Origin of the sequence: Pseudomonas morbosilactucae (assembly GCF_023241665.1) — a bacterium.
GTDB lineage: Bacteria > Pseudomonadota > Gammaproteobacteria > Pseudomonadales > Pseudomonadaceae > Aquipseudomonas > Aquipseudomonas morbosilactucae.
The window spans coordinates 1-55,251 of the sequence record NZ_JALQCX010000062.1 but is presented as its reverse complement, the minus strand read 5'-3'; the positions used below and the strand labels follow the sequence as shown (position 1 = coordinate 55,251).

At 62.5% G+C, this 55,251-nt stretch carries 48 protein-coding genes and 3 pseudogenes; 37 read left to right on the top strand and 14 right to left on the bottom strand.

Features of this window, described 5'->3' with window-relative positions; translation table 11 throughout:
• A partial coding sequence (locus M1B35_RS27480) for an MFS transporter (RefSeq protein ID WP_268263629.1) occupies positions 1–1,005 on the top strand: 1,005 nt, incomplete at its 5' end.
• A 110-nt stretch (positions 1,006–1,115) separates the two neighbouring features.
• Here M1B35_RS27480 and rapA read toward each other — a convergent pair.
• Positions 1,116–3,961, bottom strand: a pseudogene (rapA, locus tag M1B35_RS27475) (RNA polymerase-associated protein RapA).
• A gap of 217 nt (positions 3,962–4,178) precedes the next feature.
• Here rapA and M1B35_RS27470 point away from each other — a divergent pair.
• From M1B35_RS27470 to ccoM, 3 genes are all read left to right on the top strand, one after another.
• A complete protein-coding gene (locus M1B35_RS27470) occupies positions 4,179–4,520 on the top strand; it encodes an aspartate-semialdehyde dehydrogenase (RefSeq protein WP_123336462.1) in 342 nt (113 codons plus the stop codon).
• A 172-nt stretch (positions 4,521–4,692) separates the two neighbouring features.
• Complete coding sequence (locus M1B35_RS27465) at positions 4,693–4,854, top strand: hypothetical protein (protein WP_008074569.1); 162 nt, start codon at positions 4,693–4,695, stop codon at positions 4,852–4,854.
• Positions 4,855–4,997: 143 nt separating this feature from the next.
• On the top strand, positions 4,998–5,114 hold the full coding sequence (ccoM, locus tag M1B35_RS31985) for a cytochrome c oxidase subunit CcoM (RefSeq protein WP_015634423.1): 117 nt from the start codon (positions 4,998–5,000) through the stop codon (positions 5,112–5,114).
• A gap of 150 nt (positions 5,115–5,264) precedes the next feature.
• Here the strand turns inward: ccoM and M1B35_RS27460 are convergent, their stop codons facing one another.
• Together M1B35_RS27460 and M1B35_RS27455 are read right to left on the bottom strand one after the other, a co-directional pair.
• The gene (locus M1B35_RS27460) at positions 5,265–6,740 is read right to left on the bottom strand and encodes an inorganic phosphate transporter (RefSeq protein WP_123336460.1); all 1,476 of its coding nucleotides are present in this window, start codon (positions 6,738–6,740) and stop codon (positions 5,265–5,267) included.
• A 356-nt stretch (positions 6,741–7,096) separates the two neighbouring features.
• The gene (locus tag M1B35_RS27455; protein ID WP_268263628.1) at positions 7,097–7,297 is read right to left on the bottom strand and encodes a hypothetical protein; all 201 of its coding nucleotides are present in this window, start codon (positions 7,295–7,297) and stop codon (positions 7,097–7,099) included.
• Positions 7,298–7,916: 619 nt separating this feature from the next.
• Here M1B35_RS27455 and pcaR point away from each other — a divergent pair.
• From pcaR to pcaC, 10 genes and pseudogenes are all read left to right on the top strand, one after another.
• Positions 7,917–8,759 (top strand): pca regulon transcriptional regulator PcaR, encoded by an 843-nt coding sequence (gene pcaR, locus M1B35_RS27450; RefSeq protein WP_268263627.1) that lies wholly within the window; start codon positions 7,917–7,919, stop codon positions 8,757–8,759.
• 292 nt (positions 8,760–9,051) lie between these two features.
• The gene (gene pcaK / locus M1B35_RS27445) at positions 9,052–10,392 is read left to right on the top strand and encodes a 4-hydroxybenzoate transporter PcaK (protein WP_123336454.1); all 1,341 of its coding nucleotides are present in this window, start codon (positions 9,052–9,054) and stop codon (positions 10,390–10,392) included.
• Between the two features lie 249 nt (positions 10,393–10,641).
• Positions 10,642–10,734 (top strand): annotated as a pseudogene (locus M1B35_RS27440) (CoA-transferase subunit beta); the annotation flags it as partial.
• Positions 10,731–11,936, top strand: a complete 1,206-nt coding sequence (gene pcaF / locus M1B35_RS27435) for a 3-oxoadipyl-CoA thiolase (protein ID WP_185039433.1) — start codon at positions 10,731–10,733, stop codon at positions 11,934–11,936. The pseudogene M1B35_RS27440 and the gene pcaF, both read left to right, overlap by 4 nt.
• A gap of 31 nt (positions 11,937–11,967) precedes the next feature.
• Positions 11,968–12,672: a protocatechuate 3,4-dioxygenase subunit beta gene (gene pcaH / locus M1B35_RS27430; RefSeq protein ID WP_268263626.1), complete on the top strand. Its 705-nt coding sequence runs from the start codon at positions 11,968–11,970 to the stop codon at positions 12,670–12,672.
• A 1-nt stretch (position 12,673) separates the two neighbouring features.
• Complete coding sequence (gene pcaG, locus M1B35_RS27425; protein ID WP_123336448.1) at positions 12,674–13,240, top strand: protocatechuate 3,4-dioxygenase subunit alpha; 567 nt, start codon at positions 12,674–12,676, stop codon at positions 13,238–13,240.
• Positions 13,241–13,421: 181 nt separating this feature from the next.
• Positions 13,422–14,717: an MFS family transporter gene (locus M1B35_RS27420; protein WP_123336446.1), complete on the top strand. Its 1,296-nt coding sequence runs from the start codon at positions 13,422–13,424 to the stop codon at positions 14,715–14,717.
• Positions 14,718–14,765: 48 nt separating this feature from the next.
• Entirely contained in the window at positions 14,766–16,130 is a 1,365-nt protein-coding gene (locus tag M1B35_RS27415; RefSeq protein ID WP_123336444.1) for a 3-carboxy-cis,cis-muconate cycloisomerase, read from the top strand.
• Between the two features lie 11 nt (positions 16,131–16,141).
• The gene (pcaD, locus tag M1B35_RS27410; RefSeq protein ID WP_123336443.1) at positions 16,142–16,945 is read left to right on the top strand and encodes a 3-oxoadipate enol-lactonase; all 804 of its coding nucleotides are present in this window, start codon (positions 16,142–16,144) and stop codon (positions 16,943–16,945) included.
• A 23-nt stretch (positions 16,946–16,968) separates the two neighbouring features.
• Positions 16,969–17,364 (top strand): 4-carboxymuconolactone decarboxylase, encoded by a 396-nt coding sequence (gene pcaC / locus M1B35_RS27405; protein WP_123336441.1) that lies wholly within the window; start codon positions 16,969–16,971, stop codon positions 17,362–17,364.
• 111 nt (positions 17,365–17,475) lie between these two features.
• On the opposite strand, the gene M1B35_RS27400 is transcribed toward pcaC, so the two are convergent.
• From M1B35_RS27400 to M1B35_RS27385, 4 genes are all read right to left on the bottom strand, one after another.
• The gene (locus M1B35_RS27400; RefSeq protein WP_123336439.1) at positions 17,476–18,741 is read right to left on the bottom strand and encodes an OprD family porin; all 1,266 of its coding nucleotides are present in this window, start codon (positions 18,739–18,741) and stop codon (positions 17,476–17,478) included.
• A gap of 298 nt (positions 18,742–19,039) precedes the next feature.
• Positions 19,040–20,500, bottom strand: a complete 1,461-nt coding sequence (gene adeC, locus M1B35_RS27395; RefSeq protein ID WP_123336437.1) for an AdeC/AdeK/OprM family multidrug efflux complex outer membrane factor — start codon at positions 20,498–20,500, stop codon at positions 19,040–19,042.
• Positions 20,497–23,655, bottom strand: coding sequence for an efflux RND transporter permease subunit (locus M1B35_RS27390; protein WP_123336435.1), 3,159 nt, complete (start codon positions 23,653–23,655; stop codon positions 20,497–20,499). The genes adeC and M1B35_RS27390 overlap by 4 nt, the downstream gene beginning before the upstream one ends.
• 3 nt (positions 23,656–23,658) lie before the next feature.
• Entirely contained in the window at positions 23,659–24,804 is a 1,146-nt protein-coding gene (locus tag M1B35_RS27385) for an efflux RND transporter periplasmic adaptor subunit (protein WP_268263625.1), read from the bottom strand.
• A 267-nt stretch (positions 24,805–25,071) separates the two neighbouring features.
• On the opposite strand from M1B35_RS27385, the gene emhR reads away from it, so the two are divergent.
• Together emhR and M1B35_RS27375 are read left to right on the top strand one after the other, a co-directional pair.
• Positions 25,072–25,704 (top strand): efflux system transcriptional repressor EmhR, encoded by a 633-nt coding sequence (emhR, locus tag M1B35_RS27380; protein ID WP_123336431.1) that lies wholly within the window; start codon positions 25,072–25,074, stop codon positions 25,702–25,704.
• A 163-nt stretch (positions 25,705–25,867) separates the two neighbouring features.
• Positions 25,868–26,746, top strand: coding sequence for a DMT family transporter (locus M1B35_RS27375; protein ID WP_268263624.1), 879 nt, complete (start codon positions 25,868–25,870; stop codon positions 26,744–26,746).
• Between the two features lie 91 nt (positions 26,747–26,837).
• Here M1B35_RS27375 and M1B35_RS27370 read toward each other — a convergent pair whose 3' ends face one another.
• The 3 genes from M1B35_RS27370 to M1B35_RS27360 are packed head-to-tail and all read right to left on the bottom strand — an operon-like array spanning position 26,838 to position 29,408.
• Positions 26,838–27,887: an alkene reductase gene (locus M1B35_RS27370; protein ID WP_123336427.1), complete on the bottom strand. Its 1,050-nt coding sequence runs from the start codon at positions 27,885–27,887 to the stop codon at positions 26,838–26,840.
• Between the two features lie 33 nt (positions 27,888–27,920).
• Complete coding sequence (locus tag M1B35_RS27365; RefSeq protein ID WP_123336425.1) at positions 27,921–29,087, bottom strand: MFS transporter; 1,167 nt, start codon at positions 29,085–29,087, stop codon at positions 27,921–27,923.
• Between the two features lie 18 nt (positions 29,088–29,105).
• Positions 29,106–29,408: an ArsR/SmtB family transcription factor gene (locus tag M1B35_RS27360; protein WP_123336423.1), complete on the bottom strand. Its 303-nt coding sequence runs from the start codon at positions 29,406–29,408 to the stop codon at positions 29,106–29,108.
• 153 nt (positions 29,409–29,561) lie between these two features.
• On the opposite strand from M1B35_RS27360, the gene M1B35_RS27355 reads away from it, so the two are divergent.
• Positions 29,562–30,143, top strand: coding sequence for an acyl carrier protein phosphodiesterase (locus M1B35_RS27355; protein ID WP_123336421.1), 582 nt, complete (start codon positions 29,562–29,564; stop codon positions 30,141–30,143).
• 82 nt (positions 30,144–30,225) lie between these two features.
• On the opposite strand, the gene M1B35_RS27350 is transcribed toward M1B35_RS27355, so the two are convergent.
• Positions 30,226–31,020 (bottom strand): lysophospholipid acyltransferase family protein, encoded by a 795-nt coding sequence (locus M1B35_RS27350; RefSeq protein WP_123336419.1) that lies wholly within the window; start codon positions 31,018–31,020, stop codon positions 30,226–30,228.
• Positions 31,020–31,775: an L-ornithine N(alpha)-acyltransferase gene (gene olsB / locus M1B35_RS27345; protein WP_123336417.1), complete on the bottom strand. Its 756-nt coding sequence runs from the start codon at positions 31,773–31,775 to the stop codon at positions 31,020–31,022. The genes M1B35_RS27350 and olsB overlap by 1 nt, the downstream gene beginning before the upstream one ends.
• 140 nt (positions 31,776–31,915) lie before the next feature.
• Here olsB and M1B35_RS27340 point away from each other — a divergent pair, with 140 nt between their 5' ends.
• The 8 genes from M1B35_RS27340 to M1B35_RS27305 all read left to right on the top strand — a co-directional run bounded on the left by M1B35_RS27340 (position 31,916) and on the right by M1B35_RS27305 (position 40,129).
• Positions 31,916–32,791 (top strand): acyl-CoA dehydrogenase middle domain-containing protein, encoded by an 876-nt coding sequence (locus M1B35_RS27340; RefSeq protein WP_268263623.1) that lies wholly within the window; start codon positions 31,916–31,918, stop codon positions 32,789–32,791.
• Positions 32,792–32,908: 117 nt separating this feature from the next.
• Positions 32,909–34,009: a serine hydrolase domain-containing protein gene (locus M1B35_RS27335; protein WP_268263622.1), complete on the top strand. Its 1,101-nt coding sequence runs from the start codon at positions 32,909–32,911 to the stop codon at positions 34,007–34,009.
• The gene (locus M1B35_RS27330) at positions 34,006–34,341 is read left to right on the top strand and encodes an amidase (RefSeq protein WP_259740454.1); all 336 of its coding nucleotides are present in this window, start codon (positions 34,006–34,008) and stop codon (positions 34,339–34,341) included. The genes M1B35_RS27335 and M1B35_RS27330 overlap by 4 nt, the downstream gene beginning before the upstream one ends.
• A gap of 175 nt (positions 34,342–34,516) precedes the next feature.
• A complete protein-coding gene (locus M1B35_RS27325; RefSeq protein WP_268263621.1) occupies positions 34,517–35,692 on the top strand; it encodes a M20 aminoacylase family protein in 1,176 nt (391 codons plus the stop codon).
• Between the two features lie 97 nt (positions 35,693–35,789).
• Positions 35,790–37,097 (top strand): MFS transporter, encoded by a 1,308-nt coding sequence (locus tag M1B35_RS27320; RefSeq protein WP_268263620.1) that lies wholly within the window; start codon positions 35,790–35,792, stop codon positions 37,095–37,097.
• A 386-nt stretch (positions 37,098–37,483) separates the two neighbouring features.
• Positions 37,484–38,254 (top strand): IclR family transcriptional regulator, encoded by a 771-nt coding sequence (locus M1B35_RS27315; RefSeq protein ID WP_268263619.1) that lies wholly within the window; start codon positions 37,484–37,486, stop codon positions 38,252–38,254.
• A gap of 134 nt (positions 38,255–38,388) precedes the next feature.
• On the top strand, positions 38,389–38,970 hold the full coding sequence (locus M1B35_RS27310; protein ID WP_123336406.1) for a YceI family protein: 582 nt from the start codon (positions 38,389–38,391) through the stop codon (positions 38,968–38,970).
• Between the two features lies 1 nt (position 38,971).
• Positions 38,972–40,129 carry a phospholipase D-like domain-containing protein gene (locus M1B35_RS27305; protein ID WP_268263618.1) on the top strand — a complete coding sequence of 386 codons (1,158 nt, stop codon included), beginning with the start codon at positions 38,972–38,974 and terminating at the stop codon, positions 40,127–40,129.
• Between the two features lie 35 nt (positions 40,130–40,164).
• Here M1B35_RS27305 and bglX read toward each other — a convergent pair whose 3' ends face one another.
• Positions 40,165–42,456, bottom strand: a complete 2,292-nt coding sequence (gene bglX, locus M1B35_RS27300) for a beta-glucosidase BglX (RefSeq protein ID WP_268263617.1) — start codon at positions 42,454–42,456, stop codon at positions 40,165–40,167.
• 241 nt (positions 42,457–42,697) lie between these two features.
• Here bglX and M1B35_RS27295 point away from each other — a divergent pair, with 241 nt between their 5' ends.
• From M1B35_RS27295 to M1B35_RS27250, 10 genes and pseudogenes are all read left to right on the top strand, one after another.
• Positions 42,698–43,306 carry a LemA family protein gene (locus M1B35_RS27295; protein WP_123336400.1) on the top strand — a complete coding sequence of 203 codons (609 nt, stop codon included), beginning with the start codon at positions 42,698–42,700 and terminating at the stop codon, positions 43,304–43,306.
• A gap of 170 nt (positions 43,307–43,476) precedes the next feature.
• A complete protein-coding gene (locus M1B35_RS27290; protein ID WP_268263616.1) occupies positions 43,477–44,202 on the top strand; it encodes a TPM domain-containing protein in 726 nt (241 codons plus the stop codon).
• Between the two features lie 29 nt (positions 44,203–44,231).
• A pseudogene (locus M1B35_RS27285) lies at positions 44,232–44,848 on the top strand (TPM domain-containing protein).
• 745 nt (positions 44,849–45,593) lie between these two features.
• The gene (locus M1B35_RS27280) at positions 45,594–46,712 is read left to right on the top strand and encodes an ABC transporter substrate-binding protein (protein WP_123336394.1); all 1,119 of its coding nucleotides are present in this window, start codon (positions 45,594–45,596) and stop codon (positions 46,710–46,712) included.
• Positions 46,713–46,836: 124 nt separating this feature from the next.
• The gene (locus tag M1B35_RS27275) at positions 46,837–47,751 is read left to right on the top strand and encodes a branched-chain amino acid ABC transporter permease (protein ID WP_123336392.1); all 915 of its coding nucleotides are present in this window, start codon (positions 46,837–46,839) and stop codon (positions 47,749–47,751) included.
• Positions 47,744–48,748 carry a branched-chain amino acid ABC transporter permease gene (locus M1B35_RS27270; protein WP_268263615.1) on the top strand — a complete coding sequence of 335 codons (1,005 nt, stop codon included), beginning with the start codon at positions 47,744–47,746 and terminating at the stop codon, positions 48,746–48,748. Before M1B35_RS27275 ends, M1B35_RS27270 begins: the two co-directional genes overlap by 8 nt.
• Positions 48,745–49,500, top strand: coding sequence for an ABC transporter ATP-binding protein (locus M1B35_RS27265; RefSeq protein WP_123336387.1), 756 nt, complete (start codon positions 48,745–48,747; stop codon positions 49,498–49,500). Before M1B35_RS27270 ends, M1B35_RS27265 begins: the two co-directional genes overlap by 4 nt.
• Positions 49,497–50,204 carry an ABC transporter ATP-binding protein gene (locus M1B35_RS27260; RefSeq protein WP_123336385.1) on the top strand — a complete coding sequence of 236 codons (708 nt, stop codon included), beginning with the start codon at positions 49,497–49,499 and terminating at the stop codon, positions 50,202–50,204. Before M1B35_RS27265 ends, M1B35_RS27260 begins: the two co-directional genes overlap by 4 nt.
• Positions 50,201–51,652 carry an NAD(P)-binding domain-containing protein gene (locus M1B35_RS27255; protein WP_268263614.1) on the top strand — a complete coding sequence of 484 codons (1,452 nt, stop codon included), beginning with the start codon at positions 50,201–50,203 and terminating at the stop codon, positions 51,650–51,652. The genes M1B35_RS27260 and M1B35_RS27255 overlap by 4 nt, the downstream gene beginning before the upstream one ends.
• A 228-nt stretch (positions 51,653–51,880) precedes the next feature.
• Complete coding sequence (locus tag M1B35_RS27250) at positions 51,881–53,098, top strand: class I SAM-dependent methyltransferase (protein WP_123336381.1); 1,218 nt, start codon at positions 51,881–51,883, stop codon at positions 53,096–53,098.
• Here the strand turns inward: M1B35_RS27250 and M1B35_RS27245 are convergent.
• Entirely contained in the window at positions 53,086–53,997 is a 912-nt protein-coding gene (locus M1B35_RS27245; protein WP_268263613.1) for a DMT family transporter, read from the bottom strand. The two genes, M1B35_RS27250 and M1B35_RS27245, sit on opposite strands and share 13 nt — an antisense overlap.
• Before the next feature lie 250 nt (positions 53,998–54,247).
• On the opposite strand from M1B35_RS27245, the gene M1B35_RS27240 reads away from it, so the two are divergent.
• Both M1B35_RS27240 and M1B35_RS27235 read left to right on the top strand, forming a co-directional pair.
• On the top strand, positions 54,248–54,829 hold the full coding sequence (locus M1B35_RS27240; RefSeq protein WP_123336377.1) for a DJ-1/PfpI family protein: 582 nt from the start codon (positions 54,248–54,250) through the stop codon (positions 54,827–54,829).
• Positions 54,830–54,844: 15 nt separating this feature from the next.
• Positions 54,845–55,153 (top strand): ribbon-helix-helix domain-containing protein, encoded by a 309-nt coding sequence (locus M1B35_RS27235; protein WP_123336376.1) that lies wholly within the window; start codon positions 54,845–54,847, stop codon positions 55,151–55,153.
• Positions 55,154–55,251: the final 98 nt, after the last annotated feature.

Sequence of the window (55,251 nt, the reverse complement as noted above, 5' to 3'; positions counted from 1 at the left end):
GCCAATTCGCTGATTGGCGACCTGTTCCCCGCCCATCGGCGTGCCCGGGCCATGGGCATTTTCATGCTTGGCCTGCCGCTGGGGCTGTTGCTGGCGTTCTTCACCATCGGCGCGATGGTCAAGGCCTTCGACAGCTGGCGCGCGCCGTTCTTTATCGCTGCGGTGCCGGGATTGGTGCTGGCGGTGTTCATGTTCTTTATCAAAGAGCCCAAGCGCGGTGCGGCGGAGGCGGTGAAGGTTTCCCAGGAGCGGGTGGACCGGCCGATTCGCCGGGTGCTGGCGATCCCGACCTTTCTTTGGCTGACCCTGGCCGGCTTGACCTTCAACTTCGCCACCTACGCCTGCAACTCGTTCCTGGTGCCGATGCTGCAGCGCTATTTCCTGATGCCACTGCATGATGCGGCCGTGGCCACGGGGATCATTGTCGGGGTCACCGGGTTGTTTGGCCTGACGCTGGGAGGCTGGGTGGCGGACAAGATCCACCAGCGCGTGGCCAACGGTCGCCTGTTATTCGCGGCCTTCAGTTTGATCATCACCACGGTGACCACGGCCTGGGCCCTGTATGCCGGGCGCATCGAGATCGGGGTGTTTGTCGCGGTGTTCAGCGTCGGCTGGCTGTTTGCCTACAACTTCTACACCTGCGTGTACACGGCGATCCAGGACGTGGTGGAGCCGCGTTTGCGGGCGACCGCCATGGCGCTGTTCTTTGCCGGCCTGTATTTGCTGGGGGGCGGTTTGGGGCCGGTGGTGGTGGGGGGCTTGTCCGATCATTTCGCCCATGCGGCCATGTATGCCGAAGGTGCGGAGCAAATGACCGAAGCCTTCAAGGCCGTGGGGCTGCACGACGCCATGTACCTGATTCCGGTGGCGCTGTTCCTGACCATGCTGTTTCTGTTCCAGGCCTCCCGTTGTTTTGTCCGCGATGCCCAGCGCATGAAAGATGGGTTGGCGGCGGTGCAAGTGCCGCTTGAGGACGCCATCGCCGGCAAGCCCGCTCACACATGACGGAAGGTGCACACGAGCCCCTATAGGCGCCGGTTCGCCGGCGATCAGCCGCCCAATAAAAAAGGCCCGCATTGCGCGGGCCTTTTTGTTCACCAGGGCAGGGAGGGTGATTAACCCGCCACCAGCACCCGAATCGCTTCCAGTCGCAGTGCGGCTTTTTCCAGCATTGCCAGGCCCTGCTCCTGTTGTTGGCGCAGCGCTACCAGCTCGCTGTCGCGTACGGTCGGGTTGACCGCTTGCAAGGCGGTCAGGCGCGCCAGTTCTTCGTCGGTGTCGGCGGCCAGGCGGCGTTGGGCTTCGGCCACGCGCTCGGCGTGACGCGGCGTGACCTTGGCTTCACCGGCGTTGATCCGTGGGGTCAGTTGGTCCCGTTGTGCCTGGATGAACTTGTTGGCGCTGGCCCGTGGCACGCTTTCCAACTGGTCATTCAGGGTCTCGAACGCCACCCGCGACGACAGGTCATTGCCGTTGGCGTCCAGCAGGCAGCGCAGGGCGGCCGGCGGCAGGTAACGGCCCAGTTGCAGCGCGCGCGGTGCAACCACTTCACTGACGTAGAGCAGTTCCAGCAGCACGGTGCCGGGTTTCAGCGCCTTGTTCTTGATCAGCGCCACTGCGGTGTTGCCCATGGAGCCGGACAGCACCAGGTCCATGCCGCCTTGCACCATCGGGTGTTCCCAGGTGATGAACTGCATGTCCTCGCGGGACAGCGCCTGGTTGCGGTCGTAGGTGATGGTCACGCCTTCGTCGTCGCCCAGGGGGAAGCTGGCGTCGAGCATCTTCTCGCTGGGCTTGAGGATCAGGGCGTTTTCCGAGTGGTCTTCGCTGTCGATACCGAAGGCGTCGAACAGGGTTTCCATATAGATCGGCAGGGCGAACTGGTCGTCCTGCTCAAGGATCGCCTCCACCAGCGCATCCCCTTCACCCGCGCCGCCGGAGTTCAACTCCAGCAGGCGGTCGCGGCCGGTGTGCAGCTCGGCTTCCAGGCGTTCACGCTCGCCACGGGCTTCATCGATCAGGGCTTGCCACTCGCCGTCGTCGGCGTTTTCCAGCAGCGGCAGCAGGCGCGGGCCGAACTGGTGCTGCAAGGCGTTACCGGTTGGGCAGGTATTGAGGAAGGCGTTCAGCGCTTCGTGGTACCACTGGAACAGACGCTCTTGCGGGCTGGTTTCCAGGTACGGCACGTGCAGTTCGATCACATGCTTCTGACCGATCCGGTCCAGACGACCGATGCGCTGCTCCAGCAGGTCTGGGTGAGACGGCAGGTCGAACAGTACCAAGTGATGGGAGAACTGGAAGTTGCGACCTTCACTGCCGATTTCCGAGCAGATTAGTACCTGGGCGCCGAATTCTTCATCGGCGAAGTAGGCGGCCGCACGGTCACGCTCAAGGATGTTCATGCCTTCGTGGAACACCGTGGCCGGGATGCCGGAGCGCACGCGCAGGGCGTCTTCCAGGTCCATGGCGGTTTCCGCGTGGGCGCAGATCACCAGGACCTTGGTGCGCTTGAGCATTTTCAACTGGTCGATCAGCCACTCGACCCGAGGGTCGAATTTCCACCAGCGCTCTTCGTCGCTGGCTTCTGGCTGGGCCTGGAAGCTGACTTCCGGGTACAGCTCGGCGTGCTCGCCCAGGGGCAGTTCCAGGTATTCGTCCGGGCATGGCAGCGGGTAGGCGTGCAGTTTGCGCTCGGGGAACCCTTGCACAGCGGCGCGGGTGTTGCGGAACAGCACGCGGCCGGTGCCGTGGCGGTCCAGCAACTCACGCACCAGGCGCGCGCTGGCTTCGGTGTCGCCATCATTGACGGCGGTCAGCAGGGCTTCGCCCTCGTTGCCGAGGAAACCATGGATGGTCTTGTGCGCCTTGGGCGACAGGCGACCTTTATCCATCAGTTCCTGTACGGCTTCAGCCACCGGGCGATAGTTCTCGCTCTCGGCGCGGAAGGCGGCCAGGTCGTGGAAGCGATTCGGGTCCAGCAGGCGCAGACGGGCGAAGTGGCTGTCCTGGCCCAGTTGTTCCGGGGTCGCGGTCAGCAGCAGCACGCCGGGGATGGTTTCGGCCAGTTGCTCCACCAGGGTGTATTCCGGGCTGGCCTGGTCTTCGTGCCACACCAGGTGGTGGGCTTCGTCGACCACCATCAGGTCCCAACCGGCCGCGAACAGTGCGTCCTGGGCCTTCTCGTCGTCCACCAGCCATTCCAGGGCCACCAGGGCCAACTGGGTGTCTTCGAAGGGGTTGCTGGCATCGCTTTCGATAAAGCGTTCTTCGTCGAACAGCGCAACCTGTAGGTTGAAGCGCCGGCGCATTTCCACCAGCCATTGGTGCTGGAGGTTTTCCGGCACCAGGATCAGGATCCGGTTGGCCCGGCCCGACAGCAGTTGGCGATGGATCACTAGGCCAGCTTCGATGGTTTTGCCCAGGCCCACTTCGTCCGCCAGCAAGACCCGCGGCGCGATGCGATCGGCGACTTCACGGGCAATGTGCAACTGGTGGGCGATAGGTTGGGCGCGCACGCCACCTAGGCCCCAGAGCGAGGACTGCAACTGGCGGCTGGTGTGTTCCAGGGTGTGGTAGCGCAGGGAGAACCAGGCCAGCGGGTCGATCTGCCCGGCGAACAGACGGTCGCTGGCCAGGCGGAACTGGATGAAGTTCGAGAGTTGGGTTTCCGGCAGGGTAACCTGCTCGTTCTGCCCATTGAGGCCGTGGTAGACCAGCAAACCGTCGACGTCGTCGACTTCTTGCACAGTCATTTTCCAGCCTTCGAAGTGGGTGATGCTGTCACCCGGGGAAAACTCACGCGAGTGAGGGGCGCATTCCGTAGCGCATACTGGCGTGTGTCGCCAGTGGCCGGATAGAGCACGGTCAGCAAGCGACCGTCCTGTGCCAGAACGGTGCCTAAACCTAGCTCGGCTTCGCTGTCACTAATCCAGCGTTGCCCCGGTTGATACTGCTGCGCCATGCTGCCTGACTCCCGCCTTGAAAAAGCCGACTATCTTAACGGAACGTGGCTCTGAGACCCAAGAACTCTGAGAAAAACACTTGGTTAAACGGTAGCGCAGGATCAGATTTATCCGGCCCAAGGGCACCTTTGGCTGACGATTGGGTCACAAGTTTGCGACAGATGGCTCAAGTCGCCCCCCATGCAGCCGACAGCTTGCCGACAGGAGACTAAAAACATGCTGCCACCGATGCTGCCCCTGAGCGCCGTGCCCGTTACATCCCAGCAGGATCCGATCCGACAGCGTCCGGACATTCCGCCGGTGGTGCCGGTACAGGAAAGCTCCAACGAAAGCACGATCGACCTGCAAAAGCGCGATGCCGAGCAGTCGGCCTTGTTGCTGCGCGAAGAGCAGCGTCGCCAGCAGGAACGGCAGAAGCGCCAGCGCGAAGCCGAGGAAGACCCCGAAGAGCACCTGGCGGTGCCGGGTGACGAACTCAATGCCGACAACACCGTGCCGGTGATCCCATTGATCGAGGGGGCGCCGCGCCAGGGTTTGTGGGTGGACGTCGAGGTCTAGGGGCCTGCGGCTGCTCAAAGGCATGGAGCGAAGGATTTTATTGCCACGTGCAGGGTCCGATCACTGGTCAGGCGGTGCCTCACGCCGCATGATTGGCACACCTGCAAGGGCCGTAGGCTGCCTATCCCCAGCGCTGCGGCTGTCATTGAACCCAACGATGCCAAGCCAAACCATGAGCCAAGATGACAAGCTGATCGACCTGAATGCCGAACGTGCCAAGCGTGTGCACGACCTCAATGAAAAGCGTTTGAACGAAGTTCGCCAGGCCTTCGAGCAGGCAATGCCTTTGGGTAAAGCCAAGAAAAAGCCGAAAAACAAACCGAAAAAGCGCTGAACAGGGCGCTTTTTTTGATTCAGATCAGTTATTCCCCCTTCCTCGCGCCCCGTCTTGGGCGTCATTGACGCCGGTCAATTTTCCCCGCCGCCTGTTTGTTTAACTTAGCCCCATCGCAACAGGGCAAGAGCAGGAGGCCAGTCATGTTTTTCGACAATGTGGTGATCGCCGGAGTGCTGACTGTCGGCCTCATGGTTCTGTTTTTCGCAGGGTTTGGATTCTTCATCTGGAAAGACGCAAACAAGCGTAAAAAACCTTAAGTCTTTCCGATACAACGAGCACGCAAGGCATTTTGGGCAACTTCGGTTGCCCTTTTTTTTGCCTATCGTTTGGCCGTTATGAGACAAATATTCAGGCGTAAAAAAAGGTGCAACCCGCAAGGGCGCACCTTTTTTCGTTGCCGCTGAAGATCAGGTGCCGAGGACGGTGGACGCCAGCCAGAACAGGCCGGCCGACAAGGCCACGGTGGCCGGCAGGGTCAGGACCCAGGCCAGCAGGATGGTCCGCACAGTGCCGCCTTGCAGGCCGCTTTTGTTGGCAACCATGGTTCCCGCTACACCCGAGGACAGCACGTGGGTGGTGGAGACGGGCAGGCTGAATACGTTGGCCAGGCCGATCAAGGCTGCTGCGGTGATCTGTGCCGACATGCCTTGGGCATAGGTCATGCCTTGCTTGCCGATTTTTTCACCGATGGTCAGGACCACACGTTTCCAGCCGATCATGGTGCCCAGGCCCAGAGCCAGGGCGACGGCCAGGATCACCCAGAACGGTGCGTACTCGGTGGTGGCAGTCAGGTCTTTGCGCAGCTTGTCCAGGTCGGCTTTTTCACGCGGGGCGAGACCCGGCAGCTTGCCGACTTTCTTCGCGGTGTCATCCAGGCACAGCAGGTAGCGACGCACTTCAATACGGGTTTCCGACGGCAGCGAATGGTAGTCGGCCACACCTTTGAGGCTGCCCAGCAGCGCAGTGATGGTCGGTTCAGTCTGCTGTGGGTTGCAGCGGAACTTGCCCGGCAGGTCGTCTTTCACGCTTTTGCCCAAGGCTAGGAATTCGCCCAGGGAATCATTGTTGCGCTGGTAGAACTGGCTGAGGTGCAGGGTGGCGTCGCGGGTGCGCTCGATCTGGTAGGTGGTGCTGTTGAGGTCGAGCACGAACTGCGCAGGAACGATGCCGATCAGTACCAGCATGATCAGGCCGATGCCTTTTTGACCGTCGTTGGAGCCGTGGACAAAGCTCACGGCCATGGCGGAAATCACCAGTACCAGGCGGTTCCAGAACGGCGGGTGCTTCTTGTCATCGACCTTGCGGCGCTGTTCCGGGGTCTTGTGCATCTTCGAAATCGGACGCCACCACTTCAAGCCGATCAGCACCAGGGCGGCGATGATGAAGCCGGCCATGGGCGAGAACACCAGGGAAGCGCCGATATCGATCGCTTTCTGCCAGTTCACGCCATCGCCCAGGGGAATGTCGTTGAGCAGGGCATTGGCCAGGCCGACGCCCAGGATCGAGCCGATCAGGGTGTGGGAGCTGGACGCCGGAATGCCGAAGTACCAGGTGCCCAGGTTCCAGGCGATGGCCGCAGCCAGCAACGAGAACACCATGGCCAACCCGTGACCGGTGTTGACATTGATCAGCAACTCGACCGGCAGCAAATGGACGATGGCATAGGCCACGCCGACGCCGCCGAGCAACACACCGAGGAAGTTGAAGACACCGGAAAAGAACACCGCCAGGTGCGGTGGCATGGCTTTGGTGTAGATGACGGTGGCAACTGCGTTGGCAGTGTCATGAAAGCCGTTGATGAACTCGTAGGCGAGGACAAAGGCCAGGGCGAGCAAGAGGCTCACAAGCACCCAAGCATCCAGTCCGCTGAATAAATCGATCATGAAGGTTTTCTGACCCGGTCATAAGGGGGCGCGATTATGCCAGAAAACCCCGGTAATCAATGCATAAGGTGCTCGCCGGTAACATTTTTCAACGGAAAAATTGACCGGGAGGAGAGGATCCTGGGAATTTTCGAGGATCGGATAAGCCATTGAATTCATTGACTGAACGTGCATCGAGCAGCCGATTTGCGAGGCGTGTCGCGGGTTCAAACGCTTGTATGAAATTTCAAGGTGCAAGCCTGTGGCGGGGCCCGGCCCGATTCTGTCAGGTCGCCGCGCCGCCAATCATCCGCCGGGCCGCTGGCTGTGGCCACGCGGTGGGCGAAGCAGGCTGGAAAAAGATCAAGAGAGCGGCATCAAGGCTGTTCGGCCTTGAGTTCTTTCTCCATCTTTTGCAGTTCTTCGTTAAATGCCTGATCAAGAATACTGGCGCGTTTACGCCATGGTTTGCGTTCTGGTTCAGGTTGGGCGGCGTAGGTGGTGACTTCCCCGCCGTAAACTTCCTTGTAACGTTGTTCCTGGCGCTCAAGTTCCGCGCGCAGTTCGTCTTTCGTCACAGTGTTACCTAATTGAGTTGAGGTAAATTCCGGTGCTACACATTGCCTGTTGGCGATTAATCAGCGCTTGAGGATACGAGCCTGTTTAAAGGCCGAGCTCCTCGCGGTGAATCAACGACGCCCATGTTGCATGCGGCCACGCCACCGGATCAGAACAGCTGTCGTAGCAACAGTCTTGTTTGCTGGCAAACGCATTGGCCGGATGGAACATATAGGGTCAAGCGCTTGCGGCAGGTTCGTCATCTAAGTTTGAGTTGCCTGAGTGACACCCAGGCCGGACAAGCAATAAGTCCCGGCGGGTCACCTGCTGCATTATAGCTATCAGGTTGAATAACTCTATTGCCGCAAAGTTAAAAAGTGGCAACTTCTGTGTGAGTATTTTGTGACGTCAAAGTTTTAATCGTTGAATGCTGGACTAGACCAACACCCATCAACGGTACTTTTGCCCTCAATAAGGCTGGCAGGTGAGGGGATGGAAAGCGTCACCTGAGTGGTGAGAATCGGGTGTTGCGATTATCGGTCGCTGGTTCGATAATCGCCCGATGTGGGCGGTACTGGCGTGTGCTACCTCTCCAGTACGCCCTGTCATACGGCAGAACTTCGTCGCAGAGAGCCTGAAATGAACGATCAAATGCGTAATTCCTTTGCCTCCGTGGCACCGCCGATTGTGGCCTCTCCAGCCAAGCGCATTCAGGCTCTGACCGGCGACCCTGATTTCATGACGTCCCTGGCTCGCGGTCTGGCGGTGGTCCAGGCCTTCCAGGAGCGCAAGCGGCACCTGACCATCGCCCAGATCAGCCACCGCACCGAAATCCCCCGGGCGGCGGTGCGCCGCTGCCTGCATACCTTGATCAAGCTGGGGTATGCCACCACCGATGGCCGCACCTACTCGTTGCTGCCCAAGGTCCTGACCCTGGGTCACGCCTACCTGTCGTCCACGCCCCTGGCGGTGTCTGCCCAGCCCTATCTGGACCGCATGAGCGAGCAACTGCACGAAGCCTGCAATATGGCGACCCTGGAAGGGGAAGACATTCTCTACATCGCCCGCTCGGCGACCACCCAGCGCTTGATCTCGGTGGACCTGTCGGTTGGCGGGCGGTTGCCGGCCTATTGCACGTCTATGGGCCGAATCTTGCTGGCGGCCCTGGATGACGCTTCCTTGCGTGAATACCTGGAGCACGCTGATCTGCAAGCCAAGACCAGCCGCACGCAGCACACCCCCGAGGCCTTGCTCGAATGCCTGCAACAGGTACGTCAGCAAGGCTGGTGCATCGTCGACCAGGAGTTGGAGCAGGGCCTGCGTTCCATTGCGGTGCCGGTGTATGACGCCTCGGGCCAGGTGTTGGCGGCGCTGAACGTCAGCACCCACGCCGGGCGGGTCAGCCGGGCCGAGTTGGAGCAGCGTTTTCTGCCGGGTTTGCTCAGTGCCAGTCGCGACCTGAGTGCCCAGTTGTTTGCTTAAGGTGTTCGATAAACGCACAAATACGCGCTTGGCGAATTGACGCTCTTTCCCTTGGCTCATTAATGTCGCGGCAGCGTCATCGGCCGTTGGTGCATGTCACCGGCGGCCAGTGGCGACCCGATAATAATGAAGAGGCCCATCCTCATGAACACAGCATCCCGGCGTCGTCGCCACGACCTGTTCTGCCGTCCCGCGCGAGTCGCCTGATTCCGCTATTCCCTTGATTGTTCGATGACCCGAGCCGTTGCGCCTGGCCTCTGCTCGCCCGCGTTTTTGTGTGGAAATAAAAATAATGACCCAGCCTCAATCCGCCAACTGCCTCGATGTGCAGTCCTTTATTAATACCCAGCCCTTGTCGCGTTATCAGTGGCGAGTGGTGATCCTGTGTTTCCTGATTGTCTTCCTCGATGGCCTGGACACGGCGGCCATGGGCTTTATCGCCCCGGCGCTGTCCCAGGATTGGGGCATCGACCGCGCCAGCCTCGGCCCGGTGATGAGTGCCGCGCTGATCGGCATGGTCTTTGGTGCCCTGGGTTCCGGGCCGCTGGCTGACCGCTTCGGTCGCAAAGTGGTGCTGGTAGGGGCGGTGTTGGTGTTCGGCGCCTTCAGCCTGGCCTCGGCCTACAGCAGCAACGTCGATCAATTGCTGGTGCTGCGCTTCCTCACGGGCCTGGGCCTGGGTGCCGGCATGCCCAACGCCACCACCTTGCTCTCGGAATACACCCCGGAGCGCCACAAGTCGTTGTTGGTCACCAGCATGTTCTGCGGCTTTAACCTGGGCATGGCGGGCGGTGGTTTTATCTCTGCCAAGCTGATCCCGGCCTTCGGCTGGCACAGCCTGTTGCTGATCGGCGGCATCCTGCCGCTGATTCTGGCAGCGGTGCTGTTGCTGTGGTTGCCGGAGTCGGCGCGTTACCTGGTGGTGCGCAATCGGGGTACCGACAAGGTGCGCAAGACCTTAGCCCCCATTGAGCCGACCATCGTTGGCCAAGCCACCAGCTTCAGCGTGCCGGAACAGAAGACCGTCAAGGCTCGCAACGTCTTCGCGGTGATTTTCTCCGGCACCTACAGCGTCGGCACCTTGCTGCTGTGGCTGACCTATTTCATGGGGCTGGTGATTGTCTACCTGCTGACCAGTTGGCTGCCGACCCTGATGCGTGACAGTGGCGCAAGCATGGAACAGGCCGCGTTTATCGGCGCCTTGTTCCAGTTTGGCGGGGTGCTCAGTGCCGTTGGGGTGGGCTGGGCCATGGACCGCTTCAACCCGCACAAGGTCATCGGCACGTTTTACCTGCTGGCCGGGGTATTCGCCTACGCGGTAGGCCAGAGCCTGGGCAATATCACCCTCCTGGCCACTCTGGTGCTGATTGCCGGTATGTGCGTCAACGGTGCGCAATCGGCGATGCCTTCCTTGGCGGCGCGTTTCTATCCGACCCAGGGCCGGGCCACTGGCGTTTCGTGGATGCTGGGCATCGGCCGTTTCGGCGCGATCCTGGGGGCCTGGATGGGCGCCACACTGTTGGGCCTGGGCTGGAACTTCGAGCAAGTGCTGACGGCGCTGGTGATTCCAGCGGCCTTGGCCACCGCTGCCGTGTTGATCAAAGGCATGGTCAGCCATGCGGATGCCACCTGATACGGGCTGCGACTGGTTGACCGGCCCTGTGCAGGCAAGTCCGCCCCGGCAATTCCTGCCGGGCCGGGCTTGTCCACAAGCTTTTATGGAGATAGATAGCCTTGCAACAATCCGTTCGATAAGCGAACGCTCAGTCGATTATCGGATTGTTTGGGCGTTTGCCCCGGCTTAATCTTCAGTACCTTTATCTTCAATTGCTTTGGCGTGCCCCTCGCGCCGTTTTTTTCAGCGGTCTGATCAACGTCGCAGACCGCCGTACTGACCGAGATCGAATTGACTGCCCTGCGTGACCTGGAAGCGCGGAATGCCGCCGCTCACGGCCAAGCCCCTGGAGAAGCCTGATGCGTGAAGTATTTATCTGTGATGCCATTCGTACCCCTATCGGCCGTTTTGGCGGTGGTCTATCGGCCGTGCGCGCCGACGACCTGGCCGCCGCGCCGATCAAGGCGTTGATGGAACGCAACCCGTCGGTGGACTGGACGGCCGTTGACGAGGTGTTCCTCGGCTGCGCCAACCAGGCCGGTGAAGACAACCGCAACGTGGCGCGCATGGCGCTGCTGTTGGCAGGGCTGCCGGAGAGCATTCCGGGCGTGACCCTGAACCGTCTCTGCGCTTCGGGCATGGACGCCATCGGCACCGCCTTCCGGGCCATTGCCAGCGGCGAGATGGAGCTGGCGATTGCCGGTGGCGTCGAGTCCATGTCTCGCGCGCCGTTTGTCATGGGCAAGGCCGACAGCGCTTTCTCGCGCAACATGAAACTGGAAGACACCACCATCGGCTGGCGCTTCATCAACCCGTTGATGAAAGCCCAGTACGGTGTGGATGCGATGCCGCAGACCGCCGACAACGTGGCCGACGATTACAAGGTGTCCCGTGCCGATCAGGACGCCTTTGCCCTGCGCAGCCAGCAACGCACTGCCGCCGCGCAAGCCGCCGGGTTCTTCGCTGAAGAAATCGTTCCGGTGCGCATCGTCCATAAAAAGGGCGAGACCGTGGTTGAGCAGGACGAGCACCCACGTGCCGATACCTCCCTGGAAACCCTGAGCAAGCTCAAGCCGGTCAACGGCCCGGACAAGACCGTCACCGCCGGCAACGCCTCGGGCGTCAACGATGGCGCGGCCGCCCTGATCCTGGCCTCGGCCGAAGCGGTGAAAAAACACGGCCTGACCGCCCGTGCCCGCGTATTGGGCATGGCCAGCGCCGGTGTCGCGCCGCGCGTCATGGGCATCGGTCCGGTGCCTGCCGTGCGTAAACTGATCGAGCGCCTGGGCGTGGCGGTCAGCGATTTTGATGTCATCGAACTCAACGAAGCCTTCGCCAGCCAAGGTTTGGCGGTATTGCGTGAGCTGGGCCTGGCGGACGATGCGCCTCAGGTTAACCCCAACGGCGGTGCCATTGCCCTGGGCCACCCGTTGGGCATGAGCGGTGCACGCCTGGTCTTGACCGCTCTGCATCAGCTGGAAAAGACCGGCGGCAAGAAAGGCCTGGCGACCATGTGCGTCGGTGTTGGCCAAGGGCTGGCACTGGCGATTGAGCGCGTCTGACGCGCTGCTTTATAAGAAGAGAGAATTGAACATGACTGACAAGCCCGGTTACCGGCGCCCGCAAGCGGGCACTCAGCCTGATTACTTGCACCCTGAATACAAGTCCACCAATCTGCGCTCGCCGTCCCAGCCGTTGGTGTTCCTGCCCCATTCGCTGTCGGAAATCACCGGCCCGACCATCGGCGCCGATTACCTGCAGGGCAAGGATAACGACCTGACTGCCCAACACGCTGCCGAGCCCCAGGGCGAACGCATCATCGTGCACGGGCGGGTACTGGATGAGAACGGCTTGCCGGTGCCGGGGATCCTGGTGGAGATCTGGCAGGCCAACGCCGCCGGTCGCTACAACCACGACCGCGACCTGCACGATGCGCCCCTGGACCCGAACTTCACCGGCACTGGCCGCACCGTCACCGACGCCGACGGCTGGTATCAGTTCCAGACCATCAAGCCCGGTGCCTATCCGTGGGGCAACCACCACAACGCCTGGCGCCCGGCGCATATCCACTTTTCGCTGTTCGGCCCGAGCATCCTCACGCGCCTGGTGACCCAGATGTACTTCCCGGGTGACCCGCTGCTGGCCTACGACCCGATCTACAACTGCGTACCAGACACCCGTGCCAAGGAACGCCTGATCGCCAGCTTCGACCTGGACAAGACCATCCCTTCCTACGCCCTCGGCTACCGCTGGGACATCGTCCTGCGCGGCCGCGATGCCACGCCGATGGAGAAATAACATGACGCTGACTGCGACCACTTCCCACACCGTCGGCCCTTACTACCACATCGGCCTGACCTGGCTGAACCGTGAAGACCTGACCCAACCCGAGACCTGGGGCGACCGCGTAGCGATCACTGGGCAAGTGGTGGACGGCAACGGTGACTTCGTCAACGACGCGATGCTGGAAATCTGGCAGGCCAACGCCGTGGGCAAATACGATCACCCCGAAGATGAACAGGACAAAGCCCTGGACCCGAACTTCCAGGGTTTCGGCCGCGTGCCGGTGGACGCCGAAGGGCGTTTCCGTTTCACCACCATCAAGCCGGGGACCGTGCCGGGCCTCAAGGGCAGCACCCAGGCACCGCACTTGGTGGTGCTGGTGTTCGCCCGTGGCCTGGTCAAACACTTGCTGACCCGCATCTACTTCGATGCCGAGCCTGCCAATGCCAACGACCCGCTCTTGGCCTGCGTGCCCGAAGCGCGTCGCGGCACCTTGTTGGCCAAAGCCGATGCCGATGGCCAGTACCAGTGGAACGTGATTCTCCAGGGCACCGACGCTGAGACGGTGTTCTTCGATTATTGAGTTCGCTGGGTGTTGATTGCCGGCAAGCCGGCTGCTGCGAGCCCACGATCTCGTAGAAGCCGGTTTGCGGGCATCGCCTTGAGGCCTGAAGCGCTGATCGGCGCCTGGTCGATGGGCTTTGCGGAACGGGACTGTTGCTAAGTGTGTCTAGACTCACACGGTCCCCTCAGAGTGAAAAACCATGACAAGCACAACCAGTCACTACACCAGCGAGGAACGCAGCAAGAGGATCTTCGCGATCGTCGGTGCGTCTTCCGGCAACCTGGTCGAATGGTTCGACTTCTACGTCTACGCCTTTTGCGCCATCTATTTCGCCCCAGCCTTCTTCCCCTCCGATGACCCCACGGTGCAGTTGCTCAACACCGCCGGTGTGTTCGCCGCCGGGTTCCTGATGCGTCCTATCGGCGGCTGGCTGTTCGGCCGGGTGGCCGACAAGCACGGGCGCAAGAATTCCATGATGATCTCGGTGCTGATGATGTGCGCCGGCTCCCTGGTCATCGCCTTCCTGCCGACCTACGCCAGCATTGGCGCCTGGGCCCCGGCGCTGCTCTTGGCGGCGCGGCTGTTCCAAGGGTTGTCGGTGGGCGGCGAGTACGGCACCACGGCCACCTACATGAGTGAAGTGGCGCTCAAGGGGCAGCGTGGCTTCTTTGCTTCCTTCCAGTACGTGACCCTGATTGGCGGGCAACTGCTGGCAGTGTCGGTGGTGGTGATCCTCCAGCAGTTCCTCGACGAAGCGGAGTTGAAAGCCTGGGGCTGGCGCATTCCGTTTGTCATCGGTGCCATTGCGGCGGTGATCTCGCTGTTGTTGCGGCGCTCCCTGAAGGAAACCAGCAGCAAGGAAATGCGTGAAGACAAGGACGCCGGCAGTATTGCCGCGCTGTTCAAGAATCACTCCAAGGCCTTTATCACCGTGCTCGGCTACACCGCCGGCGGCTCGCTGATTTTCTACACCTTCACCACCTACATGCAGAAGTACCTGGTGAACACCGCCGGCATGCACGCCAAGACCGCCAGCTACATCATGACGGGCGCGCTGTTCCTCTATATGTGCATGCAGCCGTTGTTCGGCATGCTTGCCGACAAGATCGGCCGGCGTAATTCCATGCTCTGGTTTGGCGCCCTGGGCACCCTGTGCACGGTGCCGATCCTGCTGACCCTGAAAACCGTCACCAGCCCGTTCCTGGCCTTTGTATTGATCACCCTGGCGTTGGCCATCGTCAGTTTCTACACCTCCATCAGCGGCCTGGTGAAGGCCGAGATGTTCCCGCCGCAAGTGCGTGCGCTGGGGGTGGGCTTGGCGTATGCGGTGGCGAATGCGATCTTCGGCGGCTCTGCGGAGTACGTGGCCCTGGGCCTCAAGTCCCTGGGCATGGAAAACACCTTCTACTGGTACGTCACGGCGATGATGGCGGTGGCGTTTCTGTTCAGTCTGCGCCTGCCCAAGCAGGCGGCTTATCTGCACCACGATCTTTGACCTGTTCGCCGGCGCCCATGGTGGGCGCCGGCTTCCATAGGACTGTTTATGAGTACACCGGCGAGCAATCAGCTGTTTGATGCCTACTTCACTGCCCGGGACATGCGCGGCGTGTTTTGCGACCAGGGCCGGGTCCAGGCCATGCTCGACTTCGAGGCTGCCCTGGCGCGGGCTGAGGCCCGTGTGGGGTTGATCCCGTCGAGCGCTGTGGCACCGATCGCGGCCGCCTGCCAAGCCCAGCGTTACGATTTTTCGGCCCTGGGTGATGCGATTGCCACGGCGGGCAATTCGGCGATTCCCCTGGTCAAGGCCCTGGGCAAGCAGATTGCCCAGTCCGATGCCGAGGCCGAGCGCTATGTGCACTTGGGGGCTACCAGCCAGGACGTCATGGACACCGGGCTGGTGCTGCAACTGCGCCGCGCCCTGGCATTGCTCGAAGCCGACCTGGAACGTCTCGGTGGAACCCTGGCCGCCCAGGCCAAGCGTTACGCGACCACGCCGTTGGCCGGTCGTACCTGGTTGCAGCACGCCACGCCAGTGACCCTCGGCATGAAAATCGGCGGCTGGCTGGGGGCGCTGACCCGCAGTCGGCAACGCCTGCAAGAACTCAAGCCTCGGTTGCTGGTGCTGCAGTTCGGCGGGGCGTCCGGAACCCTGGCCGCCCTGGGTGACCAGGCCATGCCGGTGGCCGAGGCCCTGGCCGCCGAGTTGCAGCTGACATTGCCGGAGCAGCCTTGGCACACCCAGCGTGATCGCCTGGTGGAATTCGCCGCGGTGCTGGGCTTAATCGCTGGCAGCCTGGGCAAGTTGGGCCGGGACATCAGCCTGCTGATGCAGACCGAGGCGGCGGAGGTGTTCGAACCTTCGGCGCCGGGCAAGGGTGGGTCGTCCACCATGCCGCACAAACGCAATCCGGTGGGCGCAGCGGTGTTGATCAGCGCTGCGACCCGGGTGCCGGGCTTGGTGGCGACGATGTTCAGCGCCATGCCCCAGGAACACGAGCGCAGCCTGGGGCTGTGGCACGCCGAATGGGAAACCCTGCCGGAGATTTGCTGCCTGGTGTCTGGGGCCCTGCAACAGGCGTTGCTGGTGGCCGAAGGGCTGGAAGTCGATGCCGAGCGCATGCTGCGCAACCTCGATCTGACCCAGGGCCTGGTGCTGGCCGAAGCGGTCAGCATTGCCCTGGCCCAGCGTCTGGGGCGCGAGACGGCACATCATCTGTTGGAGCAATGCTGCAAACGCGCGGTGGCTGAACAACGCCATCTGCGTGCCGTACTGGGGGACGACCCGCACGTGACCGCCGAATTGTCGGCGGCCGAGTTGGACCGTCTGCTGGACCCTGCCCATTACCTCGGCCAGGCGCACACCTGGGTCGAGCGTGCCGTGGCCGAACATTTCGCGTTGAACGCCTGAAGGAGACTGCTGTGGGATTCGTACAACTCGCCGATGGCGAACTGCACTACTTGATCAACGAGCGGCAGAGCGAGGGTCCTGATGAGGCCCCGGTGCTGGTGCTGTCCAACTCCCTGGGCACCGACCTGCACATGTGGGACGCGCAGATCCCGGCGTTCACCGAGCATTTCCGGGTCCTGCGTTTCGACACACGTGGCCATGGCAAGTCCCTGGTCACCGAGGGCCCTTACAACATCGAACAGCTGGGGCACGACGTGCTGGCCCTGCTGGACGCCTTGAATATCCAGCGTGCGCATTTCTGCGGCCTGTCCATGGGTGGCCTGATCGGCCAGTGGCTGGGCATCAACGCTGGCGAGCGCCTGCACAAGCTGGTGGTGTGCAACACCGCGGCGAAGATCGGCGAGCCGGCCATCTGGAACCCACGGATCGAAACCGTGCTGCGTGACGGCCAGGCGGCCATGGTGGCCCTGCGTGATGCCTCGATCGCGCGCTGGTTCACCCCGGACTTCGCCGAAGCCCACCCGAACCAGGCCAAGCGCATCACCGACATGCTGGCGGCCACTTCGCCACAAGGTTATGCGGCCAACTGCGCTGCGGTGCGCGATGCCGACTACCGTGAGCAGGTGTCGGCGATCAAGGTGCCGACCTTGGTGATTTCCGGCACCGAAGATGCGGTGACGCCGCCGTCGGGCGGGCATTTCATCCAAGAGCGGGTCGCCGGTGCCGAGTACGCCGAGTTCTATGCTGCCCACCTGTCCAACGTTCAAGCCGGTGCCGCGTTCAGCGACCGGGTTGTGGAATTTCTGCGGGCTTGAGTGCCCCATTTAAGGAGCCCCTTGTGGACGAGAAACAACGTTACGACGACGGCATGCAAGTGCGTCGCGCGGTGCTGGGCGATGCCCACGTCGACCGCAGCCTGAGCACCCTGACCGAGTTCAACTCGGAGTTTCAGGAAATGATAACCCGCCACGCTTGGGGCGATATCTGGACCCGTCCGGGTTTGCCGCGGCACACCCGCAGCCTGATCACCATTTCCATGCTGATCGGCATGAACCGCAATGAAGAGCTCAAGCTGCACTTGCGGGCGGCCGCCAACAACGGCGTCAGCCGTGGCGAGATCAAGGAAGTGATCATGCAGAGCGCGATTTACTGCGGCATTCCGGCGGCCAATGCCACCTTCCACCTGGCAGAATCGGTGTGGGACGAGCTGGGCGTGGAGTCTCGCGAGGGCTGATTGCCCTGGCGCGTTAAAACACAAAGGCCAGCCCGGTAACGGGCTGGCCTTTGGCGTTTCTGCTGTTCGGGTATGGGCCGGAAGCGCCCCGCAGGACGCTCCGGCGCAACGTTACAACAGGCTCAGAGGGTAGCTGACGATCACCCGGTTTTCGTCGAACTCGTTGGTGCTGAAGTCGCGGCGCATGGTCGAGTTGCGCCATTTGAGGCTGAGGTTCTTCAGGGTGCCGCTCTGGATGGTGTAAGCCAGTTCCGACTCGCGGCCCCACTCCTTGCCGTCGGTAACCCCCCCAGTGTGCACGTTGCTGCCGCTGATGTAGCGGTTCATCAGGGTCAGGCCCGGAACGCCGAGGCCGGCGAAGTTGTAGTCGTGGCGCACCTGCCAGGATTTTTCCTGGGCGTAGTCATAGCTGGCGTTGTAGCTGTCGTTCGCCAGGGTGCCGCCGCTGGTGCCGTTGACGCGCATCCAGGCGCTGTCGCCGGTGAGTTTCTGCAGGCCGACATAGAAGGTGTTGCTGCCGTACTTGGCGGAGAACAGGCCAGACCAGGTGCGGTTGTCCAGGTTGCCGGCCAGGGCGCTGCCGTCTTCCTTGCCGTAGAAGTAGCCGAGGTTGGCGCCCAGGGTCCAGTCGCCCAACGGTTGGCTGTGCACCAGGTTGACGTATTGCTGGCTGTAGATGTCTTTCAGCTCGGCATTCCACACGCCGATCAGGGTGCGCTTGTCGTTGAAGGTGTATTCGCCGCCCTGGAAGTTGAAGCGATCGGAGGTGATGCCGGCTCGGCCGTTCATCGACATCTCGGTCATGCTGCTGTCGTTGCGCGGGCTGTTGTCGCGGAATTGGCCGCCGTACAGGGTCAGGCCGTCGATTTCCTTGGAGGTGATCTGGCCACCGCGGAAGGTTTGCGGCAACGAGCGGCCGTCATCGGAGCGCAGGATCGGCAGCACCGGCATCCATTCCCCGACCTTCAGTTCGGTCTGCGACAGCTTGGCCTTGAAGGCCACGCCCAGGCGGCCGAAGTTGTCGGCCGGGCGGCCGTCATTGTCGGTCGGCAGCAGTTGGGTGCCGCGGGTGCCTTTGCCGCCATCAAGTTTCACCGAGTAGGTGCCCAGTACGTCCATGCCGAAGCCGATGGTGCCCTGGGTGAAACCGGACTTGGCGTCGAGGATAAAGCTTTGCGTCCACTCTTCAGCCTTGCCCTGGGCGTTGTCCGGGTTGGTGAAGTTGCGGTTGATGTAGAAGTTGCGCAGGTTCAGGTTGGCCTTGGCGTCTTCCAGAAATCCGGATTCCTCAGCCATGACCGGTACGGCAGCGCTGGCCAGGGCCACGGCCACGAGGCTTGGCAAGAAGAGGTGTTGAGGGGCGGTGATTGGCTTCATGTTGTCGCTCTCTAATTGTTAGGGGTGCAGCACTGCACTGCGGCAAAAACGCTTGTCGCAAGGGTTCGGAAGTAGGGGGGCAACGCTGACGATCAGCCGGAGCGGGCAGGGCGCTGGGTCATGGTGAAGAACCTGTTGTTATTGGTTTTTGTCAGTGCGGGGAATGGTGGTTTGCGCGAAGAGGCGTTTCAATCGGGGGGAAGCGGGTTTTGGGCGATAATCGAACACTACTGTAGGCGATGCTCCCCGCATAAAAAAACCCACCGCAAGGTGGGTTTTTCGGGTGGCCGCCAATCGATCAGAACAGTCGCAGCTTCGGCGCTTGTTCCGCCACCGGCTCGTTTTTCGCCGTCTGCTCGTTCCAGCCGCCGCCGAGGGCCTTGTACAGGTTGACCTCGCTGGTCAGCTGGGATAGGCGGTCGGTGATCAAGGCCTGTTGGGCGCTGAACAACGAACGCTGGGCATCGAGGAAGGTCAGGTTGCTGTCGACCCCGATCCGGTAGCGACGCTCGGCCAGGCGGTAGTAATCCTGGTTGGCGTTGACGAAATCACGCTGGGCCTGCAACTGCTGGTTGTAGGTCTGGCGTGCCGCCAGCCCATCGGAGACTTCCTGGAAGGCGGTCTGGATGGACTTTTCGTATTGCGCGACGGTGATTTCTTTCTGGATTTTCGAGTAATCCAGGCTGGCGCGCAGGCTGCCGGCGTTGAAGATCGGCAGGTTGATCTGCGGCTGGAACAGCCAGGTCCCCGACCCCCCCTTGAACAGGCCGGACAGGTCCGGACTCAGGCTGCCGGCGTTGGCGGTCAGGCTGATGCTCGGGAAGAACGCCGCCCGTGCCGCGCCGATGTTGGCGTTGGCCGCCTTGAGGCTGTGCTCGGCCTGGAGAATATCCGGGCGTCGTTGCAGCAACTCCGACGGCAGGCCGGCCGGCAACTCGCTCAGCAGGTCGGCCGACAGTGGTTGTGCCCCTGGCAGGTTGCCCGGAACCGCCGTGCCCAGCAGCAGGGTCAGGCTGTTTTCGTCCTGGGCCACTTGGCGGGTGTAACGCGCCAGTTGCACCCGGGCATTTTCCACCGACGTGCGCGCCTGGCTCAGGTCCAGGGCCGAGGCCACGCCGACTTCATTGCTGCGCGAGGTGAGCTTGAAGCTCTCTTCGTAGGCGTTCAGGGTGTCCTGGGTCAGCTTCAGCAGTTCCTTGTCGGCCTGCCAGGTCAGGTAGGCGTTGGCCACGCTGGCCACCAGGCTGATCTGGGTGCTGCGCCGAGCCTCTTCGCTGGAGAAGTAGGTCTGCAGGGCTTGCTCGCTCAGGCTGCGAACGCGACCGAACAGGTCCAGTTCGTAGGCGCTGATGCCCAGGGTTGCCGAGTACTGGCTGCTGATCGCCGCTTCGCCGGTCTGGGAAACCCGTGCCGGCGTGCGCTGGCGGCTGCCGCTGCCGGTCGCCGATACCGCAGGGAACAGGTCCGCTCGCTGGATCTGGTACTGGGCGGCATACGCGTCGATGTTCAAGGCCGCGACCTTGAGGTCGCGGTTGTTCTCCAAGGCGGTCTGAATCAATTGCTGCAGGGCCGGGTCATGGAAGAACTGGCGCCAGCCCTGTTCGGCGGCCGCCTGGTTGGCGGCCTCCGCTGGCGAGTAGGCCGGGCCTTGCGGGTACTGCGCCGCTACCGGCGCTTGCGGCTGCTGATAGTCAGGGATCAGCGAGCAACCACTCAGCACTGCCGCCGTGATTGCCAGGGAGAGTAGCGACTTGCTCATTGGCCAGCCTCTTTAGGAGTTTCAGTGGTGACGTTCTTGCGGCGGCCCATCGCGGTCACGATCACGAAGAACAGCGGTACCCAGAAGATCGCCAGAACGGTGGCGGTAATCATACCGCCAATTACCCCGGTACCAATGGCGTGCTGGCTGCCCGAACCGGCACCGCTGGAGATTGCCAGCGGCAGTACGCCGAGGATAAAGGCCATGGACGTCATGATGATCGGTCGCAGACGCATCCGGGACGCTTCGACGGCCGATTCGATGATGCCCTTGCCCTGTTCATGCAGTTCCTTGGCGAACTCGACGATGAGGATCGCGTTCTTCGCCGCCAGCCCCACCGTCACCAGCAAACCCACCTGGAAGAACACATCGTTGGACAGCCCGCGCAGGCTGGTTGCCATCAGTGCACCGAGAACCCCCAGTGGCACCACCAGCACTACCGCGATCGGGATCGACCAGCTTTCGTACAGCGCTGCCAGGCAGAGGAAGACCACCAGCAACGACAGGGCGTACAACGCAGGCGCCTGGGAGCCGGACAGACGTTCTTCATAAGACAGGCCGGTCCAGGCGTAACCGACGCCCGCTGGCAGTTTCTTGGCGATCTGCTCGACTTCCGCCATGGCGTCACCGGTACTGTAGCCAGGTGCTGGCGTACCGAGGATTTCCATCGCCGCTACACCGTTATAGCGCGAGAGTTTCGGCGAACCGAAGATCCAGTGGCCCGAGGCGATGGCCGACAGTGGCACCATTTTCCCGGAGTCGCTGCGCACGAACCATTTATTCAGGTCTTCAGGGGACATCCGGCCTGCGGCCTCACCCTGGAGATAGACCTTCTTCACCCGACCACGGTCGATGAAGTCGTTGACGTAGCTACCGCCCAGGGCAATCGCCAGGGTCTGGTTGATGCTCGACAGGCTGATGCCCTGCGCGCTGGCCTTCTCGTCGTCGATGGTGAGCTCGTACTGCGGCTCATCGTTGACGCCGTTGGGGCGCACGCCTGCGAGGATCTTGCTTTGCGAGGCCATGCCGAGGAACTGGTTACGGGCCTCCATCAACTTGTCGTGGCCGACGCCGCCCTGGTCTTGCAGGAACACGTCGAAACCGGTGGCGTTACCCAACTCCAGGACCGACGGCGGCACGATGGCAAATACCATGGCGTCCTTGAAGGTCTGGGAGAAGTAGCCCTGGGCACGCTTCGCCACTTCGAACACCGACTGCGACGCATCCCGCTCGTCCCAGGGCTTGAGCATCACGAACGCCAAGCCGGAGCTTTGGCCACGACCCGCGAAGTTGAAGCCGTTCACGGTGAACACCGACTTCACAGCCTTGCCTTCGCCTGGCTCGCCTTCCTTGTCGTTCAACAAGAAGATGCGCATGTCGTCGATGACTTTCTGCGTGCGTTCCGCCGAAGAGCCGACCGGCGTCTGCACCTGGGCAAAGATCACGCCCTGGTCTTCCTCGGGCAGGAATGCCGCCGGAATCCGGGTGAACAGCCAAATCATGCCGGCGAAGATGATCACGTAGACCAGCAGCGACGGAAACTTGTGCTTGATCATGTTGCCGACGCCGCGCTCGTAGCTCAGAACGCCACGGTCGAAGTTACGGTTGAACCAGCCAAAGAAACCGCGTTTGGGTTGGCCGTGCTTTTCCGGGTCGATCGGCTTGAGCATGGTGGCGCACAAGGCCGGGGTGAAGATCAGGGCAACCAGTACCGACAGCGCCATCGCCGAGACAATGGTGATGGAGAACTGTTTGTAGATCACGCCCGTGGAGCCGCCGAAGAACGCCATGGGCAGCAGTACCGCGGACAGCACCAGGGCAATACCCACCAATGCACCCTGGATCTGGCCCATGGATTTGACCGTCGCCTCCTTGGGCGACAGATGCTCCTCGGCCATGACCCGCTCGACGTTTTCCACCACCACGATCGCATCGTCCACCAATAGACCGATGGCCAGGATCATGCCGAACATGGTCAGGGTGTTGATGGTGAAACCGAAGGCCGCGAGGATGCCGAAGGTCCCCAGGAGTACAACCGGCACGGTCATCGTGGTGATGATGGTGGCGCGGAAGTTCTGCAGGAACAGGTACATCACCAGGAACACCAGGACGATCGCCTCGATCAGGGTGTGAACCACACCGGAGATCGATTCGGTCACCACGGGGGTGGTGTCATACGGGACCACGGCTTTCATGCCCGGCGGGAAGAACGGCTCCAGGGACGCGACTGTGGCGCGAATGGCCTTGGCGGTGTCCAGGGCGTTGGCGCCCGAGGCCAGCTTGATTGCCATGCCGGAAGCCGGCTTGCCGTTGAATTGTGCACTGATGCTGTAGTTCTGGCCGCCCAGCTCAACACGAGCCACGTCGCCCAGGCGAACCTGGGAACCGTCGGTGTTGACCCGCAGCAGGATCTTTTCGAACTGCTCGGCGGTTTGCAGGCGCGTCTTGCCGATGATGGTGGCGTTCAGCTGGGTGCCGGGCAGGGCAGGCAAGCCGCCCAACTGGCCGGTGGCCACTTGCACGTTCTGCGCCTGGATGGCGGTGCTGACATCCACCGGAGTCATCTGGAAGTTGTTCAACTTGGCCGGGTCCAGCCAGATACGCATGGCGTACTGGGAACCGAAGACCTGGAAGTCACCCACGCCCGAGGTCCGCGAGATCGGGTCCTGGATGTTGGAAACGATGTAGTTGGACAGGTCGTCCTTGTTCATGCTGCCGTCTTCCGACACCAGCCCGATCACCATCAGGAAGTTCTTCACCGACTTGGTCACGCGGATACCCTGCTGCTGCACTTCTTGCGGCAGCAGTGGGGTCGCCAGGTTCAGCTTGTTCTGCACCTGAACCTGGGCGATGTCCGGGTTGGTACCCTGGTTGAACGTCGCGGTGATGGTCATGCTGCCGTCGGAGTTACTGTCCGAGGCGACGTAACGCAGGTTGTCGATACCGTTGAGCTGTTGCTCGATGACCTGAACCACGGTGTCCTGCACGGTTTGTGCGGAAGCGCCTGGGTAGGTGACCTGGATATCAATGGCCGTTGGTGCAATGGCCGGGTACTGGTTGATGGGGAGCTTGAGGATCGATAGTGCCCCGACCAGCATGATCACCAGGGCAATTACCCAGGCGAAAATGGGACGGTCGATAAAGAATTTCGACATGAATTACTCCCCTTTGCCAGCGGCAGCAGCAGGAGCGGTGGTGCCAGCGGCCTGGGCGTTGGTGGCATCCTTGACCTGGACTTCGATGCCCGGCTTGATGAATTGCAAGCCTTCGGTGATCACGCGGTCACCGGCGTTCAAGCCTTTTTCCACCAGCCAATAGGCGCCGGCGGTGCGGTTGGCGACCAATACGCGCTGTTCAACCTTGTTGTCCTGGTTGACCACCATCGCGGTTGGAATGCCCTTGAGGTCACGGGTCACACCTTGCTGCGGCGCGAGGATGGCCTTGGCGTTCACACCTGCCTGCAGCTGCGCGTGGACAAACATGCCCGGCAGCAGGGTGTGGTCTGGGTTGGGGAACACAGCGCGCAGGGTCACGGAACCGGTGGTTTCGTCCACGGACACTTCGGAGAATTCCAGCTTGCCGTCCTGGCCGTATTCGCTGCCGTCCTCCAGGGTCAGCTTGACCTTGGCGGAGTTAGCACCGGCTTTCTGCAACTGGCCGCTTTCCAGGTCGCGACGCAGCTTCAGCATCTCGGCGGAGGATTGCGTGACGTCGACGTAGATGGGGTCCAGTTGCTGGATCACGGCCATGGCGTCGGTCTGGCCGTTGCTGACCAGTGCACCTTCGGTCACCGAGGAGCGGCCGATGCGCCCGGAAATCGGGGCGAAGACCTTGGTGTAGCGCACGTTGATCTGGGCCGTCTGCAAGCTGGCTTCCGACTGCAGGCGGTTAGCCATTGCGGTGTCGTATTCCTGGCGACTCACGGCTTGCTCATCCACCAACTGCTTGTAGCGGTCGGAGATCGACTTGGTGGATTGCAGGTTGGCTTGGGCACTTTTCAGGGTTGCCTCATAGACCGACGGATCAATTTGGTAAAGCTGTTGCCCTTCCTTGACGTCGCCGCCTTCCTTGAAAAGGCGCTTGAGAATGATGCCGTTGACCTGAGGACGAACTTCGGCAATGCGGTACGCAGTGGTACGACCCGGCAGCTCCGACGTCAGGGTGAAGGCTTGAGGTTGTAGGGTGACTACGCCGACCTGAGGGGTCTGAGGGGCCGGAGCCGCCTCTTCCTTTTTACATCCGCTGAGCAGCGATGCCAGGGCGACGGCAGTAACCAGAGCGGTAACAGCTGGCTTGAGTTGCATGAAGATCCTCGGGTCAGGCACGCGAGATGCGCACAAGAAAAGTGGAAGGGTAAAAAAAGAGTGCTGAGTGGATAAGTAGCTTGCTAAGGAATATACTTACGTTCATGGTTGTTTGTAAATACCTTTCGGCTGCGTGTCCACACGGTTACAGAGGCCGTTTCAAAGGTTGAATTGTAGGCTGGGTAAACGGCACCAGAGAGGCCGTTCCATATTTATTCAGAAGGTCTTCATGCATCGCTTGAGGATCCTGATCGAGGTTTGACTGCCATGGTCCGCCGTACCAAAGAGGAAGCTCAAGAAACCCGTAACCAGATACTCGAGGCGGCTGAAAAAGCCTTTTACGAGCGCGGTGTTGCGCGTACCACCCTGGCCGATATTGCGACATTGGCGGGGGTGACTCGGGGCGCTATTTACTGGCACTTCAGTAACAAGGCCGACCTGGTGCAAGCCATGCTCGATAGCTTGCGCGAGCCGTTGGATGAGATGGCCAAGGCCAGTGAAAATGTAGATGAGATGGACCCGTTGGGCTGCATGCGCAACCTGCTGATTCATTTGTTTCATCAAGTTGCCCTGGACCCGAAGACCCGACGCATCAATGAGATTTTGTTTCATAAGTGCGAGTTCACCGATGAAATGTGCGACTTGCGTCGTCAGCGGCGCTCGGCCAGCCTGGATTGCAACGTGCACATCGAACTGGCGTTGCGCAATGCAGTGAACCGGGGGCAATTGCCCGAAAACCTGGACACGGCCCGTGCGGCTATCACCCTGCATGCCTTTATCGACGGCATGCTGTATCAGTGGCTGTTGGCGCCGGAAAGTTTCGCGCTGCACGCCGAGGCCGAACGCTGGATCGACATCGGCCTGGATATGCTGCGCGTGAGCCCTAGCCTGCGTCATTAAGACAACCTGTGAAATTGAGTCCAGGTGTGTCAACGCCCACCCCGCTGGAAGATCACTCCCCGTGCTCGCGTTGTTTCAATTGCGTGCTTTTATATACGTGCGGGCTCTATCTTGATAGATAGCGAGCTATGTATTTTGTAGGGGATTTGTGTCGAGCGTGTGAATGAGTGTGAGTGCCTCCGTCTTCAAGGGCTCCGAGCAGCCCATCAAAGGCATCGCCCTGATCTGTCTGGCGGTGCTGCTGTTCGCCAGCCACGACACCCTGTCCAAGTACCTGTCCGGCTTCTACCCCATCGTCATGGTGGTCTGGGCCCGCTACGTGGTGCACACCTTGTTGATGCTGGTGGTGTTCGTTCCGCGCAGCGGTTTTTCAGCAGTGGTGCGCACCAAACGCCCCGGCCTGCAGTTGCTGCGGGCGTTGTGCCTGATCGGGACCAGCCTGTTCTTTACCACGGGCTTGCGCTACATCCCGTTGGCGGAAGCCACGGCGGTCAACTTCCTGGCGCCACTGCTGGTCACGGCCTTGTCAGTGCCGCTACTGGGCGAGCGGGTCACGCGTAGCCAGTGGCTGGCGGTGTTGGCGGGTTTTGTCGGGGTACTGATTGTGGTGCGTCCCGGCGGCGCATTGTTCACGCCGGCGATTCTGCTGCCGCTGTGCTCAGCCCTGTGTTTCGGCTTCTATCAATTGCTCACGCGCAAACTCAGCGGCATCGATAGCCCGACCACCAGCAACTTCCTCACCGGGATTCTCAACAGCCTGATCATGAGTGCGCTGCTGCCGTTTTTCTGGAGCACTCCGAGCCTGCTGCACGGCCTGTTCATGATCGGCTTGGGGGCCTGTGGCATGCTCGGCCATATGTTGCTGACCCAGGCGTTTCGCCATGCTGCTCCGGCGATGCTGGCGCCGTTCAGCTACGGGCAGATTCTGTTTGCCGGTCTCTATGGCTACCTGATTTTCGATCACACCCCCGACACCTATGGGGTGATCGGTATCACGGTGATTTGCCTCAGTGGTTTGGCGGTGGCCTGGGTACAACGCTAGGCTTGAGTCGCTCGCTACCCTTTACCAGCGCCCACAAACAACAAAGCCCCGACTCGTCAGAGCCGGGGGCTTTTTCATGCCGCGCTGAACCTTACAACGTCGGGTAGTCGATGTAGCCGACCGGGCCCTGGCCGTAGAAGGTTTCCGGGTGCGGCTCGTTCAATGGGGCGTCGGCCTTCAAGCGTGCTGGCAGGTCCGGGTTGGCGATGAAGGGGACGCCGAAGGCCACTGCATCGGCCTTGCCACTGGCCAGCCAGGCGTTGGCGCTGTCTTTGGTGAAGCGTTCGTTGGCGATGTAAGGGCCGCCAAAGGCCTCTTTGAGTTGCGGGCCGAGGCTGTCGGCCCCTTCTTTTTCGCGGGAGCAGATAAAGGCGATGCCGCGCTTGCCCAGTTCACGTGCCACGTAGATGAAGGTTTCTGCGAGGTTCTCGTCGCCCATGTCATGGGAGTCGGCGCGGGGTGACAGGTGCACGCCCACGCGGCCAGCGCCCCAGATTTCAATGGCGGCGTCGGTGACTTCCAGCAGCAGGCGGGCACGGTTTTCCAGGGAGCCGCCGTAATTATCGGTGCGCTGGTTGGTGCTGCTTTGCAGGAACTGGTCCAGCAGGTAGCCGTTGGCACCGTGGATTTCCACGCCGTCGAAACCGGCGGCCTTGGCGTTTTCCGCACCCACGCGGTAGGCGTCGATGATGTCGGCGATTTCAGCGGTTTCCAGGGCGCGCGGGGTCGGGTAGTCGGACAGAGGGCGCACCAGGCTGACGTGGCCTTTAGGCTGCAGGGCACTCGGTGCGACCGGGGTTTCACCATTCAGGTAGGACGGGTGCGAGATACGCCCCACGTGCCACAGTTGCAGGAAGATCTTGCCGCCGGCGCCGTGGATGGCCTTGGTCACGTTGCTCCAGCCACGGACCTGGTCGTTGGACCAGATGCCAGGGGTATCCGGGTAGCCAACGCCCATCGGGGTGACCGACGTGGCTTCGCTGAGAATCAGGCCCGCGGAGGCACGTTGCACGTAGTACTCGGCCATCAGCGAGTTGGGCACACGGCCTGCGTCGGCGCGGCAGCGGGTCAGTGGGGCCATGATGATGCGGTTGGACAGCTCCAGGTCGCCCAGTGTGATCGGGTCAAAAATCGTCGTCATGAAGTACACCCTTCTTTAAATGAAATGAACGTATCAATGAGTCGCAGGCGCCAGGTCGGGGTTGCCGCCCTGGCGAAAGGTAATCAGCGTCACCAGCAGCGCGAGCACCGCCAGCAGGGCCGCCGCCAGTGGCACGCTGGTCAGGCCGAAACCGTGGGCGATGACGCTGCCGCCCACCCAGGCGCCCAGGGCGTTGCCGATGTTGAAGGCGCCAATGTTCAGGGTCGACACCAGGTTCGGCGCGGCCTTGCCGAAGCTCACCACGTTGACCTGCAGGGCCGGCACGGCGGCAAAGGACGCTGTGGCCCAGAGGAACAGGGTGATCTCGGTAGGAATCAGCGCGACGCTGGTCCAGCTCAGTACCGTGGACACCACCGCCATGGCGACGAAGACCCCGATCAGGGTGGCGCCCAGGCGTTTGTCCGCCAGCTTGCCGCCGATGATGTTGCCCAGGGTCAGGCCCAGGCCGATCAGCAGCAGGGTCCAGGTCACGCCGTCGGGCGACACACCGGTGACATCCCCCAGCAGCGGGGCGACATAAGTGAAGAGGGTGAACATCGAGGCGGCGAACAACGCGGTCATGCTCAGGGACAGCCAGATGCCAGCGCCCTTGAGGGCAGCGAGTTCCGAACGCATGTCGAGTTTTTCTTCATCGCGCTTGGCCGGCAGAAAGCGGATCAGGCCGATCAGTGCAATCACGCCGATCACGGTCACCGCCCAGAAGGTCGAACGCCAGCCGGCATCCTGGCCCAGGGCGGTGCCCAGCGGCACGCCGAGAACGTTGGCCAGGGTCAAGCCGGTGAACATCAAAGCCACCGCCGAGGCGCGTTTGTTGGCAGGCACCAAGCCGGCGGCGACCACCGAACCGATACCAAAGAAGGCGCCGTGGCACAGGGCCGTGACCACCCGGGCAAACATCAGCACGTTGTAGTCACTGGCCAGGGCGCACAGCAGGTTGCCGACGATAAAAATCCCCATCAACGCCACCAGGGCGGCCTTGCGCGGTAGCTTGGCCGTGGCCAGGGCCATGAAGGGCGCGCCGATGGCCACGCCCAGGGCGTACCCGGTCACCAGCCAGCCGGCACTGGGGATCGACACACCGAGGTCCTTCGCCACATCGGGCAACAGGCCCATGATGACGAACTCGGTGGTGCCGATGGCGAAGGCACTCAAGGCCAGGATGATGAGCGAGAGGGGCATTGATGGATCCTTGTCAGGTCAGAGCTCTTGGCTCATTTGCTTGAGGAATTGCTGGATGTTTTCCTCATTGCGTTTGAAAAAGTGCCATTGGCCGACTTTGCGGCTGCTGATCAGCCCGGCACGTTGCAAGGTGGACAGATGGGCCGACACGGTTGACTGCGACAGGCCGCAGCGCTGATCGATCTGCCCGGCACACACGCCGTGCTCGTTGCTATGGGACTGATCGGGGAATTCGACTGTCGGGTCTTTCAGCCAGTGGAGAATCTCTCGCCGTACTGGGTGCGCCAGGGCTTTTATTATTTCGTCGAGGTCAATGGACATGGCAGGGCTCGGTATCCGTAAAACGTTATATCGCGATAAGACGAACTTTAAATCGGTACTTCGCGATATACCAATATGATTTTGGTCTTAAATCATGCTTTATCGGTATATCGAGTTATAACGATATGTTGGGCGCGGTGCTAAGCTGCGCGGATGAATTATCTCGCACATCTGCACCTCGGCGGCCAGCGCCCCGGCCAATTACTCGGCAGTCTGTACGGCGACTTTGTCAAAGGGCGGCTGCAAGGCCAGTTCGTCCCGGACGTCGAAGCCGGCATCCGCCTGCACCGCAGCATCGACATCTACACCGACAGCCACCCTTTGGTGGGGGCGGCATTGTCGCGGTTTTCCCTGACCCGGCGACGTTACGCCGGCATTGTCCTGGACGTGTTTTTCGATCACTGCCTGGCGCGGGACTGGGCGCAATACGCCGACCGGCCGCTGGAACTCTTTACCCGCGATGTGTATCGGGTGTTGGCGGCGGAGCCCCAGTTACCGGGGCGCCTGGCGCAGATCGCGCCCCATATGGCGGCCCATGACTGGCTGGGTTCCTATCGGGATTTCGAGGTGCTGGAGCAGGTGTTGCAGGGCATCGCCCGGCGCTTGTCGCGGCCGGAGGAACTGGCGGCGGCCATGGGGGAGCTGGAGCGTTTGTACCAGCCGTTGAGCGAAGATTTTCGGGCCTTCTACCCGCAACTGCAGGCGTTCGCTGCGCAACATTCCACCCCGTTGTAGGCGTTGGCTTGCCAGCGAAGGCGGCCTGATGGGCGTTGTTTGCCTCAGGGCGCTCTTCGCCGGCAAGCCGGTTCCTATACGTTCAGGCGGCGATCAGTTCGCCGGCGCGACGCGGTTCGGCCGGTTGTGCCACATCGCCAAACAAGGCTTTCTGCACCGCCTGTTGTGCCTGGAATGCCAGTGCTGCGCGCTCCTGGCCCTGGCAGGCGATCGGCTTGAGCAAGTGGATGTGCACCTGGCCTTGATCGTTGGCGAACAGGCGCATCAGGTGTGACAGCAGGTCATCGTCGCCGATAAAGGGTGCCAAGGCATCGATCTGCCCGTCTCGCAGGTAACGAATCGCCACCGGTTGCAGCGCCACGTCGGCATCGATGGCGCTGGCCAACAGGCGCCCGTGGAAGGTGCGCAGGGCACGTCCGTCGGTGGTGGTGCCTTCGGGAAACATCAGCAAGGGATGTTCCTGCTGCAAGTGCCGGGTCATCTGTTTGCGGATCAGTTGGCTATCGCCCGAACCGCGACGGATAAACAGGCTGCCGGCCTTGGCCGCCAGCCAGCCCGCCACGGGCCAGGTGCGCACTTCGGCCTTGGACAGGAACGACAGCGGCGCCAGCATGCCCAGCAGGGGAATGTCCGTCCACGACACATGGTTGCTGACCCACAGCATCGGCTGTTCGGGCAACTGCCCATGGACCGTGACGCGAAAGGGCAGGGCATTGCTCAGGCGGGCCATGAAAAAGCGTGACCAGCGCTGGCGACGCACCATTGAGTGGGCGATGCCCAGGCGCTCGAACAGGCCGAACACACCGGCCATGCACAAGCCCAGGGCTACCACCAACAGCACTCGGGCGATGCGCCCGTAGACCCGCAGGCGGCTCATCACACGGCCGCCTTGAAGTGGCGGGCGTAACGCGGGCACAACTCGTCGCGCTTGAGCAGGATAAACACGTCGGCCACCTGGAAGTCCTCGTCCCAGCAGGGTTCACCGCAGATCTTCGCGCCCAGGCGCATATAGGCCTTGAGCAGGGGCGGCATTTCGGCGATCACGTTGGACGGCACATCCAGGTTCGGCAGCGGCTTTTTCGGTTCGGCCCGCAGGTATTCGGTGCACAGATAGCGTTCGCGCAGGCGCTGCATGATCGCCTGGGCCTGCACACCGCCGTCCTGCATCGGGATGCTCGCGCAGCCCATCAGGTAGCTGTAGCCACCCTGGTTGAGCACTTCGGCCAATTCGCCCCAGAGCACGGCGATGGTGCCGCCGTTGCGGTACGCCGGGTCGACGCAGGTGCGACCGATTTCGAGGATTGGGCCCTTGAGCTGGAGCAGGCCGTGGAGGCTGAATTCTTCTTCGCTGTAGAAGCGTCCCAGGCTGCTGGCGGCCTGGTGGTCGAGCAAACGGGTGGTGGCGACCAGCCGACCGCTGTTCAAATCCCGCACGCCGATGTGGCTGCAGTGAACATCGTAGTCATCCATGTCCAGGCCCAGTTCCGCGCCTTTCAGCTTGGCGTTGAACTCGCCGCTGAACACGTTGAAGCGCAAGGCTTGAGCTTCCTCAAGGGCCTGGGCGCCAATCAGGCGTTCGGCTTGCAAGCGGCGTTCATGGCCGGTGTCGCTGATGCGGGCGATCTGAGTCATTGTGAATCTCCGTGCGGGCCACTGACCCGCCTTGGGTTGCAGCCGATCGACTTTGTTGTGCAAAGTCAGGCTATGTAGCCCCGGTGTCATCGCCATGAAGCTTTGGTGATGCTTGTATGACAGCCCCAGAGGAAGCCCCCATGCCTTGGCCAGCCCTGCTCAACTGCCGTGAACGCCTGCCCGTCCAAGCCGATCTGGCTGAAGCCTTTGCCACGTTGTTGCAGCATGTGGGGCCGGTCACTCCCTTCGAGTTGGCGGTGCGCGGCGGGCGCTTGATGGCCACCCCGGGGCTGGCGTTCCTGGTGGGTTACCAGGCCGCCTTGCGCATGCTCTGGCCCAGTGCGCCGCCGGGCCTGGGGGCCCTGTGCGCCACTGAGCAGCGCAGCTTGCGGCCGGCGGACATGCAAACCCGTCTGCAAGATTTGCGACTGACCGGGCGCAAGGATTTCGTCACCGCCGGCGATGCGGCCGACTGGCTGCTGGTGGCGGCCCGCAGTGAAGGCCCGGAAGAGGCCCCGCGCCTGAACCTCGCCGTGGTGTACGCCGGCGACCCAGGCGTCAGCGTGGAAAAACTCCCGGCCTTGCCGCTGATGCCGGAGATCAGTCACGGCCGCCTGCTGTTGGACAACGCCTTCTGCGAGTTGCTGGCCGGTGATGGCTGGGACGCTTACGTGAAGCCTTTTCGCACCCTGGAAGACATTTATGTACTCAGCGCCATGAGTGCCTGGCTGTACGGGGTTGGCCAAGACTGTGACTGGCCGCAAGCCCTGCAACTGCAATTGCTGGCCTTGCTGGCGGGCTGCGCCGAAGTCAGCCGGCAGAACCCGTCGGCGGGCAGCGGGCATGTGCTGCTGGGAGGTTTGTTCGCCCAGTTCGATGGGCTTGCGCCGCAGCTGACCGCCGCGTTCGCTGCAGGGCCCGAAGAATGGGCCGGGTTATGGCGGCGAGACCAGGCGATCCTGGCGTTCGCTGCACCGGCCCGTGCCCAGCGTCTGGCCAAGGCCCTTGCCCGTTAACGAGCACTTGTTCAAGGCGCTGGCTAGTCCCGCCTGGCGCCAGCGCCCCTTGCGCTGCTGCAAAACTGTCATCTGGCCAGGCTAGTCTTGACGGTTGCCGCTTCCCGAGTGCCCACCATGGCCAAAGGCTCGACCCTATTGTTGATGCTGCTTCTATGGCTGCCCTGTGTCAGCCAGGCGCAAGAGTGGCCGGGTGTGCAATGGCCTCAGGGGCCGGCGCTCAGCGGCCCGGCACTGACTGCCCTGGAGGATTACGCCTTCCCGCCCCGGGATGACGTGACCCGCGCAGGCATTCGCAGCGACGCCTTGCTGGTGATCCAGGACGGCCGGCTGATCTATGAGCGCTACGCCGCGCCGACCACCGCCCAGACCCCGCACCTGACCTGGTCCATCAGCAAAAGCCTGATGGCGACCTTGCTGGGGGTGGCCTATGGCGAAGGGCGTTTTGCCCTGCAGGACAAGGCCGTCCGCTACTATCCACCCCTTGCGCAGCACCCTGACCTGAGCCTGGCCGACCTGCTGCATTGGGCCTCGGGCCTGGATTGGCAAGAAGACTACGAGTACGCGCCCTTGCATTCTTCTGTGGTGGCGATGCTCTACACCTGTGGCTCGCAGGACATGGCGGCCTTTACCGCTGAGCGAGGGGCATTCGCCAAACCCGGTCAGGCGTTTCGCTATTCCAGTGGCGATAGCAACCTGTTGTCCGCCGCCTTGAAGCATATGCTCGGCGCCCAGGCGTACGCGGACTACCCCTGGACTGCACTTTTCGAACCCTTGGGCATACAGCACGCGGTCTGGGAGCGGGACGCCAGCGGCACTTTCGTCGCGTCTTCCTACGCGTACTTACGTGCCCAGGATTTGGCACGGGTGGGCTTGCTCATGCTGCGTGACGGCCGTTGGCACGAGCGGCAGTTACTGCCCAAGGACTGGGTGGCCTTCAACCGTGAGCCGTTCCCCGGCTACCAGGACGGCCAGGATGAGGCCGTGCCCGGCGGCCATTGGTGGCTCAATCGCTCATTGGCCGGGGCCCCTCGGCCCTGGCCCGATGCTCCGGCCGATACCTACGCTGCGTTGGGCCATTGGGGGCAGGCCCTCTATATCGTGCCCAGCGCGGGGCTGGTGATCGTGCGCTACGCCGATGACCGCGAGGGTGGCTATCAGCACAACCAACTGCTTAAGCGGGTGCTGGCCGCCGTTACGGCCCGGGTGCAGCCATGATGGCGCGGACAGGGCAGCGATCTTGGCGTCGTCCTTTCAGCCTGGGGCTTCTGCTGTTGCTGGCGCTGCTGCTGGGCTGGGGCTGGCAGGAGCGAAAAGCCTTACAAGCCTTTCCCGATATTCTCAGTGCCTACACCGCCAAGGAGTACTGCTCCTGTCGCTACGTGATGCACAACCCAGCAGACAGTTGTCGGGCGTATGTGCAGCAGTACCTGCCCATCAGTCGCCTGGACGATGACCCCGAGCGGCGCCAAGTCAGCGCCAGTGGCTTGGGCCGCAGCCACCGTGCGATCTGGCTGGACGAACGCCAAGGCTGCCGTTTGCAACCCTGAGTTCTCACCCCGGTATCGGGCGGCTTCGGCCAGTGGTTCCACCCAGCGGAACCACATTTGATTGTTCTCTGATCGACCTCGCGGTTAGCTGGCGCAGAGCGTTCACTACGCCTTGCGGCGCCCTGCAATGCTCCGAAAAAGAACGGGAATACACCCGCCCCCGAGGAGATTGGCCATGACCGAATACCCGCATATTGTTGCCTGGCTCGAGGACGTCGTCGGCGACCTGCGTGCCACGCGCCAAGACATTCACGCCCACCCAGAACTCGGTTTCGAGGAGCAACGCACCTCGGCCCTGGTGGCCCGCGCCCTTGAAGAGTGGGGCTATGACGTCCACACCGGGGTTGGCAAGACCGGCGTGGTGGGCGTGCTGCGCAGTGGCAACAGCGCGCGGACCCTCGGTTTGCGCGCCGACATGGACGCTTTGCCCATCGTCGAGAACAGCGGCGTGCCCTACAGCAGCCGCTACCAGGGTTGCATGCACGCCTGTGGCCACGACGGCCACACCACCATGCTGCTTGGGGCCGCACGTTACCTGGCCGCGACCCGGCTGTTCGAGGGCACCCTGAACCTGATTTTCCAACCGGCGGAAGAGGGGCAGGGCGGCGCCGAGGCCATGCTGGCCGACGGTTTGCTGGAGCGCTTCCCCTGTGAGGCGCTGTTCGCCATGCACAACATGCCGGGTTTGCCGGCCGGGCACCTGGGCTTGCGCGAGGGGCCGATGATGGCTTCCCAGGACCTGCTTGAGGTGGTGATCGAGGGGGTTGGCGGCCATGGTTCGATGCCGCACCTGAGTATTGATCCGGTGGTGGCCGCGTCAGCCGTGGTCATGGCCCTGCAAACGGTGGTGGCGCGCAATATCGACGCCCAGCAGGCGGCGGTGGTCAGCGTCGGAGCCTTGCAGGCCGGTGAAGCCGCCAACGTGATCCCGCAGCAGGCGTTGCTGCGCCTGAGCCTGCGTGCGCTGGACAGCGCGGTACGCGAGCAGATGCTGGAGCGGGTCAAGGCGATCGTCCAGACCCAGGCCGAGAGTTACGGCTGCAGCGCCCGGATTGTGCATCGTCCAGCCTACCCGGTGCTGGTCAACAGCCCGGCAGAGACCGAGTTTGCCCGCCAGGTGGGGGTGGCGCTGGTGGGGGCGGCAGCAGTCAACGGCAATACGCCGACGCTCATGGGCAGCGAGGACTTCGGTTGGATGCTGCAACGCTGCCCTGGCAGCTACCTGCTCATTGGCAACGGGCTGGCCCAGCCCATGGTTCACAACCCCGGATATGACTTCAACGACGACATCCTGCTGACCGGTGCCGCCTATTGGGCTGCCTTGGCCGAACGCTGGCTCAAGCCGGCCTGACACCCGGCTTGTTGCTGCCACCGAACCGGGCGCATGAGCATGCCCGATCCCTTCCCGAGCCTGCCCTTTGGCTCACGCGTGATTGAAGGTCAGCCCTATGAGTTCCACGACACCCTCTGTTTCCCGCAACCGCCAGGTGGTCGCGGCCGTGATCGGCAACGCCCTGGAGTGGTACGACTTTATCGTTTACGGTTTTCTCGCCAGCGTGATCGCCCGGCAGTTCTTTCCCTCCGATGATGAGTACACCTCGTTGCTGATGGCCCTGGGCACCTTCGGTGTGGGTTTTTTCATGCGCCCTGTGGGCGGTGTGCTGTTGGGCATCTACTCGGACCGCAAGGGGCGCAAGGCCGCGATGCTGGTGATCATTCAGTTGATGACCCTGGCCATTGCGCTGATTGTCTTCGCGCCAAACTACGCGGCCATCGGCCTTGGTGCGCCGTTGCTGATCGTGGTGGCGCGGATGCTCCAGGGCTTCGCCACCGGCGGTGAGTACGCCAGTGCCACGGCCTATCTGGTGGAGAGTGCGCCGCCGCATCGCAAAGGTTTGTACGGTTCCTGGCAGTTGGTCGGGCAGTGCCTGGCGGTGTTCAGCGGTGCCGCCATCGTGGCCCTGGTGACCCATTTCCTGCCCCCGAAAGCCTTCGAACTCTGGGGTTGGCGGCTGCCGTTTATCTTGGGCTTGTTGATCGGCCCGCTGGGCTTGTGGATCCGCAAATACATGGACGAGCCGCAAGCCTTTGTCGAGTCCCGCAAGGGGCGTCGGGGCAAAGGGCCGGGCCTGTTGCAGGTGCTGGCCGAGCATCGCCGGGCCATCCTGGTGTCCATGGGCCTGTGCTGCGGTGGCACCGTGGCGTTCTATGTGGTGCTGGTGAACATGCCGACGTTCGCCCACAGCAACCTTGGCCTGCCCCTGGATCAGGTGCTGCTGGTGCAAATGTTCGCCGTGGCCTTGATGACCCTGGTGATTCCCCTGGCCGGGGCCCTGTCGGACCGTGTGGGCCGGCGCCCGGTGCTGATGGCGTTTACCCTGGCGTTCTTTGTCATGGTCTACCCGCTGTACATCTGGGTCGCCGCAGCGCCTTCCATCGGGCGCTTGCTGGTCATGCAGTCCCTCTTGTGTGCGGCGATCGGCGGTTTTTTCGGCCCCGGGCCGACGGCGCTGGCGGAGCAGTTCCCGATTGCCGTGCGTTCCACCGGAGTGTCCGTGGCTTACAACGTAACCGTGATGCTCTTCGGCGGTTTTGCGCCGCTGATCGTCACGTGGTTGAGCCGGGTCATGGCCACGCCGGTGGCGCCTTCGTTCTATGTGTTGGCCACGTCGTTGCTGAGCTTGCTGGGGATCTATTGCATGCATGACCCAGTGGTGAGCGACGAGCCCGAGGCGCTGCCCCTGGGGGAGTCTTGAGCGATCCCGCCGGGTTGTCCTCCGTGGCTCGCGTTGGGCCTGGGCATCCGCCCGGGCCCACTGCCTGATCGAAGGTTACGATTGGCCGCCGAGGCCCAGTGCCCAAGTGTTCCCTTTCGATGCACTCCAGCCTTGGGCGCACCGGCTAAGGCCAGTCCGGGTCGCTTCAGGCCTTGGGCAGCGACTGTAGCCGGGCTCTGCCGATCAGGTCTGCGGTAGGCTGGCGTGGAGTCGGCCTCCTGCTACAGCGGGCTGATTCCCGCCGTACGGCGTTTTCAGGTGGCCGTGCAATCAGCTGTAACCATGAGTGGACCATCGGGGGGGGCCAAGGGCCTGCATCTTGCTGCTGGAACTGTTCTTTTGTCTGCGGTCAGGGAGTGTGGAGTATGGCCAGCAAGGTGGAAACCGGCAGCGTGCGTTCGGTGGAGCGAGCCTTGGCGATTGTCGAGTTGCTGGGGCAGCATCAGGCGTTGGGGCTGGAGGAGTTGCACTACCTGACAAACCTGCCCAAGGCCACGGTTTCGCGCATGCTCATGACCCTGCAAGAGCAGGGCTGGGTCTACCGCGGCCTCAGTGATCGACGTTATCGCCTGTGTGCCAGGCGCCTGTTCGGGGATAGCCGGCAGCGCTTCAAGCATCACCTGGCGGAGCAGGCCACGCCCTGGTTGCTGGAACTGAGTGAGAGCACCGGGTTGGTAAGCGACTTGTCGAGTTTCGATGGCGAGCACCTTGAGGTCATGGAAAGCTCGGTGCCAGCGGTTTTGCGCAAACGTTACCCGAGCCATTGCCGAGTCGTGGGCCAGCACGCCAGCCTGTTCCATTCCGCCATGGGCAAGGCCTGCCTCGGTGCCCTCGATGGGAGCGAGGTGGAGCGCCTGGCACAGCGTGAGCGCGTGGCCCAGGAGGACCGGCACCAGGCCTGTGAGCAATCCCAGCACCTGGGTTTTGGCCAGCGCACCGAGGGCCACTGGGAATACCCGGTGCGCCTGCCGTTCCTGATCCGCGCGCTGGCCCTGCCGATTCAGCATGAGGGTAAGGTCGTTGGTAGCATCGCTTTGCACTGGCCGATGGATCTCTGCGGCGTGGAGCCGGTGCGCCAGCGTCATTTGGCGCGCTTGGCCGACACCATCGGGCAACTGCAGAGGAGCCTCGCCTGAACCGCGCTAACCAGCGCCGGCTCGGTGCAGTGCGTATGGCCAGCGTCAACACGGCAGCGACCCGGCCGATCACCGGGTTTGCCAGGGTTCAGGCAGCCGGTTAAGGTTGGCGCCCACTGCCCAGAGGACCTTGCATGCCTACGTCGATTCGTCTCTTTCTCAGTCTGCTCGGGCTTTTGGCCCTGCCGGCCCATGCCAGTTGGTACCTGGACAACGAATCTTCCCGCCTGTCGTTCATCACCACCAAGAACGCTAACGTTTCCGAAGTGCATCGATTCCTGGTGCTGCACGGCAAGGTCGATGCCAAGGGCCAGGCCCAGTTGCAGGTCGAGCTGGACTCGATCAACAGCGGCATCCCTTTGCGTGATGAGCGCATGCGCAAGGAGCTGTTCGAGGTGGCGACCTTCCCGGAAGCCCTGGTCAGCGCCCAGCTCAACCTGCAGCCGATCAATGACCTGGCCCCGGGGGCGCAGATTGAGTTGCTGCTGCCGGTGACGGTCGAACTCCATGGCCAGCAGCACACTTACAACGCCGAGTTGCTGGCGACCCGCCTCGACGACCGGCGCTTCCAGGTGGTGACCCTGGAGCCCCTGGTGCTGAATGCCGAAGACTTCAACCTGGCTCCTGGCCTGGAAACCCTGCGCAAGGCCGCTGGTTTGTCGGCCATCAGCTTTTCGGTGCCGGTGGGTGCGGTGCTGATTTTCACGGCGCGCTGATATGCGCGGCGCGGTGTTTCCCTGGCGTGAAGGCAATCGCTTCGAGTTGCTGATCGACGGCCCGGACTTTTTTCCACGGATGCTGGTGGCCATTGCCCGGGCCCAGCAACAGGTGGAGCTGGAGCTGTACCTGGTGGAGGCGGGCGCCTGTGCCGAAGCCATGGTCGTGGCCCTGGTCCAGGCCGCCGAGCGCGGCGTGCAGGTCCGTTGCCTGTTCGATGATTACGGCAGCCTGGCCTTTACCCTCAGCTTGCGCCAGCGTCTGACCACGGCCGGGGTCGAACTGCGTTTCTACAACCGTCTGCGCTGGCGCCAAGGCGCCCGCAACTTGTACCGCGATCACCGCAAATTACTGCTGGTGGACCAGTCCCTGGCGGTGGTGGGCGGCACCGGCGTGACCGACGAGTTCTGGAACCCGGTGCACAACAGCAGCGACTGGCACGAAGTCATGGTGCTGATCCACGGCCCGCTGGTGCAGGACTGGCAGCAGTTGTTCGACCGGCAATGGGAAGCCAACTCCCAGCGCAGCGCCTGGAAGCCCGATGCGCAGTTCGGCCTGCCACGCTTGCCCCGGCCGCCGCAGTCGGGCGAAGGCCTGGGTCGGGTGGCCTACGCCGACGCCCGCCAGCATCGGGACATCCTGCATGCGCTGATTCGTGCCTTGAACAGTGGTCAGCGGCGTATCTGGCTGGCCACGCCGTATTTCCTGCCCACCTGGTCGGTGCGTCGTTCCCTGCGCCGGGCGGCGGCCCGCGGGGTGGATGTGCGCCTGCTGCTGACGGGGCCGCGCACCGATCATCCATCGGTGCGCTACGCCGGGCATCGTTATTACCCGCGCCTGCTCAAGTCCGGAGTGCAGATTTTCGAATACCAGCCGTGTTTCCTGCACCTGAAAATGGTGTTGGTGGATGATTGGGTGAGCATCGGTTCATGCAACTTCGACCACTGGAACCTGCGCTTCAACCTAGAGGCCAACCTGGAGGCCCTGGACCCGCAATTGACGGCGGCGGTGGCGGCGAGTTTTACCGCCGACTTTGCGCAAAGCCAGAGCGTCAGCCTCGAGGCATGGCGCAGCCGGCCGTTGTGGCGGCGGGTCAAACAGCGGATCTGGGGCTGGGTCGACCGGGTGGTGGTCAACCTGCTGAATCGGCGGGGCTGATCGCTCCCACGCGCTGGGCGTGGGAGCGGGAGGGCTCAGAGCAGTTCGAAGCTCTGTTGTTCGACGTCCTGGGAGTCCAGGCCGATCTGTACATTGAAGTCACCCGGCTCGGCGGCGTACTTGAGCTGGGCGTTGTAGAACTTCAAATCCTCTTCGGTAAGGGTGAAGTGAATGACCTTCGTTTCACCGGCCTTGAGCATCACTTTCTGGAAGTTCTTCAGTTCCTTGATCGGGCGGATCATCGACCCGGCCACATCCTGCACATACAACTGCACCACGGTTTCGCCGTCACGCTTGCCGGTGTTCTTCAGGGTCACGCTGGCGTCGAGCTTGCCGCCCTTGTTCAGGGTGGTGGACGACAACGCCATGTCCGACAGACTGAAGCTGGTGTAGCTCAGGCCGTAGCCGAACGGGAACAGCGGGCCGGTGGTGTCATCGAAGTACTGCGAGGTGTAGTTGCCCGGTTTGCCCGGCGTGAACGGCCGGCCAATGGTCAGGTGGTTGTAGTAGGTCGGAATCTGCCCCACGGAGCGGGGGAAGGTGATCGGCAACTTGCCCGAAGGGTTGTAGTCACCGAACAGCACGTCGGCGATGGCGTTGCCGCCTTCGGTGCCGCTGAACCAGGTTTCCAGGATGGCGTCGGCCTGTTCGTTCTCTTCCAGCAGCGACAGTGGCCGGCCATTCATCAGCACCAATACCAACGGCTTGCCGGTGGCCTTGAGGGCCTTGATCAGCTCGCGCTGGCTGGCGGGAATGTGCAGGTCGGTGCGGCTTGAGGACTCGTGGGACATGCCCCGCGACTCGCCCACGGCCGCCACGACCACGTCCGAGGCCTGGGCCGCTTTCACTGCTTCGTCGATCATCTGCTGCGCCGGGCGCGGGTCATCCACCACTTCCGGGGCGTCGAAGTTGAGGAAGTTCAGGTAGTCCACCACCTTCTTGTCGGCGGTGATGTTGGAGCCTCGGGCATACACCAATTGGGCCTTGTCACCGAGAACGTTGCGCATGCCGTCGTACAGGGTCACCGATTGCGCCGGCACGCCGGCGGCGGCCCAACTGCCCATCATGTCGATCGGCGCCTTGGCCAGGGGGCCGACCAGGGCGATTTTCGCGGTTTTCTGCAGCGGCAGGGTCTCGTTCCGGTTCTTCAGCAGCACCAGGCTGCGGCGCGCGATATCCCGCGCGTCGCTGCGGTGCAGGCGACTTTCGGCGTTGGTTTCGACCGGGTCATCCTCGGCCTTGCCGATGCGCAGGTACGGGTCCTTGAACAGGCCCATGTCGTACTTGGCCGCCAGCACTTCACGCACCGCGTTGTCGATGTCCTTCTGTTCGATCTCCCCGGACTTGAGCAGCCCCGGCAGCTCCTTGCCGTACAGCGAGTCGTTCATGCTCATGTCGATGCCGGCCTTGATCGCCAGCTTGGCGGCTTCGCGCCCGTCCTTGGCAACGCCGTGGCGGATCAGCTCGATGATCGCTCCGTGGTCGCTGACGGCCAGGCCCTTGAAGCCCCAGTCCTTGCGCAGCAGGTCGTTCATCAGCCAGGTGTTGGAGGTGGCGGGCACGCCGTTGATCGAGTTCAGGGCCACCATCACCCCGCCCGCGCCGGCGTCGATCGCGGCGCGGTAGGGCGGCAGGTAGTCCTGGTACATCTTCACCGGGCTCATGTCGACGATGTTGTAGTCGCGTCCGCCTTCCACCGCGCCATACAGGGCGAAGTGCTTGACGCTGGCCATGATGCTGTCGGCGGCTGCCGGGGTGGCGCCCTGGTAGGCCTTGACCATGACTTTGGCGATGCGCGAGACCAGGTAGGTGTCTTCACCGAAACCTTCGGAGGTGCGGCCCCAGCGAGGATCGCGGGAGATGTCGACCATTGGCGCGAAGGTGATGTCCAGGCTGTCGGCGCTGGCTTCCAGAGCGGCGATGCGCCCGGAGCGGCCGATGGCGTCCATGTCCCAGCTCGAGGCCAGGGCCAGGCTGATGGGGAAAATGGTCCGGTGACCGTGGATCACGTCGTAGGCGAAGAACATCGGGATCTTCAGGCGGCTGCGCATGGCCGCATCCTGCATCGGCCGGTTTTCCGGGCGAGTGATGGAGTTGAACGTACCGCCGATACGCCCGGCGGCAATTTCCTTGCGGATCATCTCCCGGGGCATTTCCGGGCCGATGCTGATCAGGCGCAGCTGGCCGATTTTCTCGTCGAGGGTCATCTGCTTCATCAGGTTGCTGATGAAAGCGTCCTTGTTCTCAAGGGGCACCGAAGTGGATTCGGCCAACACAGGGTGACTGGCCAGGCTGACCAGCAGGCCCAGCAAACACAGCTTCTTCATGAATATTGTTCTCAAAGGCTCAAGGCCGACGCTGGAGTGACGCGTCGAGCAGCCGAAATTTAGGGAGCGACTATTGTTGTTCAGATAAATCCCGCACACTTCTGAACTCTTTTTCGCGCTGGGCATCTTTTAGCCCATCGGCTCGACGCATTCCAGTGGCGCAGGCAGATTTTGCCGCCCTCCGTGAATTTAGCGAGCCACAGGATCCATTCCATCAGGTTGTGCAAGGAGCCCCACCCCCATGAACATCGGACTACGTCTGCGTTCGAGCTGGCCCGTCGCGGCCCTGATCCTGCTCAGCAGCTTGCTCAGCGGCTGCGGCATCAACAACATTCCGACCCTCGACGAGCAGGTCAAGGCCGATTGGGGCCAGGTGCAGAACCAGTACCAGCGCCGTGCCGACCTGATTCCCAACCTGGTGGAAACCGTCAAGGGCTACGCCAAGCACGAGCAAGACACCCTGACCGCGGTGATCGAAGCACGGGCCAAGGCGACGTCGATCCAGGTGGACGCCAAGACCCTGGACAACCCCGAGAAGCTCAAGCAGTTCCAGCAGGCCCAGGACCAGTTGAGCGGCGCCCTCAGCCGTTTGATGGTGGTGTCCGAGCGCTACCCGGACCTCAAGGCCAACCAGAACTTCCTGGCCTTGCAATCCCAGCTCGAAGGCACCGAGAACCGCATCGCCGTGGCTCGCCGCGACTTTATCCTCGCGGTGCAAAAATACAACACCGAGATCCGTACCTTCCCCGGCCGCCTGTGGCACAGCCTGATGTACAGCGACCTGCCGGTGCGTGAGTCCTTCGAGGCCATCACCCCCGACGCCGAGCAAGCCCCTAAAGTCAAATTCTGATGGCGCCGTTGTCGCGCTTGCTGCCCGGCGCGTTGCTGTCGACAGCGCTGACGTGGTCGGCGAGCTGAAACCGCGACCAAAATACCCGGGGCTGCACCAGGCTTCGCAGTTTTGGCGGGGGCGGCGCTTCCGGCAGTCGGTCACAGCGATCACAACAGAGCGAGGTGCGGATGCGAGCGATTAAAGTGGGGCTGTTGCTGCTCTGGGTGTTCGCGGTCACGGCCCAGGCCGAACTGAGCTTCCCGGCCCTGAGCGGGCGAGTGGTGGACAACGCGCAACTGATCGAACCGGCCACCCGCGCTCAACTGACCCAGGAGCTGCAAGCCCACGAGCAGGCCACCGGCGAGCAATTGGTGGTGGTGACCCTGGCGGACCTGCAAGGCGCCACCATTGAGGACTTCGGCTACCAACTGGGGCGTCATTGGGGCATCGGCCAGAAGGACAAGAACAACGGCGCGCTGCTGATCGTCGCCCGGGATGAGCGCAAGCTGCGCATCGAAGTGGGTTATGGCCTGGAGGATCGCCTGACCGATGCTCAGGCCTCGGTGATCATCAACCAAGTGATCACCCCGGCGTTCAAGACCGGGCAGTTCAGCAAGGGCATCAGCGACGGAGTCTCGGCGATACTCCTGGTGCTCGGCGGTACGCCCCTGGATGAACCGGCGCCGGTGTATGGCGGCGACGCTGAGCAGTCGGATTTTGTCGAGCGCCACCCGCTGCTGTTCATCTTCCTGGTGATGCTGTTTATCCTGGCGATTTTTATCGGCCAACTGCTGGGGATCTTGCCCAGTGGTGGCCGTGGCGGTGGCGGCGGTTCCGGAGGCTCCCGGGGCGGGGGAGGGTTCAGCGGCGGCGGTGGCAGTTTTGGCGGCGGCGGGTCCTCGGGCAGTTGGTAACCAACAATAAAAGGCGGGTATTGAACGACATGGCATTACTGAGTGAGTACGAACAGCGGCAGGTCGCCGAGGCGATTGCCCGGGTCGAGCAGCAGACCGACGCCGAGCTGGTCACCGTGCTGGCCGCACGGGCCGATGACTACGCCTATATCCCCCTGCTCTGGGCCAGCCTGCTGGCGCTGATTGTGCCGGGCATCGTGCACTACGCCACCGGTATGCTGAATATGCACCTGTTGCTGCTGGCGCAATGGGCGACCTTTATCGTGCTGTGCCTGGTGTTTCGGATTCCCTCCATCACCACCCGCCTGATCCCGCGTTCGGTGCGCCATTGGCGCGCGTCGAACCTGGCTCGCCGGCAATTTCTCGAGCAGAACCTGCACCACACCGTGGGCAGCACCGGGATCCTGATCTTTGTCTGCGAGCCGAGCGTTATGTGGAAATCCTCGTGGACGAGGGCATTTCCCAGCGCCTGGACAACAAAACCTGGGACACCCTCATCAAGGCCTTCACCCAGCAGGTGAAGCAGGGGCAAACCTTGCAGGGCTTTCTGGATTGCATCGAAGCCTGCGGCGAAGTGCTCAAGGTGCATGTGCCGGTGACCCAGGTGCGCAATGAATTGCCCAATCGTCTGGTGGTGCTGGGCTGAACTCAGCCCGCGCCGCCCCCTACAGGCCCCGTGATAAAGAGGGCCTGTTATCACGGTCCCGGGCGAATTTGGATCGCTACTGTTTGAGCGTGATAGGTCGAAAGTAGTAGTTGGCCGAATAGCGCTTTTAAATATCGATGTACGCCATTTTCCTCAATGTTTATTCCCCTCACGTGCGTGTCATGAGCAAGATTCGAACACACTTCCCATTTGATTAGCCCAGAACTTCAGTCTGGTTATTTGCGACTAAAGTATCAATTCGGTGATGGCACTCGGTTAAGTCTCCATAGCCAATCCGCCTCCGGGTCTCTCACTCTTCTGCTGTGAATAACCGATTAAATCCGTCAGTAATAATTTACTGCTTATTCGATATTTGCATATAAATGTAAAAAACAATATTAGAAGCGAATAAGCATAGTGAGTATTCTTCGCAGCGCTGGGCCAAGGCAGGCGAGGCCTCTGGGCTGCGGTTCGACGCGTGTTTGAGCCTGGGTGCCGGTGGGTTTGTGCAGTGCCGGTTGCCCGTGTTTCCGCCTGCGCGTTGAACGCTATTGGGGCAACTTCGGGCCAGGTTTTTTTCAGCTCGATCAACTAACGACTTGATAAGGCAGCGGACGACTAACCCTCGGGTTCTTTGGTCGTGGCCGGGTTTTGTGCGCGTTGCACAGAGGAACTTTGAATCGATCAAGTTCTGCAGGCGCGTGAGTATTTATAACGCTGATCAACTTTGGGTTTTGGGGGATACATGGGCATTCGCAAAAAGGTCGTGTTCAGCCTGGCGTTCACGGCATTGGCCTTGGCCGGGGTTGCCAATGGGGCGGACAGCCTGCGCATCGGCTATCAATTACCGCTCACCGGCAACACCGCTCAATATGGGCAGGACTTCAAGGTCGCCGCGCAAATTGCGCTGAAGGAGTTCAACGCTTCCGGCCGGCTACCGGTGCCGGTGGAGATTGTCTTCGAAGACTCCCGCTCCGATGCCAAGGAAGCGGTGTCGATTGCCCGTAAGTTCTCCGATGATCCGAGCATCCTCGGCGTGCTGGGGGATTTCACCTCGACGGTGTCCATGGCATCGGCCCAGGTCTACAAGCGCGCAGGCTTGTCCCAGCTGTCGCAGACGGCGTCCCACCCCGACTACACGAAAATTTCCCAGTGGCAATTTCGCAACATCACCAATCAGGATCAGGAAGGCCCCTACAACGCCGACTGGATCGCGGCCCAGGGTTACAAGAAGGTGGCGGTGATTGGCGAACAGACCGACTGGGGGCAGTCGGCAGTGCGGGCCTTTGAGAAAAAGGCCAAGGAAAACGGCATCGAGGTGGTGTTCTCCGAGTACTTCAACCGCGGCATTCCGGATTTTCGTTCGCTGATCACCAAGGTCGACCGGGCCCAACCCGATGCCATTTACGGCGCGATTTTCTATGAGGACGCGGCGCAGTTCCTCAAGCAGCTGCATCAGTTGGGGGTCAAGGCGCCGGTGTTCTCCAGCTCCGCGGCCTACAACGAGCAGTTGATCAAGCTGGCGGGCAAGGACGCCGACGGCTTGCGATTGACCTCGACCTTCCTGCCGACGGTGGACAGCGATAACGTGCGGCACTTCGTGAGCGAGTGGAAGGCGGCGCGCAATGGCGAGGAGCCCGGCCAGTTCCCGGCCCAGGCCTATGACGCCACCAACATCATGCTCGACGCCCTGGCCCGGGCCTATCCCGAGCCGACTAGGGACAAGGTGCGCCAGGCGTTGGCCGACACCAAGGACTTCCCGGGGGTGACCGGGTCCACCACCTTCGACGCCAACCGTGAGCCGCAAAAGTCCCTGGTCAAGGTGGAAGTGGTGGCCGGCAAGTTCGAGCCTTCGACCCACTGACCACCCCGGTGGCCCCGTGGTTGAAACCTTCAATCGCGTGGCGCCGACGGCCCGGGCACCCCGGGAACCTGGCGCGCCCACCTGTGCGCCGGGGAGCCAGCCCTACCTGTTCGAGGCGTTAGCCGTGATCGATTCCTATTATTTCCAGCTACTGGCCATCGGCTTGTCGCAAGGCATGACCTATGCGCTGGTGGCGATCGGTTTCACCCTGATTTTCGGCGTGCTCAATGCCGTGAATTTCGCCCACTCCGAGGTCTACACCATCGGCGCCGTGGCCGGCCTGTTTATCATCGGTGCCTACGCGCCGCCGCTGGCGGGCGTGATCCTGCTGGTGGCGGCGGTTGGAGCCTTGCTCGGCTTCGGCCTGGAGCGACTGGCGTTCAAGCCGTTCCGGCGTTTCTCCGACGAGGCGTCGCTGAAGTCCCGGGCCATGCGCGAGTCGACGCTGATGTCGTCTCTGGCGCTGTCCATCATCGTGCGTGAAGGCCTGGAACTGGGCATGGGCTCGCAGATGCAGCCGGTGCCCTTCGGCTACATGCTCAATACGCCCATTGCCTTGGGCAGCATTACCATCGTCAGCGGCGACCTGGTGATCTTCGGGGTCTCGGCGAGCATGCTGATCGGCCTGCAATGGCTGCTGAAAAAGACCCGCATCGGCCTGTCGATCCGTGCGGTGTCCAACAACCCACTGGGGGCCAAGTACAGTGGCATCAACGTCGACCGCACCATTGTCAGCACCTTTATCCTCGGGTCGCTGATGGGCGCCGTGGCCGGCTTGCTGGTGGGCCTGTATTACGGTTCGGTGTTTCCTTCCATGGGCTTTGCCCCGGGCATCAAGGCCTTTGTGGCCATGGTCATGGGCGGCCTGGTGTCGATTCCTGGGGCGGTGATCTGCGCCCTGATCCTCGGGGTTTCGGAAAGCATGGCCACCACCGTGATGCCCTCTGCATGGGCCGACCTGGTGCCTTATCTATTCCTGATCCTGACCCTGGTCTTTTTTCCCCGGGGTTTGTTTGGTGGAGGGCGGGAACGTGTCTGAGCGATTCACTCCGCGCGCGGTCATTGCCGCGATCTTGCTGCTGGTGCTGGTGGCGGTGCCCCTGGCGCTGTACCTGCATGGCGGCGGCTATTACTACCAGTTGGCCAGCCTGGCGCTGATCTTCGCGCTGCTGGCCTCATCCCTGCACCTGGTGTCGGGCGTTACCGGCCTGCTGCACCTGGGCCAGGCAGCGTTCTACGGCGTCGGTGCCTATCTGGCGGCCCTGGCCGGGGTCGCCTACCAAGTACCGTTCTGGCTGGCCCTGCCGCTGGCGGGGCTGGGCTCGGCATTGATCGCCTTCCTGGTGGCGCTGCCCACTATGCGCCTGGTGAGCATTTACTTCGCCGTGGCGACCCTGGCCATTGGGCAGATGATTTACATCGTCCTGATGAATTGGGTCGAGGTCACTGGCGGGCCGAACGGCGTGACCCTGTTCTCGCCGATGAACCTGTTCGGCTACGAGGTTACCGACAACACCGGCATCTACTACGTGGTCGCGATCACCGTGTCGCTGTCGATCTGGATCATCCACCGCCTCAGTTACTCCTACTACGGCAACGCGCTGCGGGCCCTGCGCGAGGATGACCAGTGCGCCGCGGCCATGGGCATCGATGCGGCCCGGCTGAAGACCGAGGTGTTCTCCGTGGCGGCGTTTTTTGCCGGTATTGCCGGTGCGCTCTGGGCCTACACCACGGGCTACATCTCGCCGAACGACTTCAAATTCTCCGAAACCATCCTGATCCTCGCCATGGTGGTGGTCGGCGGCCTGGGCAGCCTTCCCGGGGCGATCATCGGCGCGCTGTTGCTGGTTTTGCTGCCGGAAGCCCTGCGCGGTTTCGGCGACTTGCGCAACATCATCGTCGGCCTCGTCATGTTCTTCTCCATCCTGTTCCTGCCCAAGGGCCTGTGCGGCGAAGTGCCGGCGATTTCCCTGGCGCGCGGCTTGCTGGGCGGGGCCTGGAGACAACAGCAGGGTAAGAAGGTGGGCTGGAAATGAGGCTGCTTGAATTTACCGACCTGAGCCGACGCTTCGGCGGGCTGAATGCCATCGACCAGGTATCCGGGTACGTCGATCAAGGCGAACTGGTGGGGTTGATCGGCCCCAATGGCGCCGGCAAGACCACCCTGTTCAACCTGATCACCGGGTTTGTCCCGGTCAGTTCCGGCAGCGTGCGTTTTGCCGGGCGTGAGATCACCGACCAGGCGCCGCACTCGATTGCCCGGCTCGGCCTGTCGCGAACCTTCCAGAACCTGCGGATCTTTCCCAACATGACCGTGTTCGACAATGTCTCGGTCGGCGCCACCGGAGTGATCGGCCAGGGCCTGTTGGAGAGCATTTTTGCCCGGGGGGCGCGCAGTCGGCGGATCTCCGAACTGAGCTGGCAGGCCCTGGAGCGGGTTGGTTTGCAGCATCTGGCCGACGAGTTGGCGGCCAATCTGTCTTACGGCCAGCGCAAGTACCTGGAAATTGCCCGAGCCCTGGCGATGCAACCGCAGTTGCTGATCCTCGACGAGCCGGCGGCCGGCCTCAACGACACCGAAACCGCCGAATTGGCGGCTTGCATCCGCCGTCTGCACGAGGAGGGGCTGAGCCTGATGCTGGTGGAGCACGACATGAACCTGGTGATGTCGATCTGTCAGCGGATCATCGTCCTGGCCTCGGGCAAGAAGATCGCCGACGGGCCGCCAAGCGCCATTCGCACTGATGCGGCGGTGCTGGAATCCTACTTGGGGACGGACTGGCAATGAGCATCCTTGAAGTACAGAACCTGAAGATCAACCTCGGCACCCACGACATTTTGCACGGCATCAGCCTGGCGGTGCCCGAGCGCAGCATCATCGCCGTGCTGGGGGCCAACGGCGCCGGTAAGACCAGCCTGATGCGGGCCATTTCCGGCATCTACCAGGCCAGTGGCGGCAAGGTCCTGCTCGACGGCCAAGACATCAACGGCCTGCCCAGCCACACGCGGGTGCAGCGGGGCATTTTGCAGACCCCGGAAGGCCGGCAGATTTTTTCCAACATGACGGTTCGGGAAAACCTGCTGGTGGGCGGCGGGCCTTACGGCATGCGCGAGGCCGAGTCGGTGCTGGATCTGTTTCCGGTGATCGGCGAGCGCCTCAACCAACTGGCCGGCTCGCTCTCCGGCGGTGAGCAGCAAATGCTTTGCATCGGTCGTGCGCTGATGCGTCGTCCGCGCATTCTGCTGATGGACGAACCCTCCCTGGGCCTGGCGCCCAAGGTGGTGGGGGAAATTTTCCGCCTGATCCAACACATCCGCTCCACCGGCCTCACCGTGCTGCTGGTGGAGCAGAACGCTCGGGCCGCGCTGCGGGTGGCCGACCACGCGGCGGTGCTGGAGGGCGGGCACATCACTTTTTCCGGGCCGGCCGAGCAGATCGCTGCCGACCCACGGATTGTCGAAGCTTACCTCGGAGGTCATTACCACCCATGACGAAGACAGCGTCCAACACCCTGGCCACTCAACGCCTGAGGGAAGAACTGGCCTACCTGAAACTGCCCCCGGCGGCCTGGCCGACCCAGGGCCAAAGCGTCGACGGCGAGGAGCTGGCCGATGTGGCGATTGTCGGGGCCGGCATGTTCGGCATCGCCGCGGCAGTGGCGCTGATCCTCAAGGGGGTGCAGAACATTCGCCTGTTCGACGACCAACCCCAGGGCCACAGCGGGCCTTGGACCACCTACGCGCGCATGCCTACCTTGCGCTCGCCCAAGGACTTGCCGGGGCTGGCCCTGGGCATTCGCGCCCTGACGTTTCGCGCCTGGTACGAGGCGGTCCATGGCGACGAGGCCTGGGAGGCGCTGTACAAGATTCCCAACGCCGTGTGGCAAGGCTATCTCGACTGGATCGCCGAGGCCTTCGACTTGCCCATCGAGTACCAGGCGCCGATCCGCAGCTTTTCGGTAGCGCCCGGGCAGGTCACGCTGTGGCGGGCTGACGGCGGCACTTTCAAGGCCCGGCGCCTGGTGATTGCCTCCGGGCGCGCCGGGGCGGGTGGGGCGAGTATCCCGGCGTTTGTCGACCCCGGGTTGTTTCCCCGCTTCGCCGCCCATAGTTGCGACCCGGTGGATTTTTCGGCCCTGGCCGGGCGTCATGTGGCGGTGATCGGGGCCGGTTCTTCTGCCTGGGACAATGCCGCCACGGCCCTGGAGCACGGTGCTGCCCACGTCACCCTGTATGCCCGGCGCAGCCATCTGCCGCAGATCAACAAGGCCCGGGGGTACGTTTACCCCGGGTTTATCGAAGGCTGGTCGGCCCTGGCGCCGGAGCAGAAATGGGCTGTCTCCTGCTACCTGGACGACACGCCGCCACCGCCGCCCCACGAGACGGTGTTGCGCACTCTGGCGGCGGCCGGCGGTGAGCGCTTGTCGGTGAATTTCGACTCGCGGTTCGAGGCCGTCAGCGAGGTCGACGGCCGGGTGCATCTGCAGCTCGGCGAGCGCAGCGACCAGGCGGAGTTTTTGATTGTCGGCACCGGGTTTCGCGTCGACCTGGCCCGTGCGCCGTTGTTTGGCCAGGTGCTGGAGCGAGTGGCCTTGTGGCGTGATCGCTTCGCCCCGGCTGCCGAGCGTCCGCACCTGGGGTTGTTCCCGTGGCTGGGCAGGGGGTTTGAACTGGAGGAGCGGGGCAGGGCTGATGGCGATTCCGAGCTGAACCAGGTGCACCTGTTCAATCACGCCGCGAGCCTGAGTTTCGGCTCCATTGCCTCGGACATCCCGGCGATCTCGGCCGCTGCCGAACGTTTGGCCCAGGGCATCGTCACCCAACTGTTTTGCGCGGACTTCAGTGCCTATCAGCAGCGATTGCTGGACTGGGAGCAGGAGTGGGAACTGGAGAAAACCCCGTACTTCCACCCGCACCGCGTTCGCCAGGATCTGCCCTAACCCGCGATTTTATTCGGCGCCCGGCGGCGCCCGGGCAACCGGTCATTGGCTGCCGGCCGATAGCCGGCCGGGCAATGGCCGGCGCCCTCGGTTGACGTTGGCGCTGGGGGCGCGGCGGAAAAAAGCGCCGTTGGTGCAATAACTCCGTGCCCCCTCGGCCCATTGCCCCTAAAATCCCCGGCACTTTTTTCTGTTCCGCACCGCTCTTCCCCCGAGGCACGCTCCCCCATGTCCGTTACCGCCCCCTCCGCCAGCCTCGCGCCGGATCATCACGCCCAGTTTCTGGCCCTGCTGGACACCAGCCTGGCGCAAAACGCTTTTATCAAGCTGGTGCTGGCCAAGTACGTGGGCGATGAAGCGGATTTGCAGCGGATCATCATCAAGCAACTGACGGTCAAGGAGCAGCCGTGCCTGTCCTTTGTCTATCGCTATAAAACCCGCGACATCACCAAGAATTTCTCCCTGGCTGAAGGTGTGACGACCATCGCCGGGTTGTTGCCGGCGGCGTTCAAGAACGCTCACTTGCTGTCGTTGACCGATGAAGTGCAGCTCGAATACAGCAAGAAGGGTAAAAGCTCGTTGTTCAAGGGCAAGAGCCAGCAGCCGCGGGAAGTGCCGTCCGCCGAGCACAACCGCGAGAAGAATCGCTTTCTTGACCTGAGCCGGCCGTTTCTCGCGGACCTGGGGGTGACCAACAAGCAGCACGAGTTGATCCCGGCCATGTCGCGCAAGTGGAAGCAGATCAACAAATTCATCGAGGTGTTCAGCCACGCCCTGGGTTCATCGCCGATCAAGCTCGACCAGCCGGTGCGGGTCGCGGACTTCGGCTCCGGCAAGGGCTACCTGACCTTCGCCATCCACGATTACCTGCGCAACACCTTGCAGGCCGAGGGCGAGGTGACCGGGGTCGAGCTGCGCGAAGACATGGTGACGCTGTGCAACGCGGCCGCCGCACGCTTGGAGCACCCGGGGCTGGTGTTCAAGTGCGGTGACGTGCGCAGCGTGGCCCCCAGCCAACTGGAGGTGATGATCGCCCTGCATGCCTGTGACATCGCCACCGACTACGCGATTCATACTGGCATCCGCTCCGGCGCGGCGATCATCATGTGCTCGCCGTGCTGCCACAAACAGATCCGCCTGCAGATCCAGAGCCCGGCCTTGCTCAAGCCGATGCTGCAATACGGCCTGCACCTGGGGCAGCAGGCAGAGATGGTCACCGACAGCCTGCGTGCGTTGTTCCTCGAGGCCTGTGGTTATGAAACCAAGGTCTTCGAGTTCATCTCCCTGGAGCACACCAACAAGAACAAAATGATTCTTGCGGTCAAGCGCGCCGAGCCGGTGGACCCGGCCCAGTTGCTATTGAAGATCGAGGAACTCAAGGCCTTCTACCAGATCAGCGAACACTGCCTGGAAAGCCTGTTGCGGGCCGACGGCTACTTGAGCTGAACCCCGTCCGGCAGGCTGCCCGGTTGTGCCGGGCGCACGCTGGTCTTGCGCCCGAGAATCACCGTGATGATCACCCCTCCGGCGAACAGCCAGGTGATCGGTTGCACCTGTTCGCCAAAGAACAGCGCGGAAAAGGCGATGGTGAAGAAGATCTGTAGCAGTTGGATCTGGCTGACCCGGGCAATCCCGCCCATGGCCAGCCCGGCGTACCAGGCAAAAAAGCCGAGGAACTGCGAAAACAGCGCGACGTAGCCAAAGGCCCACCAGGTTTTGCTGGAAATCGCCCCCTGATGCTGCGCCGCCAGGTACCACACCGGGCCGATCAGCAGCGGCGTGGACAGCACCAGCGCCCAGCAGATCACCTGCCAGCCGCCCATTTCCCGAGCCAGCCGGCCGCCTTCGGCATAGCCCAGCCCACCCACGGCAATCGCTCCGAGCATCAACAAGTCACCGGCCTGAATGCTGCCGGCACCGCTAATCAGTGCATAACCCAGCACCAGCGCACTGCCCAGGGCAGCACAGGCCCAGAAAGCCTTCGACGGCCGCTCATGGGACAGCCAGGCCGCATACAGCGCCACACACAGTGGTTGCAGGCCATTGACCAGGGCGCCATGGGAGGCGGGCAGGGTCTGCATGGCCCACGCTGACAGCACCGGGAAGCCGAGAATCACCCCAAGAATCACCAGGCTCAGGCCTTTGATCTGCTTCCAGGTCGGCCATTTTTCCCGCCGCCACAGCAACAGCAACGCTGCCGGAATCGCCGCAAACAGGGCACGGCCCAGGCCGTTGAGCAACGGATGGATCTGCTCCACCACAATGCGGGTGAAGGGCAGGGTCAGGCTGAAAATAACAACGCCCAGCAGGCCGAGGGCCATGCCGGTGTTTTCGCGGGAGGACATGAGGGCAACCACAATTGAGACGTAGGGGGCAGGTGGCGTCATATAGCCATAAAGGCCCACCGCGCCGCTGCTACAGCTGGTTACAGAGTTGGGGGTACAGTTGGGCGGTATCGGCAAGCTGTTCACTTACCGCTTGCAGCTCATCACTTGCTGCTGCCCCTGTAATACCCCCCTATTACCCGGCCCTCTGGTTTAGGACTACTTTGAATACTCCTGACGCCCACGTCTTTCCCTGAAAGGAGTCCACTCCATGGCCGCGAAAAAGATTCTCATGCTGGTTGGCGATTACGTCGAAGACTACGAAGTGATGGTGCCGTTCCAGGCGCTGTTGATGGTCGGCCACACGGTGCACGCAGTGTGCCCCGACAAGAGCGCCGGGCAGACGGTGCGCACGGCGATCCACGACTTCGAGGGCGACCAGACCTACAGCGAAAAACCGGGCCATCTGTTCGCCCTGAACTTCGACTTCGCCCAAGTTGAGGCTGCGGATTACGACGCCTTGCTGGTGCCGGGCGGGCGTGCGCCGGAGTACCTGCGCCTGAATGAAAAAGTCCTGCAACTGGTGCGAGCCTTTGACCAGGCCGGCAAGCCAATCGCTGCCGTTTGCCACGGCGCGCAACTGCTGGCGGCGGCCGGGATTCTCGAAGGCCGCGAATGCAGCGCCTATCCGGCCTGTGCACCGGAAGTGAAACTGGCCGGCGGCACTTACATTGATATCCCCGTGACGCAGGGCCACGTTCAAGGCAATCTGGCCACCGCCCCGGCCTGGCCGGCGCACCCTAGCTGGCTGGCGGGTTTCCTGGGCCTGCTGGGCACCCGGATTACCCTGTAAAACGAGGACCACGCCATGTGCGAGCTGTACGTCAAAGCCGACCCGATCCTCTACGAGTCCCGCTCTCGTTCGCTGCGCATCTGTGGCGTGGTCACCACCTTGCGCCTGGAAAACCAGTTCTGGGACATCCTCAGCGAGATTGCCGCCGTGGACGGCATGACCACCAACCAGTTGATTGCCAAGCTGTATGAAGAGGTCATGGACTACCGCGGCGAAGTGGTGAATTTCGCCTCCTTCCTGCGGGTCAGTTGCACCCGCTACCTCACCCAACGCCGTACCTGCGCCCCCGACCTCAGCCTGGTTCGCCGCCACACCCCTTCGTAGGAGCCGGCTTGCCGGCGATCCAGCCCTGAGCCTGGCGCCGCTCTTGGGGGCGCTATCGCTGGCAAGCCAGCGCCTACAGGCAAACGGCCGCACACGCT

Excerpts from the sequence above, each read along its gene's own strand:
- M1B35_RS27470 (WP_123336462.1), top strand. The coding sequence starts at position 4,179 with ATGCTGCCACCGATGCTGCCCCTGAGCGCCGTGCCCGTTACATCCCAG.
- M1B35_RS27465 (WP_008074569.1), top strand. The coding sequence starts at position 4,693 with ATGAGCCAAGATGACAAGCTGATCGACCTGAATGCCGAACGTGCCAAG.
- ccoM (WP_015634423.1), top strand. The coding sequence starts at position 4,998 with ATGTTTTTCGACAATGTGGTGATCGCCGGAGTGCTGACTGTCGGCCTC.
- M1B35_RS27460 (WP_123336460.1), bottom strand. The coding sequence starts at position 6,740 with ATGATCGATTTATTCAGCGGACTGGATGCTTGGGTGCTTGTGAGCCTC.
- pcaR (WP_268263627.1), top strand. The coding sequence starts at position 7,917 with ATGAACGATCAAATGCGTAATTCCTTTGCCTCCGTGGCACCGCCGATT.
- pcaK (WP_123336454.1), top strand. The coding sequence starts at position 9,052 with ATGACCCAGCCTCAATCCGCCAACTGCCTCGATGTGCAGTCCTTTATT.
- pcaH (WP_268263626.1), top strand. The coding sequence starts at position 11,968 with ATGACTGACAAGCCCGGTTACCGGCGCCCGCAAGCGGGCACTCAGCCT.
- pcaG (WP_123336448.1), top strand. The coding sequence starts at position 12,674 with ATGACGCTGACTGCGACCACTTCCCACACCGTCGGCCCTTACTACCAC.
- M1B35_RS27420 (WP_123336446.1), top strand. The coding sequence starts at position 13,422 with ATGACAAGCACAACCAGTCACTACACCAGCGAGGAACGCAGCAAGAGG.
- M1B35_RS27415 (WP_123336444.1), top strand. The coding sequence starts at position 14,766 with ATGAGTACACCGGCGAGCAATCAGCTGTTTGATGCCTACTTCACTGCC.
- M1B35_RS27400 (WP_123336439.1), bottom strand. The coding sequence starts at position 18,741 with ATGAAGCCAATCACCGCCCCTCAACACCTCTTCTTGCCAAGCCTCGTG.
- adeC (WP_123336437.1), bottom strand. The coding sequence starts at position 20,500 with ATGAGCAAGTCGCTACTCTCCCTGGCAATCACGGCGGCAGTGCTGAGT.
- M1B35_RS27390 (WP_123336435.1), bottom strand. The coding sequence starts at position 23,655 with ATGTCGAAATTCTTTATCGACCGTCCCATTTTCGCCTGGGTAATTGCC.
- M1B35_RS27385 (WP_268263625.1), bottom strand. The coding sequence starts at position 24,804 with ATGCAACTCAAGCCAGCTGTTACCGCTCTGGTTACTGCCGTCGCCCTG.
- emhR (WP_123336431.1), top strand. The coding sequence starts at position 25,072 with ATGGTCCGCCGTACCAAAGAGGAAGCTCAAGAAACCCGTAACCAGATA.
- M1B35_RS27375 (WP_268263624.1), top strand. The coding sequence starts at position 25,868 with ATGAGTGTGAGTGCCTCCGTCTTCAAGGGCTCCGAGCAGCCCATCAAA.
- M1B35_RS27370 (WP_123336427.1), bottom strand. The coding sequence starts at position 27,887 with ATGACGACGATTTTTGACCCGATCACACTGGGCGACCTGGAGCTGTCC.
- M1B35_RS27365 (WP_123336425.1), bottom strand. The coding sequence starts at position 29,087 with ATGCCCCTCTCGCTCATCATCCTGGCCTTGAGTGCCTTCGCCATCGGC.
- M1B35_RS27360 (WP_123336423.1), bottom strand. The coding sequence starts at position 29,408 with ATGTCCATTGACCTCGACGAAATAATAAAAGCCCTGGCGCACCCAGTA.
- M1B35_RS27355 (WP_123336421.1), top strand. The coding sequence starts at position 29,562 with ATGAATTATCTCGCACATCTGCACCTCGGCGGCCAGCGCCCCGGCCAA.
- M1B35_RS27350 (WP_123336419.1), bottom strand. The coding sequence starts at position 31,020 with ATGAGCCGCCTGCGGGTCTACGGGCGCATCGCCCGAGTGCTGTTGGTG.
- olsB (WP_123336417.1), bottom strand. The coding sequence starts at position 31,775 with ATGACTCAGATCGCCCGCATCAGCGACACCGGCCATGAACGCCGCTTG.
- M1B35_RS27340 (WP_268263623.1), top strand. The coding sequence starts at position 31,916 with ATGCCTTGGCCAGCCCTGCTCAACTGCCGTGAACGCCTGCCCGTCCAA.
- M1B35_RS27335 (WP_268263622.1), top strand. The coding sequence starts at position 32,909 with ATGGCCAAAGGCTCGACCCTATTGTTGATGCTGCTTCTATGGCTGCCC.
- M1B35_RS27330 (WP_259740454.1), top strand. The coding sequence starts at position 34,006 with ATGATGGCGCGGACAGGGCAGCGATCTTGGCGTCGTCCTTTCAGCCTG.
- M1B35_RS27325 (WP_268263621.1), top strand. The coding sequence starts at position 34,517 with ATGACCGAATACCCGCATATTGTTGCCTGGCTCGAGGACGTCGTCGGC.
- M1B35_RS27320 (WP_268263620.1), top strand. The coding sequence starts at position 35,790 with ATGAGTTCCACGACACCCTCTGTTTCCCGCAACCGCCAGGTGGTCGCG.
- M1B35_RS27315 (WP_268263619.1), top strand. The coding sequence starts at position 37,484 with ATGGCCAGCAAGGTGGAAACCGGCAGCGTGCGTTCGGTGGAGCGAGCC.
- M1B35_RS27310 (WP_123336406.1), top strand. The coding sequence starts at position 38,389 with ATGCCTACGTCGATTCGTCTCTTTCTCAGTCTGCTCGGGCTTTTGGCC.
- M1B35_RS27305 (WP_268263618.1), top strand. The coding sequence starts at position 38,972 with ATGCGCGGCGCGGTGTTTCCCTGGCGTGAAGGCAATCGCTTCGAGTTG.
- bglX (WP_268263617.1), bottom strand. The coding sequence starts at position 42,456 with ATGAAGAAGCTGTGTTTGCTGGGCCTGCTGGTCAGCCTGGCCAGTCAC.
- M1B35_RS27295 (WP_123336400.1), top strand. The coding sequence starts at position 42,698 with ATGAACATCGGACTACGTCTGCGTTCGAGCTGGCCCGTCGCGGCCCTG.
- M1B35_RS27290 (WP_268263616.1), top strand. The coding sequence starts at position 43,477 with ATGCGAGCGATTAAAGTGGGGCTGTTGCTGCTCTGGGTGTTCGCGGTC.
- M1B35_RS27280 (WP_123336394.1), top strand. The coding sequence starts at position 45,594 with ATGGGCATTCGCAAAAAGGTCGTGTTCAGCCTGGCGTTCACGGCATTG.
- M1B35_RS27265 (WP_123336387.1), top strand. The coding sequence starts at position 48,745 with ATGAGGCTGCTTGAATTTACCGACCTGAGCCGACGCTTCGGCGGGCTG.
- M1B35_RS27260 (WP_123336385.1), top strand. The coding sequence starts at position 49,497 with ATGAGCATCCTTGAAGTACAGAACCTGAAGATCAACCTCGGCACCCAC.
- M1B35_RS27255 (WP_268263614.1), top strand. The coding sequence starts at position 50,201 with ATGACGAAGACAGCGTCCAACACCCTGGCCACTCAACGCCTGAGGGAA.
- M1B35_RS27250 (WP_123336381.1), top strand. The coding sequence starts at position 51,881 with ATGTCCGTTACCGCCCCCTCCGCCAGCCTCGCGCCGGATCATCACGCC.
- M1B35_RS27245 (WP_268263613.1), bottom strand. The coding sequence starts at position 53,997 with ATGTCCTCCCGCGAAAACACCGGCATGGCCCTCGGCCTGCTGGGCGTT.
- M1B35_RS27240 (WP_123336377.1), top strand. The coding sequence starts at position 54,248 with ATGGCCGCGAAAAAGATTCTCATGCTGGTTGGCGATTACGTCGAAGAC.
- M1B35_RS27235 (WP_123336376.1), top strand. The coding sequence starts at position 54,845 with ATGTGCGAGCTGTACGTCAAAGCCGACCCGATCCTCTACGAGTCCCGC.